53 protein-coding genes (1 of these 53 running past the window's edge) are annotated in these 57,671 nt (G+C 65.7%); 38 read left to right on the forward strand and 15 right to left on the reverse strand.

Annotated elements, in window-relative coordinates:
* The 11 genes from OXM57_06125 to OXM57_06175 all read left to right on the forward strand — a co-directional run.
* A partial coding sequence (locus tag OXM57_06125) for an ABC transporter permease (GenBank protein MDE0352249.1) occupies positions 1 to 240 on the forward strand: 240 nt, incomplete at its 5' end.
* 1 nt (position 241) lies between these two features.
* On the forward strand, positions 242 to 1,153 hold the full coding sequence (locus OXM57_06130) for an ABC transporter permease (protein MDE0352250.1): 912 nt from the start codon (positions 242 to 244) through the stop codon (positions 1,151 to 1,153).
* Between the two features lie 109 nt (positions 1,154 to 1,262).
* Positions 1,263 to 3,689, forward strand: a complete 2,427-nt coding sequence (locus OXM57_06135) for a xanthine dehydrogenase family protein molybdopterin-binding subunit (protein MDE0352251.1) — start codon at positions 1,263 to 1,265, stop codon at positions 3,687 to 3,689.
* On the forward strand, positions 3,686 to 4,561 hold the full coding sequence (locus OXM57_06140; protein MDE0352252.1) for an FAD binding domain-containing protein: 876 nt from the start codon (positions 3,686 to 3,688) through the stop codon (positions 4,559 to 4,561). The genes OXM57_06135 and OXM57_06140 overlap by 4 nt, the downstream gene beginning before the upstream one ends.
* Positions 4,561 to 5,049, forward strand: coding sequence for a (2Fe-2S)-binding protein (locus OXM57_06145; protein ID MDE0352253.1), 489 nt, complete (start codon positions 4,561 to 4,563; stop codon positions 5,047 to 5,049). The genes OXM57_06140 and OXM57_06145 overlap by 1 nt, the downstream gene beginning before the upstream one ends.
* Before the next feature lie 24 nt (positions 5,050 to 5,073).
* Positions 5,074 to 6,126: an aromatic ring-hydroxylating dioxygenase subunit alpha gene (locus OXM57_06150; protein MDE0352254.1), complete on the forward strand. Its 1,053-nt coding sequence runs from the start codon at positions 5,074 to 5,076 to the stop codon at positions 6,124 to 6,126.
* A gap of 742 nt (positions 6,127 to 6,868) precedes the next feature.
* Positions 6,869 to 8,614 carry an ABC transporter substrate-binding protein gene (locus tag OXM57_06155; GenBank protein ID MDE0352255.1) on the forward strand — a complete coding sequence of 582 codons (1,746 nt, stop codon included), beginning with the start codon at positions 6,869 to 6,871 and terminating at the stop codon, positions 8,612 to 8,614.
* 134 nt (positions 8,615 to 8,748) lie between these two features.
* Positions 8,749 to 9,849: an ABC transporter permease gene (locus OXM57_06160; protein ID MDE0352256.1), complete on the forward strand. Its 1,101-nt coding sequence runs from the start codon at positions 8,749 to 8,751 to the stop codon at positions 9,847 to 9,849.
* A 76-nt stretch (positions 9,850 to 9,925) separates the two neighbouring features.
* A complete protein-coding gene (locus OXM57_06165; GenBank protein MDE0352257.1) occupies positions 9,926 to 10,789 on the forward strand; it encodes an ABC transporter permease in 864 nt (287 codons plus the stop codon).
* A 45-nt stretch (positions 10,790 to 10,834) separates the two neighbouring features.
* Complete coding sequence (locus tag OXM57_06170) at positions 10,835 to 11,818, forward strand: ABC transporter ATP-binding protein (GenBank protein ID MDE0352258.1); 984 nt, start codon at positions 10,835 to 10,837, stop codon at positions 11,816 to 11,818.
* On the forward strand, positions 11,815 to 12,837 hold the full coding sequence (locus tag OXM57_06175; protein MDE0352259.1) for an ABC transporter ATP-binding protein: 1,023 nt from the start codon (positions 11,815 to 11,817) through the stop codon (positions 12,835 to 12,837). Before OXM57_06170 ends, OXM57_06175 begins: the two co-directional genes overlap by 4 nt.
* 106 nt (positions 12,838 to 12,943) lie before the next feature.
* Here the strand turns inward: OXM57_06175 and OXM57_06180 are convergent, their stop codons facing one another.
* From OXM57_06180 to OXM57_06190, 3 genes are read right to left on the reverse strand one after another with little or no spacing between them, the layout of a single operon-like run.
* On the reverse strand, positions 12,944 to 13,729 hold the full coding sequence (locus OXM57_06180; GenBank protein ID MDE0352260.1) for an SDR family oxidoreductase: 786 nt from the start codon (positions 13,727 to 13,729) through the stop codon (positions 12,944 to 12,946).
* Positions 13,720 to 14,556 (reverse strand): amidohydrolase family protein, encoded by an 837-nt coding sequence (locus tag OXM57_06185; protein ID MDE0352261.1) that lies wholly within the window; start codon positions 14,554 to 14,556, stop codon positions 13,720 to 13,722. The genes OXM57_06180 and OXM57_06185 overlap by 10 nt, the downstream gene beginning before the upstream one ends.
* 56 nt (positions 14,557 to 14,612) lie before the next feature.
* Positions 14,613 to 15,368: an SDR family NAD(P)-dependent oxidoreductase gene (locus OXM57_06190; GenBank protein MDE0352262.1), complete on the reverse strand. Its 756-nt coding sequence runs from the start codon at positions 15,366 to 15,368 to the stop codon at positions 14,613 to 14,615.
* A 366-nt stretch (positions 15,369 to 15,734) separates the two neighbouring features.
* On the opposite strand from OXM57_06190, the gene OXM57_06195 reads away from it, so the two are divergent.
* Genes OXM57_06195 through OXM57_06205 form a run of 3 tightly spaced genes read left to right on the forward strand, consistent with a single transcriptional unit; the run spans position 15,735 to position 18,285 of the window.
* Entirely contained in the window at positions 15,735 to 15,935 is a 201-nt protein-coding gene (locus tag OXM57_06195) for a ferredoxin (protein MDE0352263.1), read from the forward strand.
* Positions 15,936 to 15,991: 56 nt separating this feature from the next.
* Complete coding sequence (locus OXM57_06200; protein MDE0352264.1) at positions 15,992 to 17,071, forward strand: aromatic ring-hydroxylating dioxygenase subunit alpha; 1,080 nt, start codon at positions 15,992 to 15,994, stop codon at positions 17,069 to 17,071.
* On the forward strand, positions 17,068 to 18,285 hold the full coding sequence (locus OXM57_06205; GenBank protein MDE0352265.1) for an FAD-dependent oxidoreductase: 1,218 nt from the start codon (positions 17,068 to 17,070) through the stop codon (positions 18,283 to 18,285). Before OXM57_06200 ends, OXM57_06205 begins: the two co-directional genes overlap by 4 nt.
* Before the next feature lie 88 nt (positions 18,286 to 18,373).
* Here the strand turns inward: OXM57_06205 and OXM57_06210 are convergent, their stop codons facing one another.
* Positions 18,374 to 21,091, reverse strand: a complete 2,718-nt coding sequence (locus OXM57_06210) for a clostripain-related cysteine peptidase (protein MDE0352266.1) — start codon at positions 21,089 to 21,091, stop codon at positions 18,374 to 18,376.
* Between the two features lie 352 nt (positions 21,092 to 21,443).
* On the opposite strand from OXM57_06210, the gene OXM57_06215 reads away from it, so the two are divergent.
* The 12 genes from OXM57_06215 (at position 21,444) to OXM57_06270 (ending at position 33,755) form a co-directional block, all read left to right on the forward strand.
* Positions 21,444 to 21,875, forward strand: a complete 432-nt coding sequence (locus OXM57_06215; GenBank protein MDE0352267.1) for a hypothetical protein — start codon at positions 21,444 to 21,446, stop codon at positions 21,873 to 21,875.
* Positions 21,876 to 21,967: 92 nt separating this feature from the next.
* On the forward strand, positions 21,968 to 23,083 hold the full coding sequence (locus OXM57_06220; protein ID MDE0352268.1) for a Gfo/Idh/MocA family oxidoreductase: 1,116 nt from the start codon (positions 21,968 to 21,970) through the stop codon (positions 23,081 to 23,083).
* Between the two features lie 412 nt (positions 23,084 to 23,495).
* Positions 23,496 to 24,224: a cysteine hydrolase gene (locus OXM57_06225; GenBank protein ID MDE0352269.1), complete on the forward strand. Its 729-nt coding sequence runs from the start codon at positions 23,496 to 23,498 to the stop codon at positions 24,222 to 24,224.
* Between the two features lie 14 nt (positions 24,225 to 24,238).
* Positions 24,239 to 25,405: a M24 family metallopeptidase gene (locus OXM57_06230; protein ID MDE0352270.1), complete on the forward strand. Its 1,167-nt coding sequence runs from the start codon at positions 24,239 to 24,241 to the stop codon at positions 25,403 to 25,405.
* Positions 25,398 to 26,489, forward strand: a complete 1,092-nt coding sequence (locus OXM57_06235) for a zinc-binding dehydrogenase (protein MDE0352271.1) — start codon at positions 25,398 to 25,400, stop codon at positions 26,487 to 26,489. Before OXM57_06230 ends, OXM57_06235 begins: the two co-directional genes overlap by 8 nt.
* A 192-nt stretch (positions 26,490 to 26,681) precedes the next feature.
* On the forward strand, positions 26,682 to 26,930 hold the full coding sequence (locus tag OXM57_06240) for a hypothetical protein (GenBank protein ID MDE0352272.1): 249 nt from the start codon (positions 26,682 to 26,684) through the stop codon (positions 26,928 to 26,930).
* Between the two features lie 139 nt (positions 26,931 to 27,069).
* The gene (locus OXM57_06245) at positions 27,070 to 28,335 is read left to right on the forward strand and encodes a YibE/F family protein (GenBank protein MDE0352273.1); all 1,266 of its coding nucleotides are present in this window, start codon (positions 27,070 to 27,072) and stop codon (positions 28,333 to 28,335) included.
* 23 nt (positions 28,336 to 28,358) lie between these two features.
* Positions 28,359 to 29,525, forward strand: a complete 1,167-nt coding sequence (locus OXM57_06250; GenBank protein MDE0352274.1) for a DegT/DnrJ/EryC1/StrS family aminotransferase — start codon at positions 28,359 to 28,361, stop codon at positions 29,523 to 29,525.
* A gap of 473 nt (positions 29,526 to 29,998) precedes the next feature.
* The gene (locus tag OXM57_06255) at positions 29,999 to 30,838 is read left to right on the forward strand and encodes an alpha/beta hydrolase (GenBank protein MDE0352275.1); all 840 of its coding nucleotides are present in this window, start codon (positions 29,999 to 30,001) and stop codon (positions 30,836 to 30,838) included.
* 145 nt (positions 30,839 to 30,983) lie between these two features.
* Positions 30,984 to 31,964 carry a ParA family protein gene (locus OXM57_06260; protein MDE0352276.1) on the forward strand — a complete coding sequence of 327 codons (981 nt, stop codon included), beginning with the start codon at positions 30,984 to 30,986 and terminating at the stop codon, positions 31,962 to 31,964.
* Between the two features lie 41 nt (positions 31,965 to 32,005).
* On the forward strand, positions 32,006 to 32,854 hold the full coding sequence (locus tag OXM57_06265; protein ID MDE0352277.1) for an alpha/beta hydrolase: 849 nt from the start codon (positions 32,006 to 32,008) through the stop codon (positions 32,852 to 32,854).
* 31 nt (positions 32,855 to 32,885) lie between these two features.
* Entirely contained in the window at positions 32,886 to 33,755 is an 870-nt protein-coding gene (locus OXM57_06270; protein ID MDE0352278.1) for an alpha/beta hydrolase, read from the forward strand.
* Positions 33,756 to 34,118: 363 nt separating this feature from the next.
* On the opposite strand, the gene OXM57_06275 is transcribed toward OXM57_06270, so the two are convergent.
* The 7 genes from OXM57_06275 to OXM57_06305 all read right to left on the reverse strand — a co-directional run bounded on the left by OXM57_06275 (position 34,119) and on the right by OXM57_06305 (position 42,288).
* Positions 34,119 to 34,502: a PaREP1 family protein gene (locus tag OXM57_06275; GenBank protein ID MDE0352279.1), complete on the reverse strand. Its 384-nt coding sequence runs from the start codon at positions 34,500 to 34,502 to the stop codon at positions 34,119 to 34,121.
* Positions 34,503 to 34,599: 97 nt separating this feature from the next.
* On the reverse strand, positions 34,600 to 35,514 hold the full coding sequence (locus tag OXM57_06280; GenBank protein MDE0352280.1) for a DMT family transporter: 915 nt from the start codon (positions 35,512 to 35,514) through the stop codon (positions 34,600 to 34,602).
* Between the two features lie 48 nt (positions 35,515 to 35,562).
* Complete coding sequence (locus OXM57_06285; GenBank protein ID MDE0352281.1) at positions 35,563 to 36,765, reverse strand: ABC transporter permease subunit; 1,203 nt, start codon at positions 36,763 to 36,765, stop codon at positions 35,563 to 35,565.
* 11 nt (positions 36,766 to 36,776) lie between these two features.
* Positions 36,777 to 37,553 (reverse strand): ABC transporter ATP-binding protein, encoded by a 777-nt coding sequence (locus tag OXM57_06290; GenBank protein MDE0352282.1) that lies wholly within the window; start codon positions 37,551 to 37,553, stop codon positions 36,777 to 36,779.
* Between the two features lie 16 nt (positions 37,554 to 37,569).
* Positions 37,570 to 38,652: an ABC transporter permease subunit gene (locus tag OXM57_06295; protein MDE0352283.1), complete on the reverse strand. Its 1,083-nt coding sequence runs from the start codon at positions 38,650 to 38,652 to the stop codon at positions 37,570 to 37,572.
* A gap of 176 nt (positions 38,653 to 38,828) precedes the next feature.
* Positions 38,829 to 40,643 carry a hypothetical protein gene (locus OXM57_06300; protein ID MDE0352284.1) on the reverse strand — a complete coding sequence of 605 codons (1,815 nt, stop codon included), beginning with the start codon at positions 40,641 to 40,643 and terminating at the stop codon, positions 38,829 to 38,831.
* A 268-nt stretch (positions 40,644 to 40,911) separates the two neighbouring features.
* A complete protein-coding gene (locus OXM57_06305; protein MDE0352285.1) occupies positions 40,912 to 42,288 on the reverse strand; it encodes an ABC transporter substrate-binding protein in 1,377 nt (458 codons plus the stop codon).
* A 49-nt stretch (positions 42,289 to 42,337) separates the two neighbouring features.
* Between OXM57_06305 and OXM57_06310 the strand changes: the two genes are divergently transcribed.
* Positions 42,338 to 42,547, forward strand: coding sequence for a hypothetical protein (locus OXM57_06310; GenBank protein ID MDE0352286.1), 210 nt, complete (start codon positions 42,338 to 42,340; stop codon positions 42,545 to 42,547).
* Between the two features lie 183 nt (positions 42,548 to 42,730).
* Here the strand turns inward: OXM57_06310 and OXM57_06315 are convergent, their stop codons facing one another.
* The 3 genes from OXM57_06315 to OXM57_06325 form a co-directional block, all read right to left on the reverse strand.
* Positions 42,731 to 43,255, reverse strand: a complete 525-nt coding sequence (locus OXM57_06315; GenBank protein ID MDE0352287.1) for a hypothetical protein — start codon at positions 43,253 to 43,255, stop codon at positions 42,731 to 42,733.
* Positions 43,256 to 43,282: 27 nt separating this feature from the next.
* The gene (locus OXM57_06320; GenBank protein ID MDE0352288.1) at positions 43,283 to 43,792 is read right to left on the reverse strand and encodes a DUF2165 domain-containing protein; all 510 of its coding nucleotides are present in this window, start codon (positions 43,790 to 43,792) and stop codon (positions 43,283 to 43,285) included.
* Positions 43,793 to 44,268: 476 nt separating this feature from the next.
* A complete protein-coding gene (locus OXM57_06325) occupies positions 44,269 to 44,778 on the reverse strand; it encodes a hypothetical protein (protein MDE0352289.1) in 510 nt (169 codons plus the stop codon).
* On the opposite strand from OXM57_06325, the gene OXM57_06330 reads away from it, so the two are divergent.
* Entirely contained in the window at positions 44,756 to 45,727 is a 972-nt protein-coding gene (locus OXM57_06330; GenBank protein MDE0352290.1) for a CapA family protein, read from the forward strand. The two genes, OXM57_06325 and OXM57_06330, sit on opposite strands and share 23 nt — an antisense overlap.
* Positions 45,728 to 46,039: 312 nt before the next feature.
* Here OXM57_06330 and OXM57_06335 read toward each other — a convergent pair whose 3' ends face one another.
* Positions 46,040 to 46,630, reverse strand: coding sequence for a nucleoside deaminase (locus OXM57_06335; protein ID MDE0352291.1), 591 nt, complete (start codon positions 46,628 to 46,630; stop codon positions 46,040 to 46,042).
* 151 nt (positions 46,631 to 46,781) lie between these two features.
* On the opposite strand from OXM57_06335, the gene OXM57_06340 reads away from it, so the two are divergent.
* The 10 genes from OXM57_06340 to OXM57_06385 all read left to right on the forward strand — a co-directional run.
* The gene (locus OXM57_06340) at positions 46,782 to 48,392 is read left to right on the forward strand and encodes an amidohydrolase family protein (protein ID MDE0352292.1); all 1,611 of its coding nucleotides are present in this window, start codon (positions 46,782 to 46,784) and stop codon (positions 48,390 to 48,392) included.
* Between the two features lie 4 nt (positions 48,393 to 48,396).
* The gene (locus OXM57_06345) at positions 48,397 to 49,152 is read left to right on the forward strand and encodes an isochorismatase family protein (GenBank protein MDE0352293.1); all 756 of its coding nucleotides are present in this window, start codon (positions 48,397 to 48,399) and stop codon (positions 49,150 to 49,152) included.
* The gene (locus OXM57_06350; protein MDE0352294.1) at positions 49,149 to 49,730 is read left to right on the forward strand and encodes an amino acid synthesis family protein; all 582 of its coding nucleotides are present in this window, start codon (positions 49,149 to 49,151) and stop codon (positions 49,728 to 49,730) included. The genes OXM57_06345 and OXM57_06350 overlap by 4 nt, the downstream gene beginning before the upstream one ends.
* A gap of 3 nt (positions 49,731 to 49,733) precedes the next feature.
* Positions 49,734 to 50,930, forward strand: coding sequence for an amidohydrolase family protein (locus tag OXM57_06355; GenBank protein MDE0352295.1), 1,197 nt, complete (start codon positions 49,734 to 49,736; stop codon positions 50,928 to 50,930).
* 263 nt (positions 50,931 to 51,193) lie between these two features.
* On the forward strand, positions 51,194 to 51,796 hold the full coding sequence (locus OXM57_06360) for an urea carboxylase-associated family protein (protein ID MDE0352296.1): 603 nt from the start codon (positions 51,194 to 51,196) through the stop codon (positions 51,794 to 51,796).
* Between the two features lie 30 nt (positions 51,797 to 51,826).
* The gene (locus OXM57_06365) at positions 51,827 to 52,861 is read left to right on the forward strand and encodes a hypothetical protein (protein MDE0352297.1); all 1,035 of its coding nucleotides are present in this window, start codon (positions 51,827 to 51,829) and stop codon (positions 52,859 to 52,861) included.
* A gap of 8 nt (positions 52,862 to 52,869) precedes the next feature.
* On the forward strand, positions 52,870 to 53,541 hold the full coding sequence (locus OXM57_06370) for a class II aldolase/adducin family protein (GenBank protein ID MDE0352298.1): 672 nt from the start codon (positions 52,870 to 52,872) through the stop codon (positions 53,539 to 53,541).
* 13 nt (positions 53,542 to 53,554) lie between these two features.
* A complete protein-coding gene (locus OXM57_06375; GenBank protein ID MDE0352299.1) occupies positions 53,555 to 54,820 on the forward strand; it encodes an aspartate aminotransferase family protein in 1,266 nt (421 codons plus the stop codon).
* Complete coding sequence (locus OXM57_06380) at positions 54,820 to 56,214, forward strand: amidohydrolase (protein MDE0352300.1); 1,395 nt, start codon at positions 54,820 to 54,822, stop codon at positions 56,212 to 56,214. The genes OXM57_06375 and OXM57_06380 overlap by 1 nt, the downstream gene beginning before the upstream one ends.
* 3 nt (positions 56,215 to 56,217) lie before the next feature.
* A protein-coding gene (locus OXM57_06385) for an NAD(P)/FAD-dependent oxidoreductase (GenBank protein MDE0352301.1) crosses the window boundary here: on the forward strand, positions 56,218 to 57,671 show its 5' portion. Its footprint extends 121 nt past the window's final position; only the first 1,454 of its 1,575 coding nucleotides appear in the window; it begins with the start codon at positions 56,218 to 56,220; its stop codon lies beyond the right edge, outside the window.

The following is a 57,671-nucleotide window of genomic DNA, read 5'->3' on the forward strand; positions in this document are numbered from 1 at the left end:
CTCGACATCGCCGAGGGCATCGGTTTCACGGGCATCATCATCGCCCTGGTGGCCCGGCTGCATCCGCTCGGCGTGATCGTGGCCGCCATATTGTTCGGCGCCCTCGTCAACGGGTCCACCGCCATGCAGTACGAGACCGGCATCCCGAAGGCACTGGTGTTCGTGATCGAGGGGACCACGCTGGCACTGGTCCTGATCGCGGCGATGGTGTCCCGATACCGGATCCGGAAGGCCGGCTGACGTGGAAGATCTCTTCACCAGCGCTGTCCTCGTAGGGATCTTCTGGGCCACGTTGCGGATCGCCACGCCCCTGCTTCTGGCCGCCCTGGGCGAGTTGGTCTGCGAGAGCAGCGGGATACTGAACCTGAGCCTCGAAGGAACCATGACGATGGGCGCCTTCGCGGGCTTCTATGTGGCCAACGAGACGGGCAGCATCCTGGCCGGTTTGGTGGCGGCCGGGGTCGGCGGAGCGTTCCTGTCGCTCATCATGGCCCTGATGACCGTAACCGCCAAGGTGAATCAGGTGGTCGCCGGACTGGCTCTCAACATCCTGGGTCTCGGGCTGGCCTTCTTCTGGTACCGGTCCATCTACGAGGCCGAGGGGAGCATCGATATCCCCACGGTCGAGACGATGCAGGCTCCCTTTGAGTTCTTCCCCATTCCCTGGCTGACCATCCTGGCGTTCGTGATGGTCCCCGTCGTCTGGGTGTTCCTCTACCGGACCAAGTACGGGCTCGAGCTACGGAGCGTCGGGCACAATCCCGAGGCGTGCGACATGCGCGGGGTGGGAATCATCTCACGCCAGTACGTGGCGGTGGTGTTCGGGGGAGTGATGGCCGGCCTGGCCGGATCCTTCCTCTCCCTGGGATCGACCGGCTTGTTCTTCCCCGACATCATCTCGGGGCGGGGTTGGATCGCGCTCGCCATAGTCATCTTCGGGAACTGGAGGGCCACCTGGGTGCTGGTGGGCTCACTGCTGTTCGGATTCCTGGAGGCGACCCAGCTCGCCCTCCAGGCGAGCGACGTCGACCTCCCCTACCAGCTCCTGCTCGCACTGCCCTTCGTCCTCACCATCGTGGCGCTGGTCTTCAACCGCAGCCGCTCCAACGTTCCGCTGTCGCTGACGATCCCCTACCACCGGGGCGAGCGCTGACCGAAGCCGTCTGGTACCGGGCAGCCCGCCGGCAGGCATGTTAGATTACATCAATAATCCGCTCCAGCGGAGTTCCACTCGGGATTGAGTCAGGAGGTCGGGCAGGCGTATGGTGTTAGACAGTCCCACCCGTATCAACCCGATGATCCGCCATCGGGCCAGCCACATCGGCCGGGCGGTGCCCCGCCGCGAGGATCGATCCTCGTTGATGGGTCGCCAGCGCTACATCGCCGACCTGAAACTACCGGGCATGCTCGAAGTGGCTTTCGTGCGCAGTCCCGAGCCCCACGCCCGGATAGTCAGCATCGACACCGCGCCCGCCCTCGCCCTTCCGGGTGTGCACGCGGTGTTCACCGGCGCCGACCTGGCGGATGTGGACCTGTTCCCCCACAAGATCCTCTATATCCAGCCGGTACACCAGCCCGCCCTCGCCGTGGACCGGGTTCGCTACGTGGGGTCGCCCTACGCGGCCGTGGTTGCCACCGACCGGTACGTGGCGGAGGACGCCGCCACGCTAGTGGCCGCCCACACCGAGTTCGACCCGCTCCCGACCGTGGCCGACCTGGATCAGGCCCTGGCCGAGGATGCTCCCAGGTTGTACGACGACTGGCCCGACAACTACCTGGTCAACTTCCCGGCTGAGAAGCCCGAGGTGACGAAGGCCTTCGAAGAGGCCGACCACACTTTCAGCGACACCTACGTGAGCCGGCGCCAGACCGGACTTCCCCTGGAGTGCCGGGGTGTCCTCGCCGATGCGCACGACGGTTATTTCACCGTGTGGTCCTCAACCCAGAGCCCCCACATCGTCCGCACCACGATCGCCGAGATGACCGGCATTCCCGAGCCGCGGATCAGGGTGATCGTTCCGGCCATGGGCGGCGGTTTCGGTACCAAGACCCACATCTACCCCGAGGACGTGGTGGTGCCGTGGATCGCGCGCCAGCTTGGACGCCCGGTCCGCTGGCTCGAGGACCGCTTCGAGAACCTCGTTTCGGCGGTGCATGCCCGGGACCAGCGCCACGACGTCGACGTGGCCTACGACGATGACGGGACCATTCGGGCCATCCGCTGCAAGGCCTACTGCGATGTCGGGTCGGGCGAGATCTTCATGCCCGGCACCGCCACGGTCTTCGTCACCGGAGGAGTCCTGACGGGCGCCTACGACTTCCCGAACATGGAGGTCCATCACTTCTGCGTGGTCACCAACAAGACCCCGAGCGGCGCCTACCGCGGCTTCGGTTCTCCCGAGGGGATGTTCGTCATGGAGAGGATCATCGACCGGGTGGCCCGTGTCACCGGGACCGACCGGGTTGAGATCCGCCGCCGCATGATTCTCCAGGAGGACCAGATGCCCTACGAGATGCACGGCGGGGGGCGAGTGGACTCCGGCTCGCACGCCAAGGCCTTCGAGCGGGCCACCGAGATCGTCGGTGAGTCGCTCGAGCGGGTGCGGGCCCTGCACGCCGACGATCCCGATGTGCAGGTTGGGGTGGGCTATACCAACTACGTGGAGCCCACAGCTCCGACCTACCACCTCACGACAGGCTTCTGGGCGGGTGGCGACTCGGCGACGATCCGGGTCGATCCCGATGGCTCCGTTCGGGTGGGACTCGGGACCACAGCCCTCGGGCAGGGCACCGAGACGACCGCCGCCCAGTTGGCTGCGGAGGCCCTGGGGTTGCATCCCGACGACGTCACGGTCGTGATGGGCGATACCGACCGGGCCCCCTACGGGCTGGGTGCGTGGGGTAGCCGCTCGGCCATCGTGATGAGCGGGTCGATACTCATGGCGGCCGATCGGCTGATCACCAAGGCCCGCGACATAGCTGCCCATCTGCTGGAGGCGGCGGCCGAGGACGTGGTGCTGAGCGACGGCAACTTCCATGTCTCCGGCAGCGATGCGCCCACGGTGAGTTGGTCCCAGGTGGCTACGTCCGCCTGGGTTCGCACGCTGGACCTACCAAGAGGCATGGAGCCCGGCCTGGAGATGACGGGCTACTTCGAGCCGCCCGAACTCGAGCACCTTCCCGACATGTCCGGCAAGGTCAACGCGGCGGCCAGTTGGTCGAACGGCGCCCACGCCGGCGTGGTCAGCGTCCGGATCAGCACCGGTGAGATCAAGATCGAGGACTACGTGGTGGTCCACGACTGCGGCACCATGATCAACCCGATGATCATCGACGGGCAGGTCCACGGGGGAGTGGCGCAGGGCATCGCCGGAGCGATGTACGAGCACTTCCAGTACGACACCGAGACCGCCCGGCCCCTTTTCGCCTCCTTCATGGAGTACCTGTATCCGACCTGCTCCGAGGTACCGGCGATGACCGTCGAGCACTTCGAGACACCCTCGCCCGAACAGCCTCTCGGCGTCAAGGGCTGCGGGGAGGGAGGGACCATCGGTCCGGCGGCCGTGGTCGCCGGCGCGGTGGACGACGCTGTCGCCGACCTGGGCGTGGAGATCAAGGCCACCCCAATCACCCCGTCCGCTATACGTCAGGCCATAAGGGAGGCCACCGACGGAGGGGGTGCACCATGAAGCCCGCGCCGTTCGACTACTACCGGCCGGCCGCCATCGGTGAGGCGGTGGAGGCCCTCGGTTCCTCGGAGGACGCCAAGGTGCTGGCCGGGGGGCAGAGCCTGATCCCCTCCATGAACTTCCGCCTCGCCCTGCCGGACCTGCTGGTGGACATCCGTCACGTGGACGGGCTCGACAACCTGGAAACCGGTCCCGACGGTGTCACGATCGGCGCCGCCGTGACCCAGAGCCGGGTCATGGCCTCCGATGCGGCAGCTGCCGGGGCTCCCGGTCTACGGCGGGCGCTGCGTCTGGTGGCCCACCTGCAGATCCGGAACCGGGGAACGGTGTGCGGCAGCCTGGCCCATGCCGATCCGGCTGCCGAGCTGCCTGCTCTGGCTGTTGCCTCGAGGGCGACGCTCACGATCCGGGGCCCGGTGGGGGAGAGGACCGTCGAGGCGGGCGATTTCTTCCTCGGGCCGTTCTGGACCGACCTCGGCCACGGGGAGATCATCACCGGGGTTCACTTTCCGGTAGAACCTTCCGGCACCCGGACTGTCGTCGACGAGATCACCCGGCGGTCGGGCGACTTTGCCATCGTCGGTCTTGCGGCGGCTTTCGATCTTCAGGGAGATACGATCGGCGCGGCGCGGCTGGTCAGCTTCGGAGTGAGCGGTGTGGCGAGCCGGATGGCCACCGCCGAGGAAGCCATTCGGGGACTCGAGCCGGGGGACGACGGGTCGGATCTGTACGCAGCGGCCTACGAGGACGCGGCGGATGCAGTGGACGACATCCATGCCACGGCCGAGTATCGCCGGGAGGCGCTCGGCGCGTTGCTGGTGAGAACTGCCCGATCGGCGGTTAAGTCCAACGGACACGGGACGGGGGTGTGATGGCTTCCAACCATGGATCCAGAGAGGCCGACGTATCGGTCACGATCAACGGGACGCAGGTGACCCACCGGGTTCCTGCCCGCTTGCTGCTGTCCGACTTCATCCGTGACGTCGTGGGCCTGACCGGTACCCATGTGGGGTGCGAGCACGGTTACTGCGGGGCCTGCACGGTGATCGTCGACGGCGATGCCATCCGTTCGTGCTCGACTCTGGCCGTCCAAGCTGACGGGAGCACCATCCGAACCGTGGAGGACCTCGCCACGGACGGGGACCTCACGCCGATGCAGCAGGCTTTCCACGAGAACCACGCCATGCAGTGCGGCTTCTGTACCGCGGGGTTCCTGATGACCCTGGAGAGCGTTGACCCCGACGACTACGGGGATCCTGAGCAGGTGGTGGATCTGCTCTCGAGCAACATGTGCCGCTGCACGGGGTACCAGAACATCGTCAACGCGGTCTGCTCGGTGTGGGGAGTAGAGCGGAACTGAGGACCTAGGCACGAGGAGGCGAGAATGACCAGCCGGCATGCCACCAGCGACTACCTCGACGTTGCCGCCGAGAACCGGCTCTACGAGGAGATGCGGGACAACTTCTGGTTTCCGATCGCCTACTCCGATGATCTCAAGGACGAGCCCCAGGCCTTCACCCTGTTCGAGGAGCAACTGGTGGTGGTCCGGCTCGATGGCGCGCCTCGCGTATTCGAGGATCTGTGCCGTCACCGCGGAGCGGCCCTTTCCCTCGGCAAGGTCATCGACGGTTGCGAGTTGCGCTGCGGCTATCACGGCTGGACCTACGACGCCGAGGGCCGGGTCACCCGGGTTCCGGCCCGTGAGGAACTCTCGCCCGCCTTCCGGAACGTCCGGGTGCCTTCGTTCCCGACGGTCGAGGTGTCAGGCCTGATCTACACGACGCTCGGCGATCCCAAGTTCCCGCCGCCGGCTATTCCCGAGATCGACGACCCCAGCTACCAATTCCTGCATCTCGACATCTACGAGTGGAACTGCTCCCTGCCCCGGCGCCTGGAGAACTACTTCGACTTCTCCCATTTCGCCTGGGTTCACGACGGGATTCTGGGCGACAGCAGCCAACCCCGGATCGAGGACTACGACGTGGAGAAGGTCGGCGGAGAGCTCCATTTCCTCGCCGGCCCCTTCGTAGAGTTCACCGACAACGTCAAGAACAACCCCGAGTCCGGCGCCGCGGAGACCTACGAGGCATGGAAGCGCTACCGGGTGTTCCTGCCCAACGCGATGAAGCTGAACAGCAGCGCCGGGCCGGTGGAGGACTACGTGCTCTGGGTGGCGGTGGCGCCCGTCCACCGCAAGCGGACCCGCTGCTTCACCTACGTGGGCCGCAACTACCCCGGTTCGGATGACGACTTCCGGGCCTTCGCCCAGATGGTCACCGACCAGGACCGTCCCATCGTCGAGTCCCAGCGGCCCGAGGAGCTTCCGGCCGACCTCGCCGCCGAGATGCACGTGAGAGGCGCCGACCTCGGGACACTGGAGTACCGGCGTTGGCTGCTCGACATCGCCAACGGCGTTGTCGAACCGGCACCGGCCTGACAGCCGGGTTCATCTCACGCTACCGAAGGGTGAGCACCCAACCGCGCACCCTCTAAGTCGCGCCATGCTGCTCGCTCCTCAGGACTTTGGCGGTGCGTCCGAAGCAATGCGGCCGCGGGTGTAGAAATGGCGCCCCGGATTGGATGAGTACTGAGCCCGATCCGGCCGGGTTGCTCGTGGAAAGACCAGCTGGTCTGTGAGTTGTGACCTGTTGACACGTTGCAAACCCCCTGTGTATGGTTCACAAATGGGTTCGGAGATCGACGTACGTCACAATGTTGCGACCGACATCGGTGAGACTTTCGCCGATCCGTCCTCACAACCGTGGAGCATGCCCTTCGCCGGTTCGCGGGTCCCCCTAGCCTCCACTGGCGTTGCCGACAGGTCGATAGCGCTCCGAGAGGGTAGGAACAGAGCTTTCGGTAACCGGGCTATTCCTCTTCCTCACCATGCTCGGGTTTGACACCCGTGTCGAAAGGAGTTGTCGCCCGGGCGGGCTGCTCCTCCTTCCCCGATCATGGGACGCCTCCCCGATGAGATTCGGCGAGCATACGATGTCGAGGTCCTCTGTCCGCACCACGTGGTCGCCCGGTGTTCTGGTCGGGGCCGTTAGCTGTGGCGGTCCGGATACGTCCTACCGCCTGGTCATCCGCAGGAAGGGCGCCGCGCCGCGAATGTAGGTACGAGCCGCAAAACACTACGAACCGTCAGACGGAGATCTGACCAAGGGAGGAGAGCAGATATGGAGAAGCAGCGAAGAACAAGGTTGGTGGTCGGTCTGGCGGTGGTACTCGGCCTCCTGTTCAGCGCATGCGGCGCTGAGACCGAGACCGCCGACGCTCCGGCGACGACGGCCGCTGCACCGGCGACGACGGCCGCTGCACCCGAGACGACCGCGGCGGCGCCGGCGACGACGAGCGCTGCGGAGCCGCCCGCCACTACCGAGGCGGCTATGGAGGAAGAAGTCCACACGTTGCGGATAGCGGTCTCGGGCGACCTACCGTCGATCGATCCCATCTTCGGGCAGAACACGCTCACGAACATGACGTTGAAGAACATCTACGCGCAGTTCCTCTTCTACGAGCCGCCTGAGGGTGAGGTGGGCGCCTTCGCCAAGGCCAACATCTCGAAGCGGATCGGACGTGCAGTGGAGAGGATCGAGTATTCGGACGGCGGTCGAACGGTGACCATGCATATCCGGCAAGGGGTCACCTTCCCGACAACCGGCAACCCGATGACGGCGGACGACTTCCTGTGGTTCTACGAGCGAGCGTTCTGTGCCAAGGCGAGCACCATGTTCAACTCGAACTCGTACGGGGTGATGTCAACCGATCAGGTGGAGAAGATCGACGACTACACCATCCGCGTCACGCTTGAGAATCCGTCGCCGATCATCGAGAACCAGATCCGGGCGCAGGTGGCGGTGATACTCGACTCGGAGGCGATCAAGCCACACATCACCGACGACGACCCGTGCGGGAACGAGTGGATCGCTCAGAACTACGCCGGCAACGGTGTCTACCGCCTCGTCGAGTGGGATCGCGGGCAGCGGATCGTGTTCGAGGCCAACCCCGCGTGGGCATGGCCCGAGCCCTACTTCGGCCGGGTCGAACTCCTGGTCATACCTGATGCCAGTAACCGGATCCTGCTGCTGGAGACCGGCGAGGTCGACATGGCGATGGACCTAGACGAACGCCAGTTGGCTCGCCTCGATGAATCGGGCACCGCCAACGTGCTCAAGATCCCGGGCCGCAGGACCCTGCGGCTCCTGTTGAACAACGAGATGCCACCGTTCGACATCCGCGAGGTGAGGCAGGCTCTCAACTACGCGGTTCCGTACGATACGGTCATCAACGACATCCTGCAGGGCACGGGCGTGCATATACCGGGCCCGGTCTCGCCGAACTCGACCTATTACCAGGACTTCGGGTTCGAGGATCTGCAGAAGTACACGTATGATCTCGACACAGCGAGGGCGTTGCTGGCGGAAGCAGGCTTCGCCGACGGATTCGAGTTCACGCTGATGATCCCGCAGGGCAATACGCTGGTGGACGAGATCGCCACGTTCCTGCGGTCCGAGTACCAGAAGATCGGTGTCACCATGAACATCGAGCGGGCGACCGGCGCCGTGCTTGCCGAGGCCATGGGCCAGGCGACCGGAGACGCCTACTTGCGTGGATGGTTCACGGACTTCGTGGATGAGCCGTTCTTCCACTTCAATCTCTGGTGGAGGACCAAATCCGTGATCAACTGGACGCAGTACACCGACCCCCGCATGGATGAGATCGTCGCGGCTCTCAAGGTCACGACAGACAAGGACGCCCAGCGGGAGCTCGCCCGGGAGGGAATGGCGCTCATCATCAACGATGCTCCCGAGGTGTGGATCGCGGGCGGAGCGACACAGGTCGCCCTGGCGCACGGTCTCCTGGGTTACGTGCACGAGCCGGACGAGTTGCCTATCTGGGGCAGCCTCTACAGAGAGGGATAGGCGCCGTCGCGCCGGAGTCGAGGCTCTGAAGAACCCGGAGGGTGCTGGGAAACGTCGACAACTAGGCGTTTCCCGGCACCCCTCCCGGGCATCGACGGAGCCTGAGCAGGTACCCGACCACAGGAGGTCAGCGATTGGCCACCTCGACAGAGCCTGAACTCGACGGGGACGGTTCGACCGGCCCTCTGTCGGCCGCGGGCGAACCGGCCTCCACCACCCGCACCGACGTGTTCATGTACGTCACCAGGAAGGTGGGCTCCCTCCTCCTGGTGTCGCTGCTCGTCGCGACGCTCACCTTCGTGGTGAGCCGGGCTACGGCAGACCCTTCCTTCCTGATGGTGGGCCAGGACGCGACCGACGAGATCATCGCCGCCCGGCGCGCCGAGATGGGTCTCGACCAACCCATGTATCGCCAATGGGCCTCCTACATGGCGGATCTGGCGAGAGGCGATCTCGGCATTTCGAGACGGACCTTTGCTCCGGTCGGCGGAGAGATCTGGGAGCGGCTCCCGGCTACTGTCGAGATGGCAGGTGCGGCGTTGCTGCTGTCTCTGCTGGTGGCGATTCCGGGTGGTATCCGGGCCGGATTGCGGCCCGACGGTTGGGCGGATCGAATCGTCGGTTCGGTCGCGCAGCTCGGTGCTGCCATACCCAATTTCTGGCTGGGCCTGATGTTCATCTACTTCGGTTTCTACTGGCTCGGGTGGTTTCCCGCACCAACGGGGCGCGGGCTGTTCGCGCTCGACGCCGAAGCGATCACCGGCATCGTCACCATCGATGCCCTAATCGCTCGTGACTGGACGGCTGCGCTCGAGTCGATCCGGCATCTCCTGTTGCCGGCCGTCACCCTGGCGTCGGGTGTGATGCCCCCTATCCTCAACGTGACGCGCAACGCCACGGTAAGCGTCGTGAACTCGCCCTACTACGAGGCTGCGCTGTCCTTCGGGGTTTCGAGGCGAACCGTCAAGTGGAGGCTCCTTCTCCCGAACATCGCCGCTCCGGTCATCAACATCCTGGCCATCACCATCGGCTTCCTGATGGGAGGCGCCGTGCTTGTCGAGGTCGTGTTCTCGTGGCCCGGAATCGGGAAGTACGCGGTTGACGCCATGGACAGCTCCGATTACAACCCGGTGCTCGGTGTGGTGCTCCTCGCCTCGGTCACCTACGTCCTCGTGTACCAGATCGCCGATCTCGTTACCTTTGCCATGGACCCGCGCCTGCGGATATCGCGGTGATGAGACCACGGCCGAGGGCCACTTGCGTTCCAGCCAAGAGCTGTTGCCGGGGGCGACTGCTCAACGGGAGACGGCGATGACGGTTGACCTCCGGGCCACCCATCCCCTTCGCGCCCGGCTCGTTCGAGCCGGGGTGTGGATAAGCAGGCTGCCGCGGCTACCCACCATCATGCTGGCCATCACCTTCCTGGCGGTCCTGATCGGCCCGGCGATCGTGCCGCACGATCCCCTCCAGCCCAATCCCGCCAACGTCCTCGAAGCCCCCTCGAGTAGCCACTGGTTCGGGACGAACGGCTTCGGGATGGATATCTTCTCCCGCGTTGTGGCTGCAGCCCGAACCGACGTGGGTGTAGCGGTCGCGGGGGTAACCGTCGGGGCGGTGGGGGGCTCCATCCTGGGCGCCACCGTCGCTTACACCGGTGGGTGGGTCGACGCGGTGGTCCAGAAGGCCATCGAAGTCCTCCAGTCGTTCCCGCTCTTCTTGTTCGCCCTGGCCCTGTTCGCCGCACTCGGCGACAACACTTTCAATCTCGTTGTCGTCATATCGTCCATCAGCCTTCCCTGGTACGTGCGTGTCGTGCGAAGCGTCATTGCCCCGCTTCGGGAAGCGGAGTGGGTGAAGGCACTCCAGAACGCCGGTGCGAGCGGCCCCCGCATCGTTGTCCTCGAACTGCTTCCCAACGCCACGAGCCAGGTGCTCGGCCTCTTCGCGCTCAGCACCGGCCTGGCTATTCAGGTGATCGCTGCCTTGGCGTTCATCGGGCTCGGTGTCCAGCCACCGTTTCCCGAATGGGGATCCATGATCAACACCGGTGCGCCGTTCCTCCTCCAGGGTAAGTGGTGGGCTTCCGCCTTCCCGGGTGTTGCCGTAGTGCTCGTCGTGATCAGCCTCCATAGCCTGTCGCGGTTCTTCGATGCAGAAACCCGCGGGATCGGATAAGGACGGCGCCATGCCAGTGCGACGCAGCCGGGTCGGAGCCTGAGGATGGGAGAGGTGGTCTCGCTCTCCGGGGCCAGGATCCGGATCGATCGGAGGGGCCTACCACCCCTTTATCCCGTCCAGAGCGTGGATCTGTCCGTAGGCGCAGGGGATCGTACGGCACTCGTCGGTGAGTCCGGCTGCGGGAAGAGCCTTACCGCCCGGCTGCTGACCGGGCTGCTCCCTCGCAACGCGGTGCTGGAGAAGGGATCGGCTACGTTGCTCGGCCGGTTCGACCTCCGGGAGGACTTCCCTGACGAGGTACGCGGCCGCCGGGTTGCCATGATCTTCCAGGACCCGGTTTCCGTCCTGGATCCGATGGCGGGAATAGGAACACAGATCGGAAGGGCGCTGGCGGCGGCGGGTGTCGCCAGGGCCGACCGGAGCAGGGTCGCCGTTGATCTGCTCGGCTCGCTGCACATTCCGGCGCCGGACGAGGTCGCTCGAAAGTACCCCCACCAGTTGAGCGGCGGGATGTGCCAGCGTGTGGCCATCGCGATGGCCCTGGCGCCGAAGCCGGATCTGCTCATCGCCGACGAGCCGACCACCTCGCTGGACGTCACCACGGAGGTCCAGGTTCTCGACCTCCTCGAGGAGTACCTCGATGGTTCCGGCGCCAGCCTGATCCTCATCTCCCACGATCTGAACGTGGTGAAACGCCTGGCCCGCAGCGTGACCGTCATGTATGCCGGCCAATCGGTCGAGTATGGACCCATCACCGACATTCTCAGCGAGCCCGCCCACCCGTACTCGCGCGATCTCGTGCGTAGCAGCGTGCTCAACCGAGGTGAGTCCGCATACTCGATCGCCGGCACGCTGCCCTCCATCGAAGAGGTCACGCCAACCTGCCCCTACCGGGCGAGGTGCAGTGAGGCTCGATCGGCATGCTCGGACACGGGTCTCGGCCAATGGCCTTCAGCGGACGGTTTCGTTCGGTGCCTGTTCCCGTTGAAGACCATCCACGGGGACGGTGGCGGGGAGCCGGAATGACCGATCGCGACTCTCCGACCGGGCCTCAGGACGAAGGGATGGGCACCGGAGCGGGCGCGGCATCCGGGTCCTTAGCCCTGAAGGTCAGGGGGCTGTCGAAGACCTATGTCACGAAGCGACTTATCGGGTCGGGCAAGGGGTATCAGGCTCTATCGAACGTTTCCCTCGACCTCAGAGCCGGGGAGGTACTCGGTGTCGTCGGCGAGAGCGGGTGCGGCAAATCCACGCTCGGCAAGGTCATCGCGGGGGTGGAGACCACTGCCGCCGGAAGCGCCGAGGTGGGCGGCCAACCGCTGGACCTCGAGCACGGTACCCGGACCCGTGACCAGCGACGCCAGGTGCAGTTCGTGTACCAAAGCCCGCGAGGCTCCTTCAACCCGGCGCGGCGTGTACGTGCGGCGCTGCGTTACAACGCAAGGCTGGCCCGGGAGGTCACGGGAGAACCGGTGGAAGAATCTCTGGAGCGGGCGGTCACATCGGTCGGTCTCGGTATGCAGCACCTGGACCGATACCCGCACGAACTGAGCGGCGGCCAACTCCAGCGGCTCTCGATCGGACGCGCGCTGATCACCCGACCGGACATCTTATTCCTCGACGAGCCGACCTCGTCGCTCGACGTGTCGGTCCGGGGCGAGATCCTCAACCTGCTCACGGGCCTGCGCGGGTCGATGGGCCTCTCGATGATCCTGGTGAGCCATGACCTCGATGTCATCTCCTACGTCGCAGACCGCATCCTGGTGATCTACCTGGGCCAGATCGTCGAGGAAGGGACCGCCTCCGACATCGTGGCCCGGCCCGCCCATCCCTACACACGGGCGCTGCTCACGGCCAGCAGCTTGCCGGATCCTGCCGAGCCGCTCGAGCTCGCGGTCGATGTCCGGGATGCGTCTGCCGTACCGACCGGGTGCCGCCTTGCCCCCCGCTGCCCGCTCGCCGAGGCGCGGTGCTCGGAACCGCAGCATCTCGTGGCGTCTGATGGAAGATCGGCACGGTGCTGGAAGGCCGAGTCGGCGCTCTAGGAGTGTGCTGAAAGACGGGGATTGGCTGGCCGCGATGCTTTTGCCTGGGGTTTCATTTCCGGCTACCCGGCCAACGGGACACTCTCATTACCCCCCAGGGGACACCTCAGAACAAGCGCCCGCCCGTGACCCTGAGTTCCGCTCCCGACACGTAGCTCGCATCCGGCGACAGGAGCCAGGCGACGGTCGCAGCCACCTCGTGGAGGTCCGGGAACCTCCCTAGAGGGGTCCGGGACAGGTAGTTGGCTCGGACATCGTCGGTGGTGGCCGCGGTGAGCGGTGTCGAGGCGAACGAGGGAAGGATGGCGTTGACCCTCACTCCGAGCGGTCCGAGTTCGTTGGCCGCGACACGCGTGGCGCCAACCAGCCCCGCCTTGGATGACACATATGCTGACTGGCCGGGGTTGGATCCGTACGCCGCCAGGCTGGAGATGTTGACGATCGCGCCTGTGACGTTATCCGGGCGCCGGCTCTCGCCGGCGATCCAGTGCCTTGCGAACAGGCTCATGGCGGCTATTGCAGCTATCAGGTTCACCTCGATGACCTTGCGCACGCGATCGAGTGACATGTGGACAAGCGGATCGGCGGCCCCCACGCCGGCACAGTTGACGAGCGCGGTCGGAGTGGCTGCCAGCCGGGTTACCTCGTCGAAAGACGACTCGAGGTCGCCCGTGGACGTTATGTCGGCGCCCAGCAGCAATCCGGGGAATCCATGGTCGGCTCGGGAAGCGACGGCGTCGGGGAGATCAAGTCCGGCGATCGTCCAACCGCCGGCCTGTAACGCCTCGGAGATCGCCCTGCCCATGCCGCCGAGAGCGCCCGTAACGATGACAACTCGCGCATCCCCTTCCTCGATCGGTGCGCCGTCGCCATCCGCGACGATCACTCCCACGCCGACCCGCCTGCGTATTCGATCAGGCGGCGCGCGTTGCCGGAGAGGATCTTGCGGAGCGAGTCCTCAGGCCAACCGAGACTGACATACCTCTTCCATGCATCGAGGGGCTGGAAGGGAAACGCGCTGGCGTAGATCACCTTGTCGGAGATCAGCGTCGCGGCGGCATCCCGGAACACATGGGCACCGGGATGGAAGGCATAGATGGAGGCTTCGAGGTAGATGTTGTCGTTCCGGTAGGCCGTGGCCACCAACTCCTCCGAGCGGGGCCAGCATCCATGCGCGATGACCAGGCGCAGGTCCGGGAAGGTGCGGGCTATCCGTTCGAACGGTCCCGGGTTCCCGTAGAACTGACCCACGAAGGGTCCCACCGTGAGGATGGCGACCAGCTTGTTGGCGGCCGCGAACTCGAAGATGGGGAACATGACCGTGTCGTCGTCCCATCCGAGTGGCTGGGCGGCGAGGGGATCCCCCGGGGGATCGAGCGCGATGCCGATGTTCCTGCTGTCCGCGGCCGCGGCGGCAAGTTCCGTCTCGCGCTCTGTGGAATGCGGGTCGATCCCGTAGGCGGTGAACAGGAGACCCCCGGTGCCCGCAGCCGTCTCTCTCACGTAGTCGTTGCTCAGGCGTGCCCAGGCGCTGCGGCGTCCCGTGAACACGCCCACCTCGATGTTCTGCCGTCGGACCTCGTTCGAGAAGTACTCCAGCGGCACGGGCGCCGGTTCCGGTATCCCGAACCTGCGCCACAGCAGTGCGTAACCCGGTCCGGTGTACAGATTCATGTACTCGGTGGTGTTGGGTCGGACACGGAAGTCGATGACCTTCATCCTGTGCTCCTATCGTCGGCTGGTTGCTTCGACATTTCCATCCTCTACCGATTGGGTCATCCTACGTTCGCGCCGCCATCCACCATGAGGGATGCGCCCGTCATGAAGCTCGACGCTTCATCGAGCAGGAACAACACCACCGCGGCGACATCCTTGGGCACTCCGACCCTGTTCATCGGTACCGATCCGGCCATTCGGTCGATCCACTGCTCCGCCGAAAGCCCATCGGCTTCGAACCCGGTCCTTGACATGGGCGTCAGGATCGGTCCGGGAAGCACGCAGTTGACGCGAATGCCGCGATCGGCCAGTTCGACTGCGGCCGAACGGGTCAAGCCTTCGACTCCACCCTTGGCTGCGCTGTATGCGGACATTCCGGCCATGCCCTTGCGCGACAGAACGGAACCTACGAGGACGATCGAGCCGCCGCCCGACTCGGCCATGGCAACGGCGCAGGCTTCCAGCAGCCAGTAGGACCCCAAGAGGTTGACGTTGACAATTGCCCTGACCCGGTCCCATTGCGAAGCGCCGATCGTTTGCCGGGCCGCTGCTCCGCCGATCCCGGCGCATGTGGCGAGTCCATCGATCCTCTCGACTCGGCTGCTGACATGGGCGACCGCCCTATGAACGGCGACGGGATCTGTGGTATCGCATTCCACGAACAGCACCCGGTCGCTGCGAAGCTGGTCTTCAGGGGGCTCCTGGAGGTCGAGGATTGCGACAGACCGGCCCCTGGCGTGCAATCCCTCCACCACCGCCCTCCCGATACCCGACGAACCTCCGCTGACAATGGTCGTAGCGGGTGGAGATGTCATCTCTCGCCGCGCGCCCGTAGGCTCGAACGGTGGTCGAACGACAGCGAGGGCTCCGGATCACGAGGCCCAGGGATGTTTGGTTTGCGGAAGCTCTTGGAAGGGGGCCTGAGTCGAAGGTCGATGATCATGCGCGACGATCCTTCTCAGCACTGATGTACGGTCAGCGTATCATGTTGCGCCGCAACCCGTTCGACTGGCCCATTCCGGGGTCACGTGACCACACATCATGTGACCACAGTCAGGTGCGTGGCCCGCCAGAGTCGCCAACGATGCCCCTACGGAGGCAGGGAGTCGGGCCCGCTCCGGCATTGATGTGTTCTATAATCCGGGGACACGGTAGGTTGCTGATCGGGTGAAGGAGTCGGTATGGCGACAATCGAACTCGACCATGCGGTTTGCATCGTCTCGGGCATGTGCGCCTCGGTGGCGCCTTCCCTGTTCCGGGTTGCGGACGACAGCAGCGAGATAATCGTGCTCCAGGCGACCGTTCCTGATGATCTCCTCGACGAAGCCATGAACGCGGAAGTGTGCTGTCCGGTCGAGGCGATCCGGGTGGTGACCGGCTAGAAGCCCGCTGTACTATCGGTGTACTGCGCCGACCACGCCCGACCGAACGAGTGGAGGTGACGGTGGTAAAGATCACTGCCGAACTCGACGAGACCCAGGGGAATACCCAACTCGACGTGGCGGGGGAGACGAAGCTCTACGAGCAGCTTCGCAACTTCTGGCACCCGGTGGCCTTCTCCGAGGATCTGAAGGACGAGCCCCATCAGGTGACCCTGTTCGAGACCCGCCTGGCCGTTGCCCGCCTGGACGGAAAGCCCTACGTGTTCGACGACATCTGCCGCCATCGCGGCTCGGCCCTGTCGCTGGGCCGGATCGACGGTTGCTACCTGCGGTGCGCCTACCACGGCTGGGCCTACGACAAGGAAGGAACCGTGGTCGATATCCCGGCCCGGCCCGAGCTCAACGGCAAGCTCAAGGCCCAGCTCCCGGTGTACCCGGCGGTCGAGTCGGGTGGCCTGGTGTGGACCTGTATGGGTGACGAGCCTCCGGTCTTCCCGCCGGCGGTACTACCGGAACTGGACGATCCCGAGTTCCGGATCATGCGCTGGGAACCCTACGAGTGGGACTGCTCCGTGGGTCGTCGTCTTGAGAACTACTTCGACTTCTCCCACTTCGCCCATGTCCATCACGGCATCCTGGGGGATCGGGACAACGCGGTCATCGCCGATTACGAGGCCTACCGGGATGGCGGGGAGATCAAGATCAACGCCGGTCCCTTCCTCGAGTACACGGACAACCCCAAGAACTCGATGGTGGCGACAGACGGCGAGACCTACGACGCGTGGAAGCGCTACCGGGTATTCATGCCCAACGCGATGTGGTTGGACAGCTCGGCCGGTCCCAACGAGAGCTACATCCTCTTCGTGGCAGTGGCGCCGGTGAGCCGCAAGCGGACCCGGTGCTTCACGTTCGTGGCCCGCAACTTCGCCTACGACCTAGACGAGGAGTTCGACCGGATGCAGCGGGTCATCCTCGCCCAGGACAAGCCCGTGGTCGAGTCACAGCGCCCCGAGGAGCTCCCGGTGGAGTTGACGGCGGAGATGCATGTGAAGGCGGCCGACCTCGGCACCGTGATCTACCGGCGCTGGCTGATGGAGTTCGCCGACGGGAAGATCGAGCTAGCACCCACCGCGTGACAGACCGGCCTGCCGTCGTAATCGTCGGGGCATCCCTCGGCGGCTTCCGTACTGCGCATGCCCTGCGGCGTCTCCGGTTCGAAGGACGGATCATCCTGGTGGGCGACGAGGCCCACCTGCCGTACGACCGTCCGCCCCTCTCCAAGGAGGTCCTGACAGAGGAGAAGCAACCTGGCGACACGTACTTCCGTGCGGCGGACTTCTTCGGTGAGCAGGGCATCGAGTTGAAGCTCGGCTCGCCCGCGGTGGGCCTAGACGGGGAGGGACGCACCATCACCCTCGCCACCGGCGAGCAGCTGGGATACGACGCAGCGGTCATCGCCACCGGCGCCCGTCCCCGGCGTCTCCCGGGTATGGAAGGCCTGCCAGGTGTCCATGTGATGCGCACGCTGGATGACTCCGCATCCATCCGGTCGGCCCTCGACGGGGCGAGGCATGTGGTAGTGGTCGGGGCGGGCTTCATCGGCAGCGAGGTGGCGGCCAGCGCTCGACACCGCGGGGCGGCCGTGACGGTTCTCGAGGCGGCCGGCCAGCCCCTGGTGGCGGCGGTAGGTGCCGAGGTGGGGCAGCGCTGTGCCGCTCTTCATGACCTCTACGGGACTGAACTCCGGTGCGGCGCCGGCGTGGAGGGCATCGACCGGACCCGCGATGGCCTGGCGGTCCGCCTCGCCGGTGGCCCGGCGGTCGGATGCGACCTGGTGGTGGTCGGAATCGGGGTGATCCCGAACATCGAATGGTTGGAGGGTTCGGGGATCGAGATCGATCGGGCGGTGCTATGCGACCGGTACATGCGCACCTCGTTGCCTGGCGTGTACGCGCTGGGCGACCTGGCTTCCTGGTTCAATCCCCGGTACGGGGAGCGGATGCGCGTCGAGCACTGGACCAACACGGTCCAGCAGTCCACGGCCGTGGCCCGCAACATCGTGGCGTCCGTGGCCGGCGGCGATCCGGTCGCCTATGACGGCATCCCGTACTTCTGGTCCGATCAGTACGGGCACCGCCTGCAGCTGGTGGGCCGAGCATCGGGAGACGAATTGGCATTCGTTCACGATCCGCCCGATAGCCCCGCCATGATGGCCCTTTACCGCGACGGGGACCGGCTGGGAGGCGCATTCGCCATCGACACAGTTGGTCCCCTCATGCAGATGCGAAGCCTGCTGGTCCGAAATGCCGGCTTCGATGAAGCCCTCGACCGGGCGGCCGAACTCGCGTAGCTAGCCGGCAGCCGCCACCGGGTGCCGGTGTGGCGGTTCCGGTCGGTAGCGCACCGGGTCAGCGGCCGCTAGAAGCGGCCATCGGTGCTCAGTAGACCACGAGGGTGTCGAAGGAGCGGTACGCCAGCTCCCTTCCCGTTTCGAACTGATCGATGGGGAACCAGTAGACGACTTCCACGCCGACGCCATCCGACACGTGAGCCAGCCAGGAGAATGCCTCTTGGCCCGACAAGCCCTCGAACAGGACCGCAGGGACACCCTGGGCAGTCGTGACGGTCTCGCTCGTAAGGTCGGTGGCGCCCGTTTCGATGAACCAAGGCTCCAACATGTCGGCGTACTCGTCCAGAGACAAGCCGGCGAACTCCCAGGCATAGATAATCACGGTCCCGTTCCCGGCGAGGTCCGTGGCCCTGAAGACCTCGGTCTGTTCCGTGTCGGGCTCTTCTTCTATCCAAGCCTGCGGCGTCTGCACCTCGAAGAACCCGACCGGGTCCACGAAGGTCGGCCCCAAGGGCGCCACCGCCGGCTCCGACGATGTCGGTTCAACCGGGGGCGGTTCCGACGGTATTAGCTCCCCCAGGGTCCAATTACCGGCGGCATCCTCGGCCGAGATGGCGTAGTAGTAGTCTTCAGGCTCGCCCGACTCGTCCTCGAACTCGAGGAACTCGAACCAGAAGGCCGGCTCCTGGACGAAAGTCACCAACCCGTCGGCGGTATGGAACCAGTCATCCTCTCCCGAGTCCCCAAGGTTGAATCCGAAATTGTAGAACTGGACCTGGTCCCCGGGGGTTAGCCGGAAAGCAGCCCTGTCGTACTGGACTTTGCCTTCTTCATCATCGGGGCCGGAATAGAGGATCTGGTAGGTCTGTATGAAGTGGTTGAATATTTCCCATACCTCGCCGTCGTCGGTGACGACGAGAGTCAACCGGGCAAGGTCGTACGGGTATTCGTAGCCGCTGTAGTCCTTCCCCGCCTGGTAGTAGTCGATGTAGGTGTCAAAGAGTATGTACTCCTCTCCGCCCAATTCCAAGCGGTTGGATAGGAACGCGGGTATCCAGGCGGTGTCCCTCCCGGGGTCATACTCCACCGTAAACCACACCTGGGACCACGCGGGGGCGAAATAGACATCCTCATCCTCGGTGGCATGGGCTTCTTCCTCGGCGACCACCATGAAATAGTCCTCAACCGTCCCGTCCTCGTTTTCGATCGGCTGGACGAACCCGTACATCGTGGTAACCGAGGCCAGGTATCGGTCACGGACGGCGGCGAGTGTTCCTTCCGCATCCCAATGCTCTGTCTCGATCACCGGAGGTTCTTCATCGGCCAGCCGAAAATCTTCGTACACGCTCTGAAAGTCCCGCCAGGCGTCACTGACTTTGTATGCCGAATACCGGGCGTCCGTGAGTTCCGGGGCATCGATGGCCACGCCGTGGGAATCCGGCCTGGTGCCGTCGTGCGCGGAATGGATGACGAACCGGTCTATGGCGTCTATCAGCCGATCCAGATCCGCCTCCATCCCCGTGTCCGGCAGGTGGTCCGCCAGAAGGCGGGTGAAATGCATCAGGTCCATGGAAGCCCGGTAGTCATTCCGTAGGGAGACTGCATAAGATCGGACCTCTGTCTCGGCGGCGACTAGGCCTTGGGCAAACTCCTGGCTGTTGAACACCCGGCCGGTCAAGGCAGAAATCACCGGATCCAGGGCGGCCACCAGATTGTCATACTCGCCCAGGTCCAGCAATGAAAGCGTCTTACCCGTGGTTGGGGAATCGTGCACGTCCAGAACGAAGTTGTCGACCATTCGCCTCCCGGCCTCGACGATGCTGTCCTCCTCGGCGAACGCTTCGACCACGGCACTCCAGAGCCATCCATGTCCGGGTTCCAGTTCCTCCGAAGCGATCATGTAGCGGCCATGGGGTTCGATCACCTTCGCCACCTCCACCGTGGCCATGAGGCAGGCATCGAAGCCGATCAGGTCGAAGATGCCCACCTGGCTGCCATTGAACGCATCGGTGATCTCATCCATTTCCAGCGAATCCAGGTTGAAGTTCGAGTCGCCACCGAATCCGAAGTAAGTGTTCCCGTGGTCCCAGAAGACCAGGAACCTCTGGTCGAAGTTCACGTACCCGTCTCTTAGGTAGTCCAAGAAGAGCCTGAGGGAACTCTCGTCGCCCATGTTGGCTCCGTCGGCTGTGTAGAGATAGGCGTCGGGACCGGTCTCGTTGCCGAACTCCCGGTCAACGGAGTCCGACATGATCTGGGAACCGCTGGCGATCTTCATGCCCCTCCACCCGTCCTTGTCCGCACCCCCGAATGCGACGACGATTTCCAGGCCCTCCGGGTTGGAGAGACCGGTGTAGCCGGTAGCCAACTCCTCAAAATCGCTAGTGCCAAAGTTGGTTCTGTCCTCCAGGTCACTGCCCACCATGTAGATGGCCAGCAACTTCCGCCCCGTCCCGTCCATCACCCCGACCCCGTCGACCGCGGTGGGCTTTACGTACTCGGTCAGAGTGCCGGGATCGTCGGAATATCCGCGCTTGGCCGGGAGCGACCAATCTGATCCGTTTTGAGACTCCGGCTCGGCAGCCGATGTGGTGGTCGTTGTGGCTGGCTTAGGGGGTGTGGTGGTTGTCGCTGGAGGAAGGGGGGTCGTCGTTGTCGTAGGGGGAGGGGTGAGGGTGGTCGTCGGGGCGGTGGTCGCCTCCGGGGCAGTGATTGTCTCCGACGTGGGTGGCAACTCACCGGAACATCCGGCAAGGAGCGTGACCACGAGTATCAGGCATGTTGCCGCCCGCCGAGTGGCTGTCACATCGAATCCCTTGGCGCGGCCGCGCTCACCGGAGTGTGCACAATGCGTCAGTCTAGGGCCCCGCGCAGTAAACGGTGTATGAATGCCAGGGGAACACCGCCGACCCTATGCTGCGCAATCTCAGGAGTGGGGGAGGCGGGGCACCCCCGGCTGGACCCACCACCGTCGTGCAGAACAGCTGCCTGATGCGCGACCCGGTGCACAACTCGCGAGGTCATGAGCGATCAACAGCACTGCCACACTCCTATCTCGCCGCAAACCATCGACAAGGTCCAACACGGATGCGTCCATCGGAACGTCAACGAAGATGCCACCGCGGTGCATGTCACACCCGATCACTAGCTTCGGGATCATGACTGCAACAAGCGATGCCGACTCTGGACTCTGGCTGGCCTTCGAGTCTACGGGAGGCTGTCTCGTCTACGCCGAACCCCCTGTATTCGTCCACTCGGCGGAGGAAGCACGCCGCACCATGGTAAGGACCGCAGGGGAGGTGCTGGAAGAACGTAGACCTGAGGGTCCTGATCCCGCCTACTTCCTGTTCCCACCCGGAGGCGACCGCGGTTGGGACGACCTGGTCCGGTGCGAGTCCTATCGCTGCTACGACCCGAGCGTCCCGGACCAGGGCATGGAGGTCTCTTACACGCTGTATGAGGAGGGAGGCCTGGAGGGAGTCGGTGGGCTGATGTGGACCTATGGCGTCGACCTGACGGTCAAGGGTTCTCCCGAGATCTGGGATCATCCCGCCCACGTGCCCTGCGGCCTTGAACTCTTCGACGACTGATCGGACGTGGAGAATCCGCTTCATCCCGGTACAGTCACCGCTGGTGCAACCCCATCCCCGAAGGAGGGTGATTTGGCGCGAGCAGGTAACCCATGAGCGGCTCTGATCAGGTGCGGATCGGTGTGATCGGCGCCAGCCCGCCCGGCTTCGGGGACCGGGCCCACCTGCCTGCCATCCGGGCTGCCGAGGGCTTGGCGTTGGAAGCGGTCTGCACCACCCGTGAGTCCACCGCCCGCGCCGCGGCCGAGAAGTGGGGCGCCCCCAAGTGGTACTCGAACGTCGAGGACCTGTGCGCCGACCCCGAAATCGATCTGGTCACGGTGGCGGTCCGTCCCCGGCTCCACTACCCGCTCACGATGGCGGCTCTCCGGGCCGGTAAGCCGGTGTACTGCGAGTGGCCCCTGGCTCTCGACACCGGCGAGGCCCTGGAGATGGCGGCACTGGCGGAGAGCGCCGGGCTTCCCACCGCGGTCGGTCTGCAAGGGCGTTTCGCCCCTGCCGTGGCCTGGGCTCGCCGCCTCGTGGCGGAGGGAGCCATCGGCAAGCCCCTGTCCTTCGTGGTCTCGCAGATGCTCTCCAAGTTCGAGGTCGACTCCGACCGCGCCTGGCTGGTGCGGCACGAGGAGGCCAGCGGCGCACTGTTCGTGGCCTTCGCCCACGTGGTGGACTCGGTCCGGCTCATCCTCGGCGACGTGGAGTCGATCTGCGCCCGACAACTCACCCTCTCACCTGCCGGGGCCTATTCCGAGGGCGGGACCTTCGAGTGGAAGACAGCCGACACGGTTATGGCTATGGCCGAACTGTCCGGCGGCGTGGTCGGTACCGCCTACGTGTCCAACACCACCTCCCCGCCCCAGGGATACTCGCTGCGGATCATCGGCGAGGACGGCCAGATGCTCCTGGAAGCGCCTTCCTACTACCAGTTCAGTCCCGTAAGGGTGTCGGCCGGACCGCTCCAGGTCTCGGTCGGCCGGAAGGACTCCGACCGTCTCGAGGAGGTGGAGATCCCCGCCGAGCATTTCTCGCAGCTACCCGTAACCGAGGGGCACTCCGCCTACAACGTGGCCCGAGCCCTCACCGCTTTCGCCGGGGCGATCCGGGAGGGCCGTCGCTTCCGGCCCGACTTCCGGGATGGAGTGGTTCTCCACCGCCTGCTGGACGCCGTTATGACCTCCGGCGAGGAGGGCGGCTGGGTCAGCTGTACCTAGTCCGGTCCGGAGAGAACGCGAAAAGCGCGCGAACGGGCTCCGCCCCGCCGGGCCCTCCCCCACCGCCACCACCTTGGTGTCGAGCGCGTCCCGCCATGCCCAGGGTGGGGGCCTCGACGACTCTTCACTTCCGCGCAGGCCGGTCGACGTCCGAACCGGAACGCTGGTACTTACGGTTATCCAATATCGTAGAGCGAGGGTGTGACACAAACACGTCGGCTGCGTGGCTCAGCGCTCTGGATGACGAGGGAAGTGCTCCAGATCGGCGGAGCGGGTGTTCCGATACGCGCGCCGTGCAGCGGAGGGGTGGTTCCGAAGCAATATACTGAGCGGCGTACGCATGCCAGGCGCGTCGCCGCCCGGATGGGACCGCGTTCCCGCGCCCACGTCAGCAAAGGAGAGGCCCGAGCCTATGGACTTGCACGATCCCTTCTACGACCTGTTCCCCCGCAGATCCTTCCCTTCGATCGAGCCCGGGAGGACCGCCCTCCTAACCATCGATCTCCAGTACCTGGATGCACATGAGGACGGCTGGATAGGTCGCATCGCCAAGGCGGCCGGGAAGCCGGAGCTCATGCAGGAGCGTTGGGACAATATCAACGGCATCCTCCCCAACGTCAGGCGCTGCCAGGACGCCTTCCGGGAGGCCGGCGAGGAAGTGATCCACGTCCGGGTGGCCTATCGCACCGCCGATGGAAGGGACGCCGGCAAGGCCTTCATGCCCACCGCCGACCTCGAGCCCGTTCCCCGCGAACCCATGGACGACGAGCTCCTGCCGGAGGTCAAGGCGATGGGTGACGAGATGATCTTCTCCAAGACCTCATCGAGCGTCTTCAACACCAGCAACATCAACGACGTCCTGAAGCGCATGGGCATCACCAATCTGGTGTTCACGGGAATCGTGACCGAGGGTTGCGTGGAGCTGTCCGCCCGGGATGCCGCCGACAGCGGCTACACGGTGTCGCTGGTGAGCGACGCATGCACCTCATCCACCACGGAGTTGCATGAGAACGCCCTGGTCCGTATGACGGATGGCGGCTTCATCGCCTCGCGGACCACCGACGAGATCGTCACGGAGCTCGCCGACCCACAACCTTCCGCCGCCTACCGGCCGGCGTCGATACCGACCCCCAACAGCTAAGGAGCCGACCAAAAATGGCAGAAGGCACACTCACCCATATCTCCTCTCCCGATGAGCGGGAACGACGTCACCGAGTACTGCGCGAGGCCATGGCCGGGGCCGGAATCGACGCCATGATCATCTGCAGCCGGGGCGACGAGTTCGTACGAGGCCGGGTCCAGTACGTAAGCGACATCTTCCAGTGGGCCGGTTGGGGGATAGTCGTCCTCCCGCAAAAGGGGGAGCCCACTTTCATCGGGGACCCGCTGTGGGGCCTCTCACGTGTGGCGCTGGTCAATTGGATCCAGGACTTCCGGGCCACCCAGACTCCTGCGGTGGAGATTGCCGGGATACTCTCCGACCACGGCATCTCCGACGGGACCATCGGGATCGTGGGGCTGTCGGACATTACCCCGGCAGCCCACTACATGGCCTTCCAGGAGGCGTTCGGAAGAACCGCCACGCTGGTAGACGCCACCGACATCTTCGACGACATCAAGGCCGTGAAGAGCGACGAGGAGATCGAGAACCTGAGGGAGACCTCCCGGATCATCCGCCTGGTGTTCCGGAGCCTCGAGGGTCACATCCGGCCGGGAGCGATCGAGCGGGACGTGCTGGCCGAGGCTCATCGCCTGGTCCGCCAGCACGGCTGTCTCGACGGGATCGCCCAGATGAGCCGCCAGCCCCACCGCGCCTACACGTTCGGGATGGACGCCGAGATCGAACGGGACGATGTCATCTGCATCGACCTCGAATGGGGCGGCCCGTCAGGGTACTGGGTCGAGGTTCGCCGCACCTACACCTTCGGCCGTCCCTCCGATCAGGTGCTCCGTTACTGGGATACCCGGGTCGAGACCCTCGACGCGTGCATCGATGCCATGAAGACCGGTAATTCCTCCGAGGAGGTGCTGGCCGCCCGCGACCGGGTCCATCGCAAGTACGGGCAGGGTGGCTTCGACTCGGTCGCCTACACCGCGCACGGCATCGGCCTCGACTCCCACGAGGTTCCATGGGTGCCCGGCAAGGACCGGGAGATGAAGACCAACATGGTCATCAACCTGCACCCCCAGATCACCTTCGACGACCCGGCCGAGGGGCTCGCGGTGGGCGGGATATGCCTGTCGGACAACGTACGGGTCACTCCCGAAGGCGGCGAGCGGCTCACCTACGACTACGACGATCTCGTCGACCTGGATGCATAGCCGGGCCGCCCTGGTGGTGGAGCCGGGGCGGGTGGAGATCACCGGGATCACCTTCGGTCCTCCCAGGGAGGGGGAGTTGATCCTGAGGATGGAGGCGGCCGGGGTCTGCCGCACCGATTACAAGGTGTCCAAGGGCCTGCAGTCGGGCCGTAAACCCCGCTACCCGATGCTGCTGGGTCACGAGGGGGCCGGCGTCGTGGAGCAGGTCGGTCCCGGAGTCACCCATATCGGCGAAGGGGACCGGGTGGCGGTGGGATGCCGGGTGCCTTGCGGATCGTGTCCGATGTGCCGTCGCAACGATCCCCGGCGTTGCAATTCCTCCGGTGCGCGCCCTCCCGCGGTGTCGCTCGACTCCGACGGTTCCGAGGTCGAGGTGCCGATGGGCCTGGGCATGTACGCCGAGCGGATCCCGGTCGATGCCGGGGCGGTCTTCCGGGTCAGCGACGACATGCCGCTGACCTCCGCCTCGCTGCTGGGCTGCGCGGTCATGACCGGTACCGGCGCCGTCTTCCACACAGCCAAGGTGTGGCCGGGCGCCACCACGGCCGTCATCGGGTGCGGCGGGATCGGCCTTTCGACCGTCCAGGGCGCCAGCCTGGCCAATGCCTCCAAGGTGATCGCGGTGGATGTATCCGACCGCAAGCTGGAGTGGGCGCTGTCCATGGGCGCCACCCATGCGGTCAACTCGGCCCGCGAGGATGCGGTGGCGGAGGTTCGCGCCCTGACCGGAGGCGCAGGGGTCGACTTCTCGTTCGAGGCCGTGGGATTGGGCGCCACGCTGGAGCAGGCTCTCGGAATGCTGTCGTACGGGGGAGTGGCCACCATGATCGGAGTGCCCCCGGTGGGTTCGGCCGCCGACCTCGATCCGTCGGCCTTCTTCCGCAACACCTCGACGCTGATGACCACCCACGGAGGGGAGGGCATACCCGCGCAGGACTTCCCGGTCCTGGATTCGCTCTACCGGTCGGGTCGGCTGAACCTGGACGACATGGTCACCCACACCATCCCCCTGTCCGACATGGAGAAGGGTTTCGAAAACCTGGAGACCGGCTCGGCCCTCCGCACCGTGGTGGTTCCCGGCTGACCACAGTTGCTGGTTGCCCAAACGGCGGCCGGTGTGGAACGGGCGAAGACAAGGGGGTTGAAACCCTCCCGCGGGCAAGGCATGTTGGGAGTGAGGTCCAACGGGCAAGGATCGATCGACAAGGATTTCGTCATCGGCAGAACGTTCCCGGATGAGGACCACTGGTATTCTTGACAGCGGATGGAGGAAGGTATGACCACGCCGACTTTCGACACCCAGGCCAGCGTTAGCAAGCTCCGCTCCGCGGGGATTGACGAGCCCGCCGCCCACGGCATCGTAGAGGTTGTCGCTGGCGCGACCAGCCCGCTCGTGACCCGCGACATGCTCGCGACGGAAATCGCCGGGCTGAGGGCTGACGTGTACCGGGCCTTGTGGATACAGGGCGTGGGCATCGTGGCGGTGGTGGGCGGCATCATCGGCATTACCGAAGTCATCGGCTGAATCCGGATCCGGGGGGTGTCCTAGGAGGGTACTGAAAAACGTCCAGTTGGCCCGAAGGCCTCAAACGAACCACCAGGTCAAGGGATCGCGGGCCAACCAATCCCCGCCTTTTCAGCACCCTCCTAAGCTTCGGAACCGGATGGAGAAACCTCTCGGACAATCCTCGGACGGGGCGGAGGCCCTCCCTGGCGGCGGCTGGAGTGCGTGGAGGTCTTACCCCGGCCTGCGCTGGGTGCTCGCCGTGGTGGTCGGCGCGGCGGTCGCGACGGTGTTCGGCGTGGCGGCGTTGTGGCCCACCGAGGAGGGCATAGAAGCCGCCACCGCCAGCGCCGACGAGATAGGACTCGTGACCGACCGGTACGGCGCCACCGTCGAGGAAATCCGTGACGGTCCCTGCAGCTACTCGACCGCCGAGAGTCCCTACGACTGCCGCCAGGTCACGGTCGTGCTCGATGAGGGTCCGGCCAGGGGCTCGCTGGTGGATCTACCGGAACTGGACCTCGCCTTCAGCGCGACGACGCCGTCCCTGAGGCTCGGCCAGAAGGTGATCATCGGCTACGAGCCGTCCACCGACTTCTACTTCTACGCCGACGCGGACCGCCGGACCCCGCTGGCGTGGCTGACCGCGCTGTTCGCCGTGTTCGTGATCGCGCTGGGCCGGCGCCGTGGCGTGCTGGCCCTGGTGGGTATGGCCGGCACGCTGGCGGTGCTCCTCGCCTTCATGGCGCCATCCATACTCGACGGCAACGATCCCCTCCTGGTCTCGGTGGTGGCGGCGTCGGGAATCGCGTTCGTGAGCCTGTATCTCGTCCACGGATTCAACCCGATCACTACCGTGGCCCTGGCCGGGACCCTGTCGTCGCTCGGGTTGACGCTGGGCCTGTCCTGGGCGTTCTTCGAATGGGCCGCCTTCACCGGTCTGGCCAGCGAGGAAGGCTTGGTACTGCCTCTCATCGCCGGAGGTCTCGACGTCTCCTCCTTGATCCTGGGCGGAGCGGTCATCGGCGCACTCGGCGCGCTGGACGACATCACGGTTACCCAAGCCGCCTTGGTGGCCGAACTCCGGTATCGGAACCCGGGCCTGAGCGTCTACGAATTGGTCTCGTCCGGAGTCCGGGTGGGCCGTGAGCACATCGCTTCGACTGTCAACACCCTCCTTCTGGCCTATGCAGGCGCGGCCATCCCCCTGCTGATGCTGTTCGTCGTCTCCGATCAGTCCCTCGTGATGGTGGCGAACTCCGAGCTGGTGGCGGTGGTGATAGTTCGCACGCTGTGCGGGTCGATCGGGCTGGTGGCGGCCGTGCCGATCACCACCGTCCTGGCCGCGCTGGTGTCGTCAGGTCACCGCCCGGCCGACAGGGACGCCGGCTCCGGGTCGAACCGGTCGGAACCGCCGCGCGGGTAGGATTCCTCGCGATCACCAACCTGATGGAGGGCTCCGCCGTGGTAGTACCCATGTCCGATCTGGCCGCCGAGTACGGGTCGCTCAAGACCGAGATCCACGATGCGATCGACCGGGTACTGGCCAGCGGCCTCTACGTCCTGGGTGAGGAACTCGAGACCTTCGAGGAGTCCTTCGCCTCCTACGTGGGCGCCCGGTACGCCATCGGGGTGGGTTCCGGTACGGCCTCGCTCCATCTCGCCCTGGCGGCGCTCGACCTCGAGCCCGGCGACGAGGTGATCACCGTACCCAACACCGACACGCCCACAGCGGCGGCGGTGACCCACGCCGGAGCGAAAGTCGTCCTGTCGGATACGGACGATCACACATTCACCATGGATACTGCCCGCCTGGAGGAGGCGATCACACCGCGGACCCGGGTGATCCTTCCGGTCCACCTGTTCGGCCATCCCGCCGATCTCGACCCGATCCGCGCGATTGCCGACCGTCACGGGATCGTGGTCTTGGAGGATTCGGCCCTCGCCGTGGGCGCCGAGTACAAGGGCCGCAAGACCGGGACCTTCGGGCCCCTCGGCTGTTTCAGCCTGGCGCCGGGGAAGATACTGGGCGGCTACGGAGACGGGGGGATCGTGGTCACCGACGATCCTGATCTGGCGCACCGCGTCACGGTGCTTCGCAACTACGGTCACGCTCCCGGCCAGAAGCTCTCAGGCAAGGATCTGACCGGAGGACACGGCTGGACGGTGCTGGAACAGGGCTACAACCAACGCCTCGACACCCTCCAGGCGGCGGTCCTGGCCGCCAAGCTCCCGACTCTGGAGGACCGGATCGCAGGCCGCCGCCGCGCCGCCGCCTTCTACAGGGAGGCCTTCGCCGGGACGCCGGTGGCGGCTGCTCACGAGGCGCCCTGGGCGCGCCATGTCTACTTCGCCTACAACGTGCTCGTACCGGCCCACCTCCGTGACCGGGCTCGTGCCCATCTGGCCGCCCGCGGTATCGCCACGCGGCTGTACTACAACCCCCCGCTCCATCTGCATCCCGCCTACGAGTGGATGGGACTCGGGGCGGATTCATTGCCTGTGGCGGTGCGAACCGCCTCCCAGATGATCGGCCTGCCCTGCTTCCCCCAGATCACCGAGTCCCAGGTGGAGCAAGCCGCCTCGACCCTCCTGGACTTCTTCGCCGGCACGTAGCGGCCGCTGCCTCGGGCCAACCGGATCGGTGAGGCTTCTAAGCGATCCTCGACGGTGGTAGCAGTCGAGCCGGATCGGAGGGGGGGGTTGAACTCGTCACCCATCCGCGATACGTTGCGGATCGCCAAGCACCGAAACCGGACGAGAGCGTCTCACCGATCGGATCGGCCGGACCAGGGAACATACAAGGCTTGATTGAGCCGAGGCTGATGGAGCAACCGCCGACACCCGGCAACCTGCCGGGCATGGCCGACCACGCTCCAAACCAGGAGGTGGTGGCGGGGGCAGGGCCCAGCGGGCGAAGCCAGGTCGCCGCGATTTTCGCGTTCTCGAATCGCGTAGGCGCGACTAGCGGCTGTGCGGACAGTTGTTGTCCGGTTACGCGAGCGGGGAGTTCCCGCCGAGACGGTCTGGGCGAGAAAGGCGTTGGCGCAACGGGCTCCACCGGCCGGTCCGGCGGTATGCTCGGCATCATGAGTCCATCCTTCACCACCTCTGACGGGGTACGCATCGCCTACCAGGAGGTGGGCGCCGGCGACCCGCCCATCGTCTTCATCCACGGCATCTACGGAACCCGCCAAGCGTTCGGCAACCAGGAGGAGTACTTCTCTCCGAACCATCGCTGCATCGCAGTGGACCTGCGCGGCCACGGCGAGAGCGACAAGCCCGACCAGGTCTACTCGATGGCCCGGTACGCCGACGATGTGGCGGAGTTGATGCGCCACCTCGCCCTCCCGCCCGCGGTCATGGTCGGCCACAGCATGGGTGGCCAAGTGGTCATCTCGGTGGCCGCCCGCCATCCGGATCTGGTGCGGGCGGTGGCCAGCCTCGACTCGCCGAGCAACGTTCCGGGCTGGCAGAAGCGTTTCCACTCGCCCTTCGATCATCTGATCACTTTTGACGGCCCGTACCGGGAAGGGGTGCATCGGTTCCTGGCGGCCGCCTACCTGCCCACCGACGACCCGTCCTGGGTGGGGGGTCTCGAGGACCGGCTGGCCGGCATACCGGACCACATGATCGTCAGGGCCTGGGACGCGATGAAGGCCTACGAGCCGAGCGACACCCTGCGCCGGATGACCTGCCCGTACCTCTACGTCGATTCCGGCCAGCCCGACCTGGACTTCGACCTGCTGCGCGAGCACTGCCCGCAGGTGGTGGTCGGCAAGACGGTGGGGGCCGGTCACAAGGCTCTCCAGGATGTGCCGGACCAGATCAACGCCATGCTGAACCGCTTCATCCAGCACGCCGACGGGATCGCGGCGGAGATGGTACGGACCGGGGGAGTGTTCCGGTACAACTTCCCGGACCTCTAGCCGGGACAATGCACTGTTTCGGCCTTGCGCATCCTCTCGGACCTGGGAGACCACCGGGCGCGGAGGAGATGCTCCGTGACGGGCGCCCCGAGCGCGAGTTCCGTCCGGACCCGGGCAGCCTGATCGTCACATCGAGGCCTGTGATATGAGAGTTGTTGCTTTCTTCAATAACAAGGGTGGTGTGGGTAAGACCTCATTGGTTTACCATCTAGCTTGGATGTACTCGGATCTCGATCGGAATGTCGTCGCCGCCGATCTTGATCCCCAGGCGAACCTCACGAGCATGTTCATCGATGACGACAGTCTCGAACCACTGTGGGAGGATCGGAGTAGGAGCACGATCTACAGCGCGCTCGAGCCGTTGCTGGAGGGGACGGGTGATGTGGGATCCCCGCACCTCGTGGGGCGTGGCCCCGGCCTTCATCTGGTGGTGGGTGACCAGAGGCTGGCGGCGGCCGAGGATGAGATTTCCCGCCAATGGGCCGGCTGTCTGGACCGGAGGCCGCGCTCCTTCCGGGTGGTGTCCGCCTTGTGGCGTGCCTTACGGCGGGCGGCGACGGAAGCGGAAGCCGATCTGGTGCTGGTGGATGTCGGGCCGAACCTGGGCGCGCTGAACCGGGCGGCGCTGGTCGCGGCGGACTATGTGGTCGTTCCGCTGACGCCGGACCTGTACTCCATTCAGGGACTGGGGAACCTCGGGCCTACCCTGCGCGACTGGCGGGGCCAATGGGCAGAACGGCATCCTTGCAATCCGGTTGAGGATCTGGCCTTGCCGGATGGCGCGATGCGGCCGATCGGCTACGTGGTCCGCCAACATGCGATCCGCCAGGATCGTCCCGTCTTGGCCTACCAGCGGTGGGCCGATCGTATCCCGGGCGTCTACTCGAGGGAGGTCTGCGGGCACGACCCGGAGTCTCCTCCTACCGTGGGCGACGACCCCAACTGCCTGGCCACCCTCAAGCACTACCGAAGCCTGATGCCGATGGCGCAGCATGCGCGAAAGCCTATGTTCGCGCTGGAGGCGGCAGACGGAGCCATAGGCGGTCACACCCGGGCCGTCCGGGAGTGCTACAACGACTTCCGCACGCTGGCCGGAACCATTCTCGACAGAATGGATGGCGAGTAGGCGGACGGGCGCCCGAAGCGGGGCAACTATGCTCCCTGCGAATGTCCCGCCCAGCCCGAACGGTCACCCTCACCGACGGTACCCGGATCGCCTACCACGAGGTCGGGTCCGGAGACCCGGCCATCATCTTCATCCACGGCGCCTACAGCAACCGGCGTGGCTTCGGCAACCAGGAGGAGTACTTCTCGCCGAACCATCGTTGCCTGGCGGTGGACCTGCGCGGTCATGGCGACAGTGACAAGCCCGACCAGCTGCTGACGATGGAGCAGCACGGGCACGATGTGGCGGAGCTCATCCGGCAACTCGAGCTTGACAGGCCGGTGCTGGTGGGCCAGAGCATGGGCGGCCAGGTGGTCATCTCGGTGGCCGCCTTCTACCCGGAATTGGTAACGGCCGTGGCCAGCCTGGACTCTCCCAGCAACATTCCCGGCTGGCATCAACGGTTCCATGGTCCCTATGACCATCTGATGACCGAGGACGGACCCTTCCGGGAGACGTTGATCGCATTCCTCAGCGCCGCCTACCTGCCGACCGACCATCCTTCCCGGCTCGGGCAGATGGCCGAACGCCTGGCCGAGGTGCCCGACCACGTGATCCTCAACAGCTGGGCCGGCAAGGTGGACTACGACCCCACGGACATACTCCGGGCGGTCCGTTGTCCCTACCTGTACATCGACTGCGGCCAGCCCGATATCGACCTGGGTCTGCTGCGCGAGCTCTGCCCGCAGGTGGTGATCGGCAAGACGGTGGGGGCCGGGCACAAGGCTCTCCAGGATGTGCCCGATCAGATCAACGCCATGCTGAACCGCTTCATCCAGCATGCCGACGGGATCGCGGAGGAGATGGTCCGTACCGGGGGAGTGTTCCGGTACAACTTCCCAGAGGTCTAGTTCAACCCAGCCCGCGTGATCGGAGAGACCCATGCGCGCCAGGGCTAAGCTCGATGGCATGACTACCCAGACCATCACCACCCCGGACGGCGTGCGGATCGCCTATCACGAGATCGGCTCGGGCGATCCGGCCATCATCTTCATCCATGGCGGCTTCGGAAACCGGACCGGTTTCGGATTCCAGGAGGAGTATTTCTCGCCCAACCATCGCTGTATCGCGGTCGACCTGCGGGGACATGGTGAGAGCGACAAGCCCGATGTGGTCTACACCATGGAGCAGCACGGTGACGACGTGGCGGAGCTCATCCGGCAGCTGGGTCTCGAGAGGCCGGTGCTGGTGGGCCAGAGCATGGGCGGCCAGGTGATCATCTCCGCCGCGGCCCGCCACCCCGACCTGGTAGGGGCCATCGCCAGCCTCGACTCACCCTCCAACATCCCGGGCTGGCACCAGCAACACCACGGACCCTTCGACCACCTGATGACCGCCGAGAGCGACTTCCGTGAGACGCTGCGCATGTTCCTGAGCGCCTCCTACCTTCCTACCGACGACCCTTCTCGCGTCGCGACCATCTCCGACCGGCTGGCCGACGTGCCCGACCATGTGATCCTCAACGGGTGGAAGGGGATGATGGGGTTCGACGCCGAACCGATCATGCGGGGCGTGAAGTGCCCCTACCTGTACATCGACTGTGGCCAGCCCGACCTCGAATTGGATCTGCTGCGTGAGCTCTGCCCTCAATTGGTGGTCGGCAAGACGGTGGGGGCCGGCCATAAGGCTCTCCAGGATGTGCCGGATCAGATCAACGCCATGCTGAACCGCTTCATCCGGCACGCCGACGGGATCGCGGCCGAGATGGTCCGGACCGGTGGAGTGTTCCGGTACAACTTCCCCGAGACCTAACCGGTTCCTCACCGAGGGCCGGGATCGGTCGGGTCTCACTCCCTCGTTTGTGTCACACCCTCGCCATACGTTGTTGGATAACCGTTGACCCGAGCCTTCATGCTTGAACGGACGGCGCCGTGAGCGGACGGAGACGCGTGCTCTGACCGTACCGCCGGCCGGTATGTCCGAAGGATCGGGCTCAAGCACCACTGGCCTGGTTCGGACGTCGACCGGGTCGATAGGAGGGAACATTTCTGTCGAGGCAGCCCCGCCGGGGGAGGACGGAACGCGCTCGACACCAAGGTGGTGGCGGTTGGGGGAGGGCCCAGCGGGCGGAGCCCGCTCGCCGCGATTTTCGCGTTCTCTCGCCGGCTCGGAACGCTAGGTGCTGGGCTCGGGATGCGCTCCCTGGTGGCCCAGCAAGGGTTCCAGCCTGTCCAGCAGTTCCCGCACGGCTGCCAGTCCCTCTGCCACGTAGTCCGGGTCGCCCCAGTTCTCGTAGAAGTTCTGGTGGACGGCATTGGCCGTTGCGAACCGTCGGTGGATGCCCTTATCGCCGGTTTCGCGTGCTAACCGGCCGATCACGCGATAGAGAGATGCGTGGGTGTTGTGCTGCCATCCGCGGCTGGAGGCGACGGCTTTGATCATCTGCGCGGCCGCACCCCATCCCTTCTCCGATGCCTGGCGGGAGTCTCCCTCGGCTAGCTCCTCGAAGCCTTGGGCCAGCAGGTGCCGGGCGGCGTCCTGGTAGGTCAACGTCGTCATCGCACTCTCCTGTTTCGAGTTATAACGTCGTCCTCCGTTGCGTACAGTAGCGTATTGCCGGTGATGTGAGAGCGGAGGGAGTTGTTTGCGAACCCTGTTAGCCGGCGATGGACATCACCAGGCCGACCGCTACCAGCCCTACCCCGGTCCATTGCAGGTGGTGGAGGCGTTCGTGGAAGAAGATCACCCCACCGATCACCGCGATAACCCGGCCGCTCTGGGAGAGCAACCCGATCAGCCAGGCCGGCGCGTAGGCCAGACCGTACCCGAAGGTCACGAAGGAGACGGCGTCGATTACCCCGACCAGCACCAGGAGCCATCCGTTGCGCCAGGTGATCTTCGACTGCCTCTTGTCCCAGTCCTCCAGGCGAGACTCTTTTCCTTCCCGGTTCCTGTTCTGGGTAATCCGGGCGATGATCACGAATACCAGGGCGACGTACGCGACCGTGTAGAACCGCTGGGTGATGATGGTCCAGTTGGAGTCGAGGCCGTCCCGGATGGGAATCTTCAGCCCGGCGTTGGAGAGCGATCCCACCAGCACCGCGATCATGGCGAAGACCGGTCCCCACGTGACTAGGCGGATCTTGGTGCCCTTCTCGATGACGAGCGAGGCCAGCACGGCACCTGCCGCGGCGATGGGAATACCGATCCACTGCACGGCGGTGGGCCTCTCCGCGAGCAGCCAGTAGGAGTAGAGCACGGTGATCGCGCCCGACAGGGCGCTGATGGGGCTCACCACCGAGACCGGACCGAGCCGCAGGGCCATGTAGCTCCCCAGGAACGATGTTGCTGCGGCGGCGCCCAGCAGGCCCAGCAGGATGATCTGGTCCCTCGTGATCTGGTAGGGCACGCCGATCACCACCGCCCAGGCGATCATCACCACGAAGGCGATGGTCAGGGTGACGGTGGTGGAGCGCAGCACCCCGAAGCGGCGGGCCACGACCGCCGTGAGCAGGTTGTTGACGCCCAAGGTGATCGCCGTGATCAGCCCGAATACGGTCCCGATCAGCATGATCTGTGTCGGGTCACTGCCGTGGACTGAGCCGGTTGTCGATTCGGACTATTCGTGGAGTTGGTCTCCGGCGCGACCGGCAGCGCCGGCGGCTCCCGCCACCTTGGAGATGTCAGTCGTTCCGCTGACCCGTTGCGGCATCCAGCTGACCATCCGGTTGAACATCTGGTTGAGTCCATAGAAGGTCAGGAGCGAGTAGAAGGCGACCACGATGGCCACGATCACCAGCCGGGCCGTGTTGGTTTCCTGAACCGCCGCGGCGGCCATGAAGCCCAGTCCGGTCGGGAAGCCCAGGAACTCGGCGGCGATCGTCAACGACCACCCGAGCCCTCCGGCCAGCAGGAGCGCGGTACGTAGCTCCGGCATGGCGCCGGGAACCACCACCTTGAAATAGGTGCGCAGCCGCGACGCGCCCAGGGTACGGGCGCTCTCGATGTAACGGTCGGGTACGTTGGCAACAGCGTTCATGGTCGCCACCACCAGCATCACCCACACGCCGAAGCCGATGAAGAGGGTGGTGGCGCGGAGGTCAACTCCGAGGGCGAACTGCATCCAGGGGATCGCCGCCAGCAACGGGATCATCCTCAGGAAGTTGAACGGCGCCCAAGAAATCTGGCGCAGGGCGGACCAGTAGGGAAGGGCGAGACCGGTAGCCAGGCCGGCGATCAACCCGACACCCAAGCCGGCCACCAGTCGGGAAAGGGTCATGAAGGAGTGGAATCCCAAGGCCAGGAACACGGCGGTCCAGGTCCTCGACTCAGCACCCTCGATGGCGGGGAACGGTGCCAACTCTCCGAATTGGAGGGTCAGGCCGGGCAAGCTGAAACCTCCGAACAGGTCCCAGTTCCCAGACAGTCTGTAAAGGGCGTTGTAGATTATGTAGTCGAATCCCGGCACGAGCGGATGTTCAAGAGTCCCCTTGGGTGCGATGTACGACACGATCTGCCAGCCCACCAGAAGCACCGCCCAGGTGATGAAGAAAAGCGGGTTGGTTCTTACGGCTTTCAGGATGCGCCGGGGCAGACGGACAATGCCCTTGCCTATCCTGATGACCGCTCCGACCGACGTTCGGTAGCGGAAGATGAAGGCGTAGGCCCAGAAAATAACGGCCCAGAAGAAGATGAATTGCCAGGTCAGATGGAGTGTGCCCTCTTCGAATTGCCAGTCTCCTAGCGGTGAGAATGCGAGGACGACCAGAGCCGAGCCGAAGACCCAGGCAGCCCAGCCGACCCAGAATAGGATCCGTAACACTCTGGTACGGCTCAAACCTGGGTCGCTTCCTCTTCGGTGATTCCCAAGTGGGCCAGGATCGTCTTGGTGATGTCCACGGCGGCTGTGCTGGCTCGTACATCTTCGTCACGAGGGCGGGGCAGGTTCACTTGGATGTCATCCACCAGCTTCCCTTCGGCCAGGAGTATCACGCGATCGGCCAGTATTAATGCCTCCTCGATGTCGTGGGTCACGAAGAAGATTGTCTTCTGGGTCTCTTCCCATAGGTCCAGCAGCACGTCGTGAAGATTGCGGCGGGTGAAGTAGTCAAGGGATCCGAAGGGTTCGTCCATGAGGATCACGTCGGAGCCGACGGCCATGGCTGAAGCCAGCGCCACCCGCTTGCGCATGCCTCCGGAGAGTTCCCGGGGCCACGAGTCAGCGAAATCGGTCAGTCCGACAGCCTCCAACCAGTGGGCTGTAGTGCGCTCTCGTTCCTCATCGTCTACTTTCAGGGCGCGGAGGCCGAACTCGACGTTCTCCCGGACGTGCAGCCAGGGAAAGACCGTGTCCTGCTGGAATACCATCGCCCGGTCGGCGCCGGGTCCTTCGACAACCGTGTCTCCCAGCCTTATCTGGCCGGCGGTCGGCGGTTGAAGTCCGGCCAGGACCCGCAGCAGGGTGGTCTTTCCATGGCCGGATCGCCCGACCACACAGACGAACTCGCCGGGTTGGACTTCAAAGTTGACATCGTGGAGGGCGTTGACCAGCTGGCCGGACCGGTGCTCGAACACGCACCATAGGCCCTCGAAGCTGACGACTCTTGACATAGCTGTTCCTCCTTGTCTACAGCCCTAGTCGGCGGCCAGCCTCGGACCACCTGGTCAGGTAACGGATAACCACCAGCAGTAGTGCATCGACCACCACGGCAAGAACTCCGTAGAAGGTGATCAATGCCACGAGTGCTGACGGGGCTTGGAGTTGGCCGATCAAGAACCTCCAAATGTCGATCAGGTGGCCTCCGCCGACCTGTATCCCGAGCACTTCGACCAGGACGCCCAAACCCCAGGCACCTGCCAGCGCGATGCGGAATCCCCCCGCGATCTCGGGAACCGTGCCCGGCAGGTAGACCCAGCGGAATATCGAACGAGGTGTTCCGCCCAGGGTCAGGGCCGACTCCACGATCCCGACGGGAATGTTCTCGGCAGCCCGCCGGCTGAAGAAGTACATGAGCAGGGTCGTGTAGAAGGTCACCAGGCCGATCGTGGTCATGATCGGCACCTCTACACCGAACCAGATGACGAAGAACGGTGCGGCGATGAAGATGGGGGCGGTTCCGAAGAAGGAGGCGATCGGGGTGAACACCTGGGCGACCTTCGGGAACACGAGGCTCGACAAGCCGATCGCGAGACCCGCAATGGTGCCGAACGCAGCACCGAGCAGGATCCGGATGATCGTTACGACCAGGTGTATGCCGTAGCCGTAGCAGTAGTCAGGTAGCTGGCCTAATGGGACCGGCTGAGGACCACTGGTCAGGGCAGCGGTTTCAGAAGTGTACTTCCATCCCACCAGGCTCGAGATGACCTGTCTAAAGGGATTGTTGACGTTTGCCGGGTGAAGATCGGGGCAGGCGTGGACGAACTTGATCCTCATGTCCTGGCTGGTTCCAAGGTTGCTCCAGAAGTGGGCTATGGCGCCTTCCTCCCGGAACAGTCCCCACACCCCCTGGAATATGTCCTGGAAGGGACCCACCGCGCCGAATGGCGGAGGGATGTCGTAGTGCCAAGGAGATACCTCGAGGGAGAGAAGTATCCAAGCAACGAAGAATAGCGTTATTCCTATGGCAATATAGATTATATTGGCAATTCTGCGCCGTCTTTTTTCTCGTTGTGCCTTGGCTCTCACATCGAGAACGTCGGTGGAGGTCATCGTCACTGGATCTCAAGCCCCTTTACGTGGTGGCGACTGACGGAGCGCTCTTAGGAGGACGATCTGGTTGGTCTTTAGGTCACAAGCCAACGCGGGGCCGGATGGTGATCCGACCCCGCGTCGGTCCTTCTCGCTTGCCTGCATCAGGCAAGTCGTGTCGTCTTCGGCGGATGAGACTAGCCGATCAGGGCTGCCTCAAGGAAGCGAAGACTGTCGTAGAAGTTGTAGTTGTCGTAGAGGGCCCGGGCCTGGTCGATCAGAGCCTGCTGGCTGGCCGACAGGTCCATGCCGCTCGCCCGAGCGAACAGGTCATCGGAGCGATCCTGCATGCCCTTGAGGTCGTAGTAGATCTCCTGGGCCAGCAAGAACTCTTCCAATCCCGCCTGAGTGTCGTAGGTCTCGGACAGGACTCCCCTTGCCTTCAGGGCCTCGATCTGGGTCCTGAACACCGTTTCGGGGTGGTAGCTCGGCAAGCTCAGATCCCACAGAGCTTCCTGGTCTTCCCAGTTGAAGGACGGATCGATCGTATCCCAGATCACTCCGATGTCTGCGGGCTCCATGGTCATGCCGCGCTTCTCGTTGATGATGTTGGCCTCGATCTCCCAACCCGTCTCCTGGACCGCGGGATCCTCGAGATAGGCGAGAATACGGTTCGCCATAGCGACGACCCGATAGGCGAGATCCGGGTTCTCCTCGACCCATTCGCGGCGAGCCAAGAGGCCGGTGCCACCAACGGTGGACGAGGCGATCGCGGTCTGCTGTGACAGGGCGTCGTGCTCGTACATCATGGCGAAGTTGATCAGCGGATCCCACCCGTTGCGCATCATCTGCACGAGGGTCGGAGCGCCATAGGGCATGGCGAACTCGATCCGGCCCGCTTGTGCGGAGAGCTGCACGATGGTCGGGTCATCCACGTACACCGGAGTGGAGTAGTTACGCCAGTCGTTGGTGGTGATGCGGATGGGCTGCGGGTTACCCGCGTCGTCCAGCACCGGGGATCCGTCCCGGCCTAGGAGTACTAACGGGTTGCCCTCGCCGTCCAGGGCCGGAATGTCCTCCACTACGTCCTCCCACCACTGGGGCAGGTAGGCGAAGAAGGCATCCGAGTACTGCGACTGCGTCGTGCTGTGCGGCGGGATATGGACTTCCTTACCGACCAACTGCTGTACCGCAGCCGTGGCCGCGTCCGAGAAGCTCATGCCCTCGTCCATGAACTCGAGAGCCGTCTTGGCCTCGCTGTCCGGGGCTACCAGGATCGCATAGCCGACGTAGATGTCAGCAAAGTGGATGGGCGGAATGGTCTGACCGAAAGTCTCCAGAGTTCCGAAAACGCCAGGTACCCATCCCTGGGCGACATCGCCGTCACCACGCTCCAACCAGGGAACGATCTCCTGGGAGGCGGTGAAGTAGTGATAGGTCGGCTGGTTAGGAGTGATGGTGATACCCCATTCCTCCCACCATCCCAGCTCGATCGGGATCTGCCAGTAGGCAAGGTCGGCGCAGCAGGGGTAGATGCCCATGCGGACCTCAGCAGCACGGATCTCGGGCGCCTCCACCATCATGGACTCGGCCAGTGCCATCTCGGCTTCCTCGGCCATCATGGAGGCTTCTTCGGCCTTCATCTCGGCGTCCGAAGCCATAGCGGCAGCCTCTTCGGCCTTCATCTCGGCGGCTTCCAAGGCGGCCTGTGCCTCCGCGTCGCCGGCTTCGGCGGCAGCCTTGGTGGCCTCTAGATCGGCCTGGGCTGCCTCAAGGGCCGCCTGGGCATCCGCAGCATCGGCCGCAGCCGCGTCGGCTTGCGCCTGGGCTTCCGCCGCCTGAGCCGCGGCTGCGTCGGCTGCCGCTTGGGCTTCCGCTGCCTGGGCTTCGGCCGCCGCAGCCTGGGCCGCCGCAGCGTCGGCTTCGGCTTCGGCCGAACCGTCGTCGCCGCAGGCTGACGCCAGCAACGCTAGGGCCACCATCAGGATGATGGCGCCACGAAACTTCTTCATACGGGGTCCTTCCGCTCGCTTGCTTGCCATGTTGGGCACAGTCAATTCCCAAGGATCACGCCGCGTACCGGCGCAACCCATATTTATAGCGCCTGTCGCTCTCCGATCCCAAAGGGTGGCCGATTTCGAGCCGAGAGGGCTCGGAGGAGCCTGTGCACTACGTCTGTCGGTGCCGGAACGGTTGGCCGGATCACTGTAGCAGGCACCCCCGGACCGCGCCCATGCGAGCCGTCCATCGGCGCATCGAACTTCGTTCCTGATGCAGCAGCTACTCGGAGGAGATTGGCAACTGGCCGGCCGGTACCAGGGAGAGGTAGAGGTCGCGCCGGTCGCCCGTTACCGAGCTGGTTACATCTGCGCTCTCGATCAGGTGGGTGTGGTAGGCGTGGTGCGAGTTGACGTAGACAACCCCGATGAAGGGGTATCCGTGCTCCGACTCGAGCAACTGGACCCTCCGGAAAGCTTCCGGGCGATCCCCGGCGGTTGCGGTAGCCAGGTCGGTCAGGGCCGGGATCAGCTCGGGGAGGACATCCTCGGGAGGCGCCTGCCAGCCCGGCCTCGGGAGCACGTAGCGGTAAGGATTGGCGTGCCAGCCGTGGCGGGTGACGGTCAGGTCGTAATCGGCGGTGACAAGCCTGGCGAGCCAGGTGGCTAGCCCGACGGGCGTCGGCTCGACTCTGATCCCGGCCTTGCTCCATGAACCCACCAAGACCTGGAAGAAGTCGTCCGGGTATAGGTCCTGCTCCGGATAGAGCAGTTCGAGGCTGATCCCGCCCTCGTACCCCGCCTCTGCCAGTATCTGCGCTGCCGCCTCGACATCCCGTTGGTATCCGGGTAGCTCGGTAGGGCCTTGACCGTACGCCAGCAAGGGATGGGAGGTGGACCACGGCGACGCCGCGCCCCCGAAGGCGATGTCGGCCAGTCCCTCCCGGTCCAGGGACAGCCATGCGGCCCGCACCACGGCGCCGTCCGCGGTCCTGCCCGTGCGGGCGGCATGGAGCCAGATGGTCCATGCCGGTGTCTCGACCACCTCGAGCAGCGGATCCTCGGCCAGTCCGGCCGCCACCTCGATGGTGTCCGTCCGGATCAGGGCCACCTCTCCAGCCTCGATGGCGGCCACCCGGCCAGGTTCGTCCTCGATGATGCGAACCCGGAGGCGTCCGTAGCCTGGGAGGGCGGACGGGTCCCAGTATTCGGGGTTGGGTTCGAGAACCAGTTCCGAGCCGGGCGTATAGGAGACGAACCGTAACGGCCCGGTCCCGATCGGTGCCGTTCCGTGGCCGGGTGCGGTGTCGGTCAGGATCGACGAGAACCCGGTTCCGGTGGGGTCGGCGACTTCGAACAGGAAGGCGCTCGACGGTTCCCTCAGCTCGAAGACGACCGTGTAGTCGTCGGTCGCGGTCACGCTGTCGAGGTTCCGGGCCCGTTGGCGTACGACCGGACCGCCCCCGGTGAGCGCCCGCGTGACGCTGTAGACCACGTCCTGGGCCGTGAAGTCGGCGCCGTTGTGGAACCGGACGCCCTGCCTCAAGCGGAAGGTGTAGGTCCTGCGGTCCTCGGAGATGCTCCATTCGGTGGCAAGGCGGGGTAGTACCTCGCCCGAGGGGCTGGTCCAGGCCAGGGTCTCGTAGACGGTGGTCAGCACCGGAGCGTCCCGACCGCTGCCGTCGGAGTTGATCGGATCCAGCGTGCGTATGCCGGCCGGTTCCGAGATGACGATCTCGACGATCTCCGGCGCCTCGGGCGGGCCGGGTGTCGTGGTGGTGGTCGTCTCGGCCGGGATCGAGGTGGTGGTGGGCGGGACCGAGGTGGTGGTCGTGGTGGATGTCGACGTGGTGGTGGGCGGGACCGAGGTGGTGGTCGTGGTCGGTTGCGAGGTGGTGGCCGTGGTCGTGGTTGGCTGAGTGGTCGGGGGCTGTGTGGAGGGGGGCGCATCCCGTGCGCTCGTCCCGCAGGCCGCAGCGAAGAGCACAAGGATCGGAAGTATCCACTGGAAGTGACGGTTCGCGCCGGCTCCTACCGGTGACTGAGCCCGTTCATGACTACCCGGACTCGCTTCCCGAGTTGCGGACCGCGCCGGGGTGCGATCAGATGGAGAACTGATGAGTCGCCCCGTCGACCGTCACGGTGTAGTCCCCGGGCTCGAACCCGTTACCGATCGGTACCACCACCTCGAACGGCTCAAGCACCTGGGCGCAGACGGAGCCGGGTTCCGGCGCAACGCTCCAAACCATGATCGTGTAGTCGCTCCCGTCCTCCGTGACCTCGGTGCGGGTCTCGTGGCAAGGTGTGGGATGGTCACCTTCGATCTCCACCGACACCTGCGGGGGGAAGGACTCGAGGATGGCCACCTCCACGTTGCGGATGTAGGCCGGCGGGTCCTCTGCGGCCGGTTCGTCCGCCACGATCGTGGTGGTGGTCTCCTCGACCGGTGCGGGTCGGGTGCCGGCCGTGGTGTCGGTGACGGGATCAGTGGCTGTCGTGATCCCGGTCTGGGTGATCCCGGAGGACGTTTCCTCGTCGGAACCGCAGGCCGCGGACGCCATTGCCAGTACAGCGACGACCGGGAGGACTGCCAGGGAATTCCGGCGGCGCAGGTGGCGGAATTGCATGCCGGGAGATTCTATCCGGCTGGGGGGCTAGGCCAGCCGGAGGAGGATGATGCCGGCCAGGGTGATCAGGTTGATCCGGGTGGAGTCGCGGATGGCGTTCCAACTCTCCGACTGCCAGCTGACGAACCACTCGGCGCCGACCACCTGGATGATGAGGAACCAGACCACCAGCGCCACCATGAAGCCCAGGTAGCCGAACAGTTTGGCCGCTTCCCAGGCGTCGGCAGGCGCCCCTAGGTTGACAGCCAGGAAGTAACTACCGACCAGCGACAGCACGGTGAACGTCATCTCCAATACGAGGATCGTGACGAAGGCGATCCGGTGGAGGATCGGCGACCGGATTGCCCGCCACTGCGTGCCCCTGTCCATGTTGGTGGTGTCCATCGTCATGATGTGCTCGACGAAGGCCAGGTTGGCGCCGGGTGCGGTGATGTTGTTCAGCACCACGATGGCGCCCATCACTCCGGTCCCGAACAGGATCAGCAACGGGATGAGGCGGAATACCGTCTCGACGGTGGTGATGTCGGCGTCGATCACTTGGCTCCTCGGTCGAAGTTCACGGTTACGGGGGAGTGATGGCCCGGTGGTCTGTCTGCGAAACAGCCAGGCGTGTTCTGGCGGTCATCGGCGTCCCGTCGCTGCGTTCCGTTTCCTTGACGTACCGCTGCGGGCACGCCTTCGTCAGCGGGCCTTGCGAGGAACACCGCTGCCGACGCCTTACCACACCGCCATTCCACAGACAGACCACCGTGGTCTGTCTGCGAAACAGCCAGGCGTGTTCTGGCGGTCATCGGTGTCCCGTCGCTGCGTTCCGCTTCCTCAACGTACCGCTGCGGGTACGCCTTCGTCAGCGGGCCTTGCGAGGAACACCGCTGCCGACGCCTTACCACACCGCCATTCCACAGACAGACCACCAGGATAGAGGCCAGTGGGCAGGTGGGTGGTTGGTAACGGCGGACAGGCCGCCTCTCACCATGGAGTCCCTGTTCAGCGAGGGCCGGGTCCGGTAATCGTTATGCCCGGGCCGTCACCTGGACGAGCCGGGGAGATGCCGTGGTGGAGAGGGCTTCCGGGTTTAGGATCGCGCTATCACACCGGTCCCTTCCTCGGTACGGCGGGAGCTGTCGGCGGAGCCAGAGCGTGAGTCGAGTGAACAAGCTACAGATCGCGGTGCTCGTGCTGCTGGGGATGATGGGTACGGCCGCATGCGGCTCATGGGCCGCGTCCGCGGATCGCTCCGGGAACAGCGGGGGAGCACCCGATGTGCGGGTGGAGCCGGCCAGGCCGGCGAGCGGGGAACCTTCCGTCACGAGCACGGATGCTCCGATCGTCGCGACCAGTTCGCCGTCGCCCCCGGCCACCTCGGCGGCCTCCTCCACTTCTCCGGCCGCGGAGGCAACCACCACTTCTTCCACCATCTCTGTTCCGGCCAGCACCACGTCACCATCCACCACCACGTCCCCTTCCACCACACTGTCCACCACCACGACCACCGTCGTCGTGGACACCGCGACGACCACCATCGCATCGAGGCCTCCACGTCCTAGAGAGACGCTGATCATCCACGGAATCGGCGACGTGGCTCTCGATCCCGTCTACATACCGACCTTCCCCTCGGAGGGATATGGCTATGCCTGGTCAGGGCTCGGCGGAATCTTCCAGAGGGATGATCTGACGGTCATCAACATGGAGTGCGCCGTGTCCGACCTCGGCGATCCGGTGCCAAAGGCGTTCAACTTCCGCTGCGACCCCGCGGCGCTTCCCTCCGCGCTGGAGGCCGGCGTGGACGTGGCCAATCTGGCCAACAACCACGCGCTGGACTTCGGGCGTGAGGCGTTGGTCGACTCGGTCGCCAACCTGCGGGCGGCGGGCATCCATCCGGTCGGAGCCGGGTCGGATTACGCGGAGGCCTACACCCCGGCGCTGCTCGAGATCCGCGGCTGGAAGATCGCCGTGCTGGGGTTCGGCGGCGTGCTATCCACGAGGTCATGGCTGGCCACCGAGGACCGGCCAGGCATCGCTAGCGGTGACGACCGGGCCGACATGGTGGCGGCCGTGGAACGAGCCGCTGAGATTGCCGACCTCGTGATCGTCACAATCCACTGGGGCATGCAGCTCGACACCCAACCCCGCCCGGATGACATCGGGCATGCCGAGGCCATGGTGGCGGCGGGAGCCGACATCATCTTTGGCCATCACCAGCACCGGGTGGGACCGCTAGGAGAAATAGACGGTAAGCCGGTGGCCTGGGGACTCGGCCACATCGTCTGGCGCCGCATCAACCCGGTCAGCGCCCAGACCACGGTGGCGAAGGTTGTGGTCCATCCCGACGGGACGATGGGCGCCTGCCTCATGCCCGCCGAGATCGTCCGCCATGGCCACCCGGTTTTCGTCGGGCAAACTCCCGGACACTGCGAACTCCTGTACGGCGGCCGGCCCAGCCCGATGGAGCCCCCCTCGATAATGTTCTAGGAGGGCTGTTCGAAGTTCTTCGGCCGAGGCTTTGGCCATCGCTTGCGTGCTCGTGGCGGGCGATAGTTGAAGTGTCACACCCCCGATATATGTTGACCATCGCCAAGCACCTACACCGGCTGATGCATCTACCGATCGGAACGGCCGGCCCGGAGGGAAGAAACAAGGCTTCGTGGAGCGAACCGCCGAACCCGGCAGCCGGCCGGGCATGGCCGACCACGCTCCGAACCAGGAAAGGTGGTGGTGGGGGAGGGCCCGATGCGGAGCACCGGTCCGGCAGCGCGATTTTCGCGCTCTCCCGGGCTCCGGACACTAGATCCGGCGGGCCATCATCTTCTCGACCACGCCGCCGATCGTAGTGGTGAACACTTTCAGGGAGATGTCGCTCAACTCCTCCGAGCAGTCGGCTTGCGCGAAGGTCAGAGGCTCGGCGAGGCGTGCCCAATGCGGGGCCAGCGCGTTCGGGCCGGTCACGCCTCCCTTGCCGACGTCGGTCGCTACGTAGAGGGTGGTGGTGACAGCCGAGTTGATGATCCTGATCGTGCACATCTCGCACGGTTCGAGCGAGGTAATCAGGGTGTGACCCCTCAGATCCCCTCCATCCGGATGCGCGTCCTCGTACAGGTTCAGCGCCGACATCTCGGCGTGGAGGTCGCTCCTGAACCTCGGCGCCAGCATCCGGTTGCGGTCGCTGACCAGGACCGTTCCGCCGGGGTCGAGGATCAGGCAGCCCACCGCGGCGTTGCCCTCGAGTCCGCCCGTGATGGCTTCCTGGATGGCCTGGCGGGCGATGGCGTCATGCGGTCTCGCTCCGTCAAAGGCCTCAACGCGTTCCCGCAGGTCGAGCAGTTGCTGTTTCGTCTCGGCCGGGATGGTCCCGGCCCCATCAGGATGTAAGCTCATATCGTGCCCAGGTTCTACTGCGCGCTCCCGTTGCTTGTCAACCGGCAATTGCTCGGAGTGAGGAACCGGGCAGCGTCGCTCCGGGCCACCAGCGCGGTCTTGACCCGGGGAGATGGCGAACCGACGGCTTGAAAGGACGGAGTTCGGGCATATGGCGGGACAACCTCTCGATCTGGTGGTAACCAACGGCACGGTTGTGATGGGAGGCGGACGCTACCGGGTGGCGGTCGGCGTCAAGGACGGCAAGGTGGCCATGCTCGCACCCGAGGAGTTGATGCCGGCCGCGGCGCGGACCATCGACGCCCGCGGGAACTACGTGCTCCCCGGCGTGGTGGACTCCGAGGCCCACCCCGGGTGCTACGTGCCGTTCGACTACGACATGACGACGGAGTCGAGGGCCGCTGCTACTGCCGGCATCACCACTTGGGGGATACAGGCGCCGACCACTCGTCTGGGTACGAAGCCTTTCAAGGAAGTAGTGGGTCGGGCCGATGTGGTCTCTTTCAACGAGTCGTTTCCGTCAGGGCGAGATGTGATCAACGAAGTGAGTCATGTCGATGCGTACCTGACCTACATGCTCGAGACCGACGAGCACGCCCGGGAGATCCCCCAGTACGCCGAGGAGCACGGGGTCACCTCCTTCAAGCTCTACCTGCAGACCCGTTCGATGAAGGGCATGTCGGACGAGGACGACACCAACTGGCCGTCCCGGCGGGCCGGTCTGGGCACGGGTATCGACGACGGTACGGTCTACCTGGTGATGGAGGAGGTCGCCCATATCGGCCATCCGGGGATCGTTCACATCCATCCCGAGAACTGGGAGATCGGGCGGATCTTCGAGGACCGCCTCCGGAGTAGCGGCCGCACCGACTTCGGTTCGTGGACCGACCGCTCACCCGATTTCCTCGAGGCGCATCACGTCCGCTCCTACGCCTACCTGGCCATGCAGACCCCCGGCCACGTTCCTCTGTATCTCCAGCACTGCACCACCAAGCTGTCCTTTGAGGAAGTGGCCCGGGCCCGCGCCGAGGGCCTGGAGCTGTACGCGCAGACCGGTCCGCCGTGGTTGTGGGCCGAGCCCGAGTACGGCTGGAGGATCAACGTCCCACTCCGTCGCAGGGACAACATCGAGGCGCTCTGGGTGGCCCTGGCCGAAGGCATCGTGGATGTGGTCGGGTCCGATCACGTGGTGGGATGGGAGCCGTCCTCCCACGAGGAAATGTACAACCCGGTTATCTGGGACTGCCGTACCGGGTTCTCGAGGGTGGAGTTGTTCTTGCCAGTGATGCTGTCGGAAGGGGTCAACAAGGGCCGTATCAGCCTCGAGCGGGCCGTCCAGGTCAGTTGTGAGAACCCCGCCAAGACCTCCGGCCTCTGGGGGACGAAGGGCTCGCTCCTGCCGGGATTCGACGCGGACATGGTGATCATCGACCTGGGTCGGGAGGTGAACGTCGGCAAGGAGCACATCAACACCCGGTCCGGCTGGTCGATCATGGAGGGCCATACCTTCACCGGCTGGCCGATCATGACGATCCTGCGGGGCGAGGTCAGCGCGGAATGGGCGGATGACTCCCCCGGGATGCGCCCCGTCGGGGAACCGCGGGGCCGTTACCTACCTCGCAGGCTGGGGCCCAGCCATCAGGTGCTGGACGCCAACAGCCCTGCCCGGGTGGCGCCCACCCACCGCTGGCTGGCCGACGACTTCGCTCGCCCCGGCTTCGCTCCCGAAACCACCAGGTACACCCGTCCGATAGGAGGGTAGATAGATGGCCATCTGGGACGACGTCCTCACCGAGACCGATCGGACGGTCTTCGCCGCGGCCGGATGGGGCAGGCGGGCCGGATACGGCGAGCGTCCGGCCATCATGGTCATCGACGTCAACTACAACTTCTGCGGGGACCGGGCTGAGCCCATCCTCGAGTCGATCGAGCGGTGGCGCTACTCCTGCGGGCCCGAGGCCTGGGAGCGGGGGATCCCTGCCATCCAGGACATCCTCGACGTGGCCCGCGCCAAGCGCCTCCCGGTCATCTACACCACCAACCCCCGCCGCCCCGACGGCTTCGACCTGGGGATCTGGTCGCTGAAGAGCACCAGGGCGGAGGACGAGGTGGACGTGATGGGACACAAGGGCAACGAGATCGTGGCCGAGGTGGCGCCGCGGCCCGACGACCTGTTCATCGAGAAGCGCAAACCCTCTGCCTTCTTCGGAACGCCGCTGGTGAGCCACCTGACCATGATGAGGGCCGATTCGCTGATCCTCACCGGCACCACCACCAGTGGATGCGTCCGGGCCAGCGCGGTGGATGCCCTCTCGAACGACTTCAAGGTGACGATTCCGCACGAGGCAGTCTTCGATCGCGGCGAGGTGTCACACAAGATCGCCCTTTTCGACCTGCATATGAAGTACGTGGACGTGACCGACCTGGAAGACGTCCTCACCTACCTGAGGGGCCTGCCGGCGGGCCTGTTCGACGACACCTATCCGCCCGCCGGGGCGGCTGCCGGGAGGGAGTTGCTGTGAGCCTGGACTTTTCCATCAGGAAGGTCATCACCCAGGTGGAGGAGGAGCGGATCCGGGAGGGGATCGGAGCAGATCCGCCGCTGCGCAAGGCGGTGGTGGCGGCCGCGATCCACAATCCCTACTCCGGCAGCTACCACGAGGACCTGTCCGAGGCGGCCGAGTTCTCGGTCGGTCTGGGTCGTATCCTCGGGGAGATGGCAATGGATACCCTGGGAGAGCCGGTGGTGTCCTACGGCAAGGGAGGGATCGCCGGCCTCGATGGTTCGCAGGAGCACGCGGTCATGTTCCTTTCCACCGCCTTCGCCAACCCGCTCCGCCAGACCCTGGGCGGGGGAGTGGCCTGGATGTCCTCGGCCACCATCGTGGCGGTGGCCGGAACCCCGATCACCATCCCGCTGGCCCACAAGGACGCCCTCTACGTCCGCGATCACTACGACGCCATCACGCTGTATCCGGGCGACGCGCCCCGGGCGGACGAGGTGCTGGTGGCCGTGGCGGTCGCCAACCGGGGGAGGCCCAACGCCCGGATGGGTGGCCTGGCGCCCGAGGACGTGATCGGCGAGGACGGACTGCGCTAGGAGGTGGTAACACCGCGCCGGACCGCGATCGTCAACATCGGGACCCTGGTCACGGGTGAGTTGGCCGCCCCGGTCACAGATGCGGAGGCGCTGTTCATAGAGGACGGGTCCATCGTCTCGATCGGATCCTCCGAGGGCCTTGAGCATGCCGACCAGGTGATCGACGCCAACGGGGCCACCGTGGGTCCCGGGTTGATCGACTCCCATTGCCACGTTGTCATCGGTGACTTCACCCCTCGGCAGAACGTGGTCGGATTCCTCAGCTCGTACGTGCACGGCGGGATAACGCAGGTCATCTCGCCTGGTGAGATTCATGCACCGGGACGACCGCACGATGCCGACGGCGTGGTCGCCCTGGCCGTGTTCGCCCAACGGTCGTGGAGCAATTACCGGCCCAACGGGATGAAGGTCAACGGCGGGGCGGTGGTGCTCGAGCCGACCCTGCAACCCGAGCACTTCCGTTACCTGGCCGACCAGGGGGTGTGGCTGGCCAAGTTCGGCTTCGGCCGGTACGACGACCCGGCCGACGGACTACCGCAGGTGCGGGCGGCCCAGGAGGTGGGGATCAAGGTGATGTGCCACTCGGGTGGGGCATCGATTCCGGGCTCGAAGCCCATCACCACCGATCACCTGATGCTGCTCCGTCCTGACGTGTGCGGCCACATCAACGGTGGGCCCTCGTCGTTGGACGGAGAGGGACTAATCCGGATCGTGTCCACCACCGATCTGGTGTTGCAGATCGTCCAGGCCGGCAACCTGCGGAGCGCCATCGAGATAGTGGAGTCGGTGCTCGAACACGGGGCGGAGCACCGGGTGATCCTCGGGTCGGACACGCCGACCGGAACCGGTGTCATGCCGCTCGGCGTGCTCAAGACCATGGCCGAGTTGTCCTCTCTCACAGATGCCGATCCTGCCACCGTGTGGGCATGGGCCTCCGGTGTGACGGCGGACGTCTATGGCCTGGATGCGGGGAAAGTGGAGGTGGGCCGGGCGGCCGACCTGGTGATCGCCGACGCGCCTTGGGGATCGTACGGCGGCGACGCCCTCGGCGCCCTGGCCAGGGGTGACATACCGGGCATCAGCGCGGTCCTCATCGACGGCCGGGTCCGCGCCTTGCGGAGCCGCAACACCCCCGCCGCGGCCCGCCAGGTGACCGTCACTCCCGAGATCGGTGAGCTCCCCGGCTCGGCCCACGTCTGAACGCGCCGCCACCTCTCGGGGTGACGATGTACCGCGCCTCCGCAGGTACGGGTCGAGGCACCTGCCTGACGGGTTGATGTTGCCGATCACGCGGGAGGCCCTTGCCCAGACCAACTACTATCGCCGAACAGCCCTGCCAGGTGGTCGGCGGTCGCCAAGGCTCCGACCAGGCTCGTCCTTGTCACTTAGGTGCACTCAGGGCAGGTTCACAACCGCGTCAACAGAGCAGCGGACACCGAGAAGCCGCAAGAGGAGACCGAAAGATGAGCGGAGCAAACGAAGTAATCGTGCCGGCCCGGGAGGGCCGGGGCGTCTACGTGCGCAAGGGTCAGTTGCTGGACATCGTCGATGTCGAAGGCCACCAGGTGGGCGACTTGATCGCTTGGTTCCGTAACGATCCCTCCGAGTACCTGTCTCCGACCCACACGGTGTCGTGCAACGCCTCGATCGAGTTGGTCACCGGATCACAAGTGTTCTCCAACCGCCGCAACCCGGTTTTCACCATCGTTCGGGACGACGTGGAGCGCCACGACATCATCGTGCCGTGCTGTGACCACGAGCGTTTCAAGCGGGACTACGACCTGGACGATCACGACCATTGCCTGGCCAACCTCTACCAGGCGCGCGACCTGCTCGGGGAGGACTTCGGCTTACACGGCGAGATGGCCTGGAACGTGTTCATGCACAACCGGGTGACCGACGACGGGGACGTGGTGACCGATCCCGCCGCCCACGACGCGGGTGCCACTATGACCCTTCTGGCCCACGAGGATCTGGTGGTGCTCCTGTCCGCCTGCCCCCAGGACCTCACCCCGTGCAACGATTTCAACCCCACCTCGATGCTCATGAGGCTTCGGGAGGACTAGACGGCACAACTAGACGGTAAGGAGGACCTGATGACCACAACGATCCGGTACGAACCGGACGCCGCCCGCCTGGCCGAGTCGGCTCGCAAGATACGCTCGCCGTTCGAACTCGACCTGTCGCTCCGGTTCTACTCTCCGCAGGCCAACCTCGACGGCATGCAGCATCCGCAGATAGCCGATTGGCATCGCTACGTCGGCGAGGAGTGGACCCCGCCGCCCACACCGTCCGGCGCGCGACGGGTGGCGCTGCTGATCCCTTGTACCAAATACAAGCCCTACTCGACCAGCCGGGAGCATCGGGCTATCAACCGGGCGCTTCTGGAAGCAGGCTGGCTTCCCGACGGCGCCTCCACCGCACCGGCGGGCATGGCCGGCCACCTCGACGGTGGGGAGAGCCCGGATCTCCTCCACGACGGACCGCTCCGGCGCGGAGACGTGCTCCTGGATCGGTTCGTGCTGTCGGAGCCTATGGCGATCGTGCCCTATTCCCACATCTACTACTGGCGAGACGCCCCCAGTCCCGCCGCTTGCTACGACGATCCCGGTCTGTTCGAGGCGCGGGGGACCTCGGTGTCGCCGGAGCGGCCCGACTGCACGGCAACTCCGCTCGCGAACGGGAAATGGAGGTGGGGTCCGGCGGAGCGCCAGGCGTTCGCCGAGACCCACAACTATCTGGCGGCGATCATCCGCCGATGCCTGGTCAGGCTGTCACCCTCCTATGCGGAGATAGGGGCGTGGGTTTCGCCGGGACTGACGCACCGCAGCTTCCTGGCCGACGAGGCGTTCCGGCGCGTGGAGGGTCTGCCGAGGTCCCGTAAGGGCACCACCGGACCCGTCAAGCTGGTCGGGGTCCTGGAGGGCGCTCCGGGCCTGGTCACGATGATGCCCACCCAGGATCAACTCGAGGACGCCCGCGGTCGCCTGGCGGGCCGGCTGGAGGCGGAAGGTCGTTCAACCACGCCGGCCGCGGTGCGGGCGGTCTATGCGCGCGGGGACGGAAACGACACCCCGCTCGGTCTGCCCGAGGCCCTCACCCATCTCACCGGCTGGCTCGACACGGTATGAGCGAGGACATGGTCGGGCTGCGGAGCGCCGTAGCCTCGACCGCCCGCATGCTGGCTTCCTCCGGGCTGGCCGAGGCCTTCGGGCACGTCTCCGCCCGGACGCCCACCGGGTTCCTGATCACGAGCACCAGCCCGCTGTTCGAGGCCACGGCTGATGATGTGATCCGGGTCGAGTCCGGCGTACCTGTCGGGGGGCCGACCCACGCTGCTCCGCTGGAGATGCCGATGCACGCTGCCATCTACGAAGCCCGGTCCGATGTGGGCGCTGTCTGCCGCGGCCATCCGCCCCACGTTGTGACCTGGGGGGTGTCCGCCGAGCCGCTGCCCCTCCTGCACGGGCTGGGCGGCATGGCGGGCCGGACCGTTCGAACGCACCCGGAAATCGAGTTGGTCAAGACGGCTGAGTCGGGCAAGTCGGTAGCCCGGACGCTGGGGGATGATTCTTGTGTCCTCCTGGCCGCCAACGGGTGCCTGGCGGTGGGCGCCGATCTTCTGGAAGCGGCCACCCGTCTGTGGTACCTGGAGGACCGGGCGCGAGTGGCTGTTCAGGCACGCGGCGCCGGCTTGACCCCGATCACGGTTCGCGAATACACCTGGGCCCGGCGCCTGTCCGACTCCGCACCGGAACTCGTTCGAGCCCGGGAGTGGATGCGCCGGTCCTTCGCGCCCGACCAGGGGTAAGGAGCAACCCATCGTGAGCGATCCCACCGGCAAGCGACTCGACCACCGCCCGGAGATGTCTGCCCGCGAGGCCGACGCCTACCGGAACGACTTCGTCCGCCACCTCTGCCAGACCGTTCCGGGCATCAAGGAAAGCGTGATCGTGGACGCGGCCGGCTGCTCGCTCAAGACCGCCGAGGGCCGCGTGCTGCTCGACATGATCTCGGGCATCGCGGTCTCCAACCTCGGTCATTGCCATCCGGCGGTGGTGAAGGCGGTCCAGGATCAGGTAGCCCGGTTCGCCCACGTTGACGTGTACGGCCGGTTCACCCTTCCCCCGCAGGTGGAGATCGCCCGGCGGCTGGCCTCGGTCACGCCCGGCGATCTGGATGTGGCCTTCCTTACGAGTACCGGCACGGAGGCGACGGAGGGCGCGCTGAAGCTGGCCCGCAAGTACACGGGCCGTCCGGGGTTCGTCGCGTTCCAGCGTTCCTTCCATGGGCGGACGTTCGGCTCCCTCTCCGTGACCTGGCGGGAGGAGTGGCGCAAGCCCTTCGAGCCCCTCCTGGAACCGGTGCGCTTCGCTCCCTTCGACGACCTCGAGGCGGCTGACCGGGTTATAGACGACGCCATCGCCGCGGTCATCGTCGAGCCCATCCAGGGCGAGGGCGGCGTTCGCATCCCTTCGGATGCGTTCCTTCCGGGGCTCCGGGAGCTCTGTACCGAACGGGGTGCGCTGCTGATCTGCGACGAGGTCCAGGGCGGTATGGGGCGCTCCGGCAAGTGGTTCTCATGCCAGCACTGGGGGGTGACACCCGACGTGATCACGGTGGCCAAGGCATTCGGGGGCGGCCTACCCCTGGGCGCGTTCATCTCGACCGCCGAGATCTTCTCCACCTTCCTCGACCCGCCCCTGTCCCACCTGACCACCTTCGGCGGCAACCCGGTCTCCTGCGCCTCCGCCGTGGCAGCCTTCGACGTGATCCGGGGCCAGGGCCTGGTGGAGAGAGCCGCGGAGATGGGCGAATACCTCCGGAGCGGTCTCCGTTCGGTCCGCCGGTCCCATTCCGACACGCTGGCGGACATCCGGGGCATGGGCCTCTGGTGTGCCTTCGACGTCCAGCCTGCCCACCTGGCTCAGCCCCTGGTCGAGGAGATGGCCCGCCGCGGGGTAGTGGTCGGATCGATGCTCAACTCGGCGGGAACGGTTCGGGTGGCCCCACCGCTGGTGGTCGAGCAGGAACACATCGACCGGTTCCTCGGGATCCTGGAAAGCTCCCTGAACGCCCTGGAGGGCTGATGCCGCCTTCCGTTCCTCCCGGCGAGCAGTTGATCGTCCGGGGTGCCTGGGTGCTGACCATGGGACCCGGTGGCGCCCTCGAGGATGGGGCCGTCCATATACAGGATGGCGCGATCACCTCGGTGGGTCCCTACCGGGAGCTGAGAAGGCGGCATCCGGAGGCGACGGTGGTGGGCGACGAGCACAGCATCGTGATTCCGGGTCTGATCAACGCCCACACCCACCTCTCCGAGGCGCTTATTCCCGGTATGGGCTCCGAGCTGACCCTCTACGAATGGGGAGAACGCCTGGTCACGCCCGTCTCGAGGAACCTGACCGCGGAGATGGCGCGGGAAGGGACCATCCTGAAGGCCGCCGAGATGATCCGTTCCGGGATCACCTTCGTCAACGACATGTTCGTCCACTCCAATCCCGGCACCCGGGCTTCGCTGGGCGTGGTCGAGGGCCTCGCGGAGGTCGGTCTTCGCGGAGCGGTCAGCTTCGGCGCCGAGGACGCGCTGGGAGACACCTCCTCGGCTCCCCCGATGACGGTGGAGGAGGTCCTCGAGGAGCACCACGATCTGGCGGATGCCGCTCTGGAGTCCGGCCTGTTGGGCTTCCGCTACGGGATCGGAACCCTGCTCGGGCAGTCCGACGAGCTGCTCGAAGCCGGAGCGGCGGCCTGCCACGAGAACGGCTGGGGGGTTCACACCCATCTCTCCGAGGTACGGGAGGAGGTTGTCCACGCCTCCTTGCGGTGGGGGCGGCGCCCGGTGTCCCAAGCCGGTCATCTGGGCTTCCTGGACGTGCCGCTCCTGGCCGCCCACGCCATCTGGGTGACCCAGGAGGACATCGACATCCTGGCGGGGGCGAGGGCGGGGATAGCCCACAACCCGGTGGCCAACATGATCCTTGGTTCGGGCGTGTGCCCGCTGGCGCGGCTACGAGCCGCGGGCCTCGAGGTGGGGATCGGAACCGACGGGGCGGCTTCCAACGATTCCCAGAACATGCTCGAAGCCGTGAAGATGGCCGCCCTCCTCCAGAAGGTTCACGAACTGGATCCCGTAGTGATCTCCGCCGAGACGGTGCTGGAGATGGCCACCATCGGTGGCGCCAGGGTGCTGGGCGTCGACAGCCGGGTGGGCAGCCTGGAAGCCGGGAAGCGGGCCGACCTGGTACTGCTCCGGGGAACGGTCGAGCTGGCCGCCGTCCACGACCCCTACCAGCAGGTCGTCTACTGCGCCGGTCCGGGCTCCGTCAGCGACGTCTGGGTCGATGGCCGCCGGCTTCTCGCGGAACGATCCCTGACCACCGTAGACGAGCCCGCCCAGATCGCTCGCGGGCGGGCCCTGGCCCGCGCGGTTGCTCGTAAGGCGGGGCTGAGTGGGGTTCACTCGTTCCTACGAGGGTCCTGAGAAGTGACCCGGGTGGCGGTGATCGGTGGGGGCCACAACGGCCTGGTCTGCGCGTGTTTTCTTGCCAACGCGGGTCTCGACGTCACCGTTTTCGAGGCCAACGCGACGGTGGGCGGGTGCATATGGACCGAGCAGCTTCCGTCCGGCTACCGCCTGGAGCGGGGTGCCATCGACCACGGCATGATCCTCGGTATCGCCGATGAACTCGGCCTGGGACGGTTCGGCCTGGAGTACGCCTTCCGGGATGTGTCGGTCGGCGCCGGCTTCGGCGACGGTACCCGGCTGTTTTTCCACAGGGATCTGGCACCGACCCTGGCAGGCTTCGGCGGCCTCGACCCCGCAGACATCGAGGGCTACCGGCGGCTGGCGGAGCTGGGAACCGGTCTGCTGGGAATGATGGATGCCTTCGTCACCCCGCCGTCGCTCTCCCAGATCGCCGAGCTGGGGTCCGTTGCCGGATTCGACCCGCTCCGGACGGTTCTGGCCTCGGCGGAGAAGTTGGTCGCCGCCCATGTCGCCGATCCGCACCTGGCCGCTGCGCTAACGATGTACGGGGCGTTCAGCCAGGTCCCTCCATGGCTGCCCGGTAGCGGCCTGTTCGGCCTGCTGCTGGCCGGTTCGCACGGCCACGGGGCAGGGCGCCCGATCGGCGGCTCCGTCCAGCTCGTCAACGCCCTGGTCCGCGCCCTTGAGTCCGCCGGTGGGAAGGTCCGGACATCCGCGGTGGTCGCTTCGATCGATCGGTCGGGCGCCGAGTCGAGGATCACCACCGCCCAGGGCGACACCGCCATCTTCGACCGGGTCGTCTCGGCGCTCGACGTGGCGCGCACAGCCCGGCTCTTGGCCGAACCCGTGCCCGAGCTCGACGAGGCGGCCCGGATGGTGACCAGCGGATCGCTCAATGTGGCGGAGTTCAAAGTGGACCTGGCGCTGTCCGGCGGGGCCGAGCCCGGCCAATTCGGCCACCCCGAGGCGATCTGGCTGCTGCAGCAGACCCCCGCCTCGATGGCGCGGTCCTTTGGCGAGATAGCCGCCGGCACGTTTCCGTCGGAACCGGCCATGCTCTGGGCCTCTCCCTCGGCCATGGACCCGTCGGCCGCGCCCGCGGGAGGTGGCGTCGCCTGGCTGTCGACCTTCGTGCCGGCCCGCCTCCGGCATGGGGAATGGACCGGCGCGGAGGTGTCGAGGCAGGCGGAGCGGGTGATCGACGGTTACCAGGCCATCACAGGCGTATCAGTCAGGGACCGGATCGTCGACCAGCGGATCACCGGCCCTCTGGACTGGGAGAAACGCACCGGCGCCAGGTTCGGCAATCCCAACCACATCGACATGACCATCGACCAGATGTTCTCGCTCCGGCCCGGCGCCGGCCGCGGCTACCGGACCGCCATCCCCTGGCTCTACCTGACAGGGGCCGGCACCTTCCCCGGCGGAGGCTTGTCCGGTGTGCCGGGCAA

It is taken from the genome of bacterium (assembly GCA_028820935.1).
Lineage (GTDB): Bacteria > Actinomycetota > Acidimicrobiia > Spongiisociales > Spongiisociaceae > Spongiisocius.

Coding starts and splice junctions, on each gene's coding strand:
- OXM57_06165 (MDE0352257.1), top strand. CDS start 9,926: ATGACGGTTGACCTCCGGGCCACCCATCCCCTTCGCGCCCGGCTCGTT.
- OXM57_06280 (MDE0352280.1), bottom strand. CDS start 35,514: ATGCTGATCGGGACCGTATTCGGGCTGATCACGGCGATCACCTTGGGC.
- OXM57_06380 (MDE0352300.1), top strand. CDS start 54,820: ATGCCGCCTTCCGTTCCTCCCGGCGAGCAGTTGATCGTCCGGGGTGCC.
- OXM57_06340 (MDE0352292.1), top strand. CDS start 46,782: ATGGCGGGACAACCTCTCGATCTGGTGGTAACCAACGGCACGGTTGTG.
- OXM57_06135 (MDE0352251.1), top strand. CDS start 1,263: ATGGTGTTAGACAGTCCCACCCGTATCAACCCGATGATCCGCCATCGG.
- OXM57_06245 (MDE0352273.1), top strand. CDS start 27,070: ATGGAGAAACCTCTCGGACAATCCTCGGACGGGGCGGAGGCCCTCCCT.
- OXM57_06335 (MDE0352291.1), bottom strand. CDS start 46,630: ATGAGCTTACATCCTGATGGGGCCGGGACCATCCCGGCCGAGACGAAA.
- OXM57_06325 (MDE0352289.1), bottom strand. CDS start 44,778: ATGGTGGTCGTCGCGGTGTCCACGACGACGGTGGTCGTGGTGGTGGAC.
- OXM57_06360 (MDE0352296.1), top strand. CDS start 51,194: ATGAGCGGAGCAAACGAAGTAATCGTGCCGGCCCGGGAGGGCCGGGGC.
- OXM57_06225 (MDE0352269.1), top strand. CDS start 23,496: ATGGACTTGCACGATCCCTTCTACGACCTGTTCCCCCGCAGATCCTTC.
- OXM57_06235 (MDE0352271.1), top strand. CDS start 25,398: ATGCATAGCCGGGCCGCCCTGGTGGTGGAGCCGGGGCGGGTGGAGATC.
- OXM57_06155 (MDE0352255.1), top strand. CDS start 6,869: ATGGAGAAGCAGCGAAGAACAAGGTTGGTGGTCGGTCTGGCGGTGGTA.
- OXM57_06190 (MDE0352262.1), bottom strand. CDS start 15,368: ATGACATCTCCACCCGCTACGACCATTGTCAGCGGAGGTTCGTCGGGT.
- OXM57_06140 (MDE0352252.1), top strand. CDS start 3,686: ATGAAGCCCGCGCCGTTCGACTACTACCGGCCGGCCGCCATCGGTGAG.
- OXM57_06310 (MDE0352286.1), top strand. CDS start 42,338: ATGCCGGCCGGTTCCGAGATGACGATCTCGACGATCTCCGGCGCCTCG.
- OXM57_06315 (MDE0352287.1), bottom strand. CDS start 43,255: ATGCAATTCCGCCACCTGCGCCGCCGGAATTCCCTGGCAGTCCTCCCG.
- OXM57_06365 (MDE0352297.1), top strand. CDS start 51,827: ATGACCACAACGATCCGGTACGAACCGGACGCCGCCCGCCTGGCCGAG.
- OXM57_06255 (MDE0352275.1), top strand. CDS start 29,999: ATGAGTCCATCCTTCACCACCTCTGACGGGGTACGCATCGCCTACCAG.
- OXM57_06195 (MDE0352263.1), top strand. CDS start 15,735: ATGGCGACAATCGAACTCGACCATGCGGTTTGCATCGTCTCGGGCATG.
- OXM57_06185 (MDE0352261.1), bottom strand. CDS start 14,556: ATGAAGGTCATCGACTTCCGTGTCCGACCCAACACCACCGAGTACATG.
- OXM57_06370 (MDE0352298.1), top strand. CDS start 52,870: ATGGTCGGGCTGCGGAGCGCCGTAGCCTCGACCGCCCGCATGCTGGCT.
- OXM57_06215 (MDE0352267.1), top strand. CDS start 21,444: ATGACTGCAACAAGCGATGCCGACTCTGGACTCTGGCTGGCCTTCGAG.
- OXM57_06220 (MDE0352268.1), top strand. CDS start 21,968: ATGAGCGGCTCTGATCAGGTGCGGATCGGTGTGATCGGCGCCAGCCCG.
- OXM57_06345 (MDE0352293.1), top strand. CDS start 48,397: ATGGCCATCTGGGACGACGTCCTCACCGAGACCGATCGGACGGTCTTC.
- OXM57_06295 (MDE0352283.1), bottom strand. CDS start 38,652: ATGACCTCCACCGACGTTCTCGATGTGAGAGCCAAGGCACAACGAGAA.
- OXM57_06265 (MDE0352277.1), top strand. CDS start 32,006: ATGTCCCGCCCAGCCCGAACGGTCACCCTCACCGACGGTACCCGGATC.
- OXM57_06150 (MDE0352254.1), top strand. CDS start 5,074: ATGACCAGCCGGCATGCCACCAGCGACTACCTCGACGTTGCCGCCGAG.
- OXM57_06145 (MDE0352253.1), top strand. CDS start 4,561: ATGGCTTCCAACCATGGATCCAGAGAGGCCGACGTATCGGTCACGATC.
- OXM57_06175 (MDE0352259.1), top strand. CDS start 11,815: ATGACCGATCGCGACTCTCCGACCGGGCCTCAGGACGAAGGGATGGGC.
- OXM57_06275 (MDE0352279.1), bottom strand. CDS start 34,502: ATGACGACGTTGACCTACCAGGACGCCGCCCGGCACCTGCTGGCCCAA.
- OXM57_06260 (MDE0352276.1), top strand. CDS start 30,984: ATGAGAGTTGTTGCTTTCTTCAATAACAAGGGTGGTGTGGGTAAGACC.
- OXM57_06290 (MDE0352282.1), bottom strand. CDS start 37,553: ATGTCAAGAGTCGTCAGCTTCGAGGGCCTATGGTGCGTGTTCGAGCAC.
- OXM57_06270 (MDE0352278.1), top strand. CDS start 32,886: ATGCGCGCCAGGGCTAAGCTCGATGGCATGACTACCCAGACCATCACC.
- OXM57_06170 (MDE0352258.1), top strand. CDS start 10,835: ATGGGAGAGGTGGTCTCGCTCTCCGGGGCCAGGATCCGGATCGATCGG.
- OXM57_06240 (MDE0352272.1), top strand. CDS start 26,682: ATGACCACGCCGACTTTCGACACCCAGGCCAGCGTTAGCAAGCTCCGC.
- OXM57_06230 (MDE0352270.1), top strand. CDS start 24,239: ATGGCAGAAGGCACACTCACCCATATCTCCTCTCCCGATGAGCGGGAA.
- OXM57_06250 (MDE0352274.1), top strand. CDS start 28,359: ATGGAGGGCTCCGCCGTGGTAGTACCCATGTCCGATCTGGCCGCCGAG.
- OXM57_06300 (MDE0352284.1), bottom strand. CDS start 40,643: ATGAAGAAGTTTCGTGGCGCCATCATCCTGATGGTGGCCCTAGCGTTG.